Source organism: Psychrobacter sp. Ps6 (assembly GCF_022129235.1).
Taxonomy (GTDB): domain Bacteria; phylum Pseudomonadota; class Gammaproteobacteria; order Pseudomonadales; family Moraxellaceae; genus Psychrobacter.
The window spans coordinates 57672-115342 of sequence record NZ_JADQAI010000009.1; the positions used below are offsets into that span (position 1 = coordinate 57672).

Genomic DNA, 57671 nt, shown 5'->3' on the forward strand with positions numbered 1-57671 from the left:
TGAAGAAGCTGAGACAAGTGTACGTACGCGTTTAAGTAGTCTTGAGAAGCGTCGGCTAATCGATAATTTGCTAGAAGAAAAGCGTTTGGCTAAAGAGTTAAAAGACGATCTAGATGATATAGACAATTTCGATGAAGACGGTGACGATTGGGATGATGATGATTTTTAATTGATAGGCTTCAGTCATCTCAGCTGACTAAAGTGCTTTAATGAGTGATAATTATCTACTCAGTTGTACCGATTGCTCGCTGTTTGTTATTTTTTACAATGGTTCGCAATCTGCTCTATTCAATAATACTTACTTTATAAAGGCTGCTTGGTTACGGTTATTCAAGCAGCCTTTGTTTTAAAACAACATAATATCTTGCCATTAACCAATCGATCACTGCGATTGACGATAGCTATCTTTCAAGGACTACCAAGCCATGAGTAACCAACTAAGTTTTGATGAATTACTAGATTATTTGGATAACCAAGAGAGCCAGTTCGTGCTCGATAGTGTCGCGGCGCATGGTTTTTTGACAGCGACGGTCATCGGTCGCCCACTACCTAACTGGATGGATGCGCTGTTTGAAGGTCATGTGAGTGAAATCCCAGAAAACGTCATTGATGGTATCAAGCGCTGGCGTGACTCGATCATGGCTGAGCTAAAAAACGAGACACCGATTGAATTGCCATTTGGTGAAGATGCTGGTGACGAAGAAGTGGCGGTTGATTTTTCAGATGAGTCAGATATTGTGGCTTGGTCGATTGGTTTTGTCGATGCTATGTATGGCGATGAAGCAAGTGATTGGTTTGAAGACGAAGAGACAGCAGAAGACGTGGCTGTATTGACCTTGCCAATGATCGTGCTGAGCGGCATTGATGATGAAGATCCAGAGCTAGAAGCAATGCGTCGCGACGAAGATAAGATGGTACAAATGGCCAATAGCATCGAAGGCAATTTGACAGAGCTGTTTTTGTTGTTTCATACCAATGACTAGTCATTCTAAAAGACAGTACTGCTAGTAGTACTGTCTTTTATTTATACTGCATCACGCAGCTCTGGTCATTCTTTTAGATACTTTATAAGTCACCGATAAGGTCTTACTATGGCTGTGCAACTCTCCAATCTTGAACACTTACCCAATTATCAAATTACCGAGCGCTTAGATGTTGTGTATGGCAGTACGGTGCGCTCAAAGCATGTGGGCAAAGACTTGTTTGCTGGGCTAAAAAACATCGTTGGCGGCGAGCTGACCGCCTATACCGAGCTGTTAGAAGAGTCACGCCAAGAAGCGATCGATCGCATGATTGTCAAGGCAGAAGCGCTTGGTGCCGATGCTGTCGTCGGCTTGCGTTTCTCTACCTCTAGCATCGCCCAAGGCGCCTCTGAGCTGTTTGTTTATGGGACAGCGGTCAAAGCGATACCGATGTCGCAGCAGCTCCAGAACCCATCAAGCGATAATCACTATCCGTCCGGTCAAACACCACATCCTCAAGCCCAAACTGCGCCAGATGATCTACCGCGTTTTAATCCTTTTGGTTGATCTTAGCGCTTTAAAAGCTGTAGCAATAAAAACCACAATACTAAAAACCACAATGCTACAAACCGTAATACTTTTTATGATGAGAAACGTGCCATGAATGACTCACTCACGCAAGTGCTTATCAATTATGGGCCGTTTATTTTTTTATTCGCCGCTGGTTGGTTTTTTGGCTCACGTCATGAGCGTCAGCATTTGGCACAACTCAAAGTAGCAGAGCAGGCGCTAGGGGATATTACGGTTTCAAGCGAGCGTTTCTACCGTCCTGAGCTGGCTGTCGGTAGTGAGGGCGTGCTAGTTCTTGGTAGCGTCGTTATTGCTCAAGATTACTTTAAGATGATTATTGCTCGCGTGCTTAGTCTGTTTGGCAAAAACCTAACCACCTATGAGACCCTGCTTGATCGCGCGCGCCGTGAGGCAATCGTTCGTATGCGCGCTCAAGCGAAAGCCAAAGGCTACACTCATATTTATGGTGTACGTCTAGAAGTCACTAACATCAACCAATTGGGCAGTATGGTAGAAGCCATTGCTTATGGCACAGCAGTCATCAGTACTGATCATACACCTATCGCTTCTGCTACACTCACATCGCCCGCACGTGTATCTTCTGCACTTCCTAGCATCTCTTAATACCTCGTAGCACTACTATTTAGATTCTCCTCTGCGGTTGTCGCAGCACAAAACCCAACGCTGACTGACCAGTAGTCAGAAAAATCAAATACAGACACTTTTACAACGATATACTGACTTTCAATGTTTCGACATTTTTTGGGTGTATGTCGGTGGTGATGATTCCAAAAAGTGTTGTGTACAAAGTGTCGTATAAAAACGCTGACAATGTCGGTGGCTTTTACCCAAGATATCAGCAGGATTGGCTGATTGAGCATCACAACGTTGTCATAAACCTGCCCGTGTAAGGGTTCTATCTACAAGGATGTAGTTATGGAAGGTGTGGAGTTAGTCACGTTTGTAAATTCAAAAGTCATTCCCATTAGTATTTTTTTGATCATGATGGGAATGGGGTTGTCCTTAGTTACCAATGACTTTAAAAGAGTCGTCAAATATCCTAAAGCAGTCGCGATCGGACTGACCAATCAGTTACTGTTCTTGCCATTGGTCGGTTTTGCCTTGGCAGTATTCATGTCACTAGAGCCTGAGTATGCCGTCGGCGTTATGCTACTAGTACTGTGTCCTGGTGGCACAACATCTAACTTATTTACTTATTTGGCAAAAGGGGATGTCGCGCTTTCGGTCACGATGACTGCGATTGCCAGTGTTATCACTGTATTTACCATTCCTATCGTGCTGAGTTTTTCGCTCGTGTACTTCATGGGTGCCGGTAGTGAGTTTCAGCTGCCAGTCGCCAAGACCATGATCAGCTTGATTGCTCTAACGATACTGCCAGTTAGTATTGGTATGCTCATCAAAAACTATAAGCCTAACTTTGCTGATAAAGCGCAGGTAATGGTATCCCGTTTTGGGGTGATTTTTTTGAGCTTCTTGGTACTTTTCTTGAGCTATGTGCAACGAGATATCATCGTAGAGGCCCTAATTGCCACTGGTCCTGTATCGCTCATATTAAACGTATCGACGATGGCACTTGGGTATTATACCAGTAAATGGTTCGGTCTAAATCCTGAGCAGAGAAGATCCATCACCATGGAAGTGGGTCTACAAAACAGTACGCTGTCGATGTTTATGGCATTGACGCTGCTCGCTAACTATAAGATGTCATTGACCCCAGCTATTTATACGCTCATTATGTTCTTAACCGCTGGTATCATGGTCAGGGTATTTACGGCTCAACACAACAAAGCCAAAAAAACCGAGATAGAAAATAGTGTATTGGCTGCCCGTAGAATGTAATTTAATCAGAAGGTAAGCCGCAGCGCATTGCTGAATACGCATTGCACGACTCAATAAAATACGCCCACAATATACTTTCTATGATGAGAGTTATTGTGGGCTTTTATTTTTATCACGGTTTCTTAGAGTGGGTGAGTCAATTCAATACGGATAGTATTGCTCAACACTAAAATCTGCGCCTGTCGACCTCTGCTCTTGCCTCGGCTGCCTGTTCTTTGACTCTTTCAATTTCAAACAAGAACGTGCGGTTTTTGAGCACCGCGACAAATACCACGCCGCCAACCGTATTACCCATCAAGACCACGACTAAAAATATCAAATAGTGCCATAGGCTGACCGTATTACCATATAGCAATGCTGAAAACACTTCGATATTGCCAACGATACTGTGGTGTAAGCCCAAAAACCCAATACTACCAGTGATAATGGAAACCAAAACAATACGGCTAAGGGTATCGCGTGCAGAGGTTACTAGCCATGCTGCCACGCCCATCATCCAGCCTGCCAGCACCGCACTACCAAAGATAACCCACCATTCAAACCCTAAGATATGCTCAGCGTAAGCATCGATAGCATGGTCGGTAAACAGATGCATATGTAGCCCTAAGCCAACCATCAAGGCAGCAAACAAACAGCCACCGGCGATATTACCAGCGATAACGATGCCCCATAGTCGCAGCAGCTTATGCAGTGGTTCAATCTTGTTTAGCACCGGTAGACTGAGTAGGGAGGTCTGCTCAGTAAATAATAATGACTGACCGATAACGACGATAATAAAGCCGATCGGATAGAGCAGGGATGATAGTACCATCGCATAGTGACTCGGCAGCACATCATTAAGTAAGGCAAATGCAGATAAAATCACAAAAAAGCTAATACCAATCTCAAGCCCAGCCGTAAAGGCGCTGGTAAAGAGCGAGCCAAGCGAGCGCTCAAAGGTTTCTTTGGCATGGATGACTTGCTCGACCAAGATACTGGCGTAACTTTTTGCTTGGCTTAGATTGTCATCACTGGCGACCTTTTTGATGGTTTCTTTGTCTTCGTCGCTGATTTCTTCTGGTAGGTCATCATTATCCAGCTCTTCAGTGGCTTTTATATGGTCGTCTGGATGATGGCTATCTACATGAGGGTTGGCGTGACTGTCTTCTGGAGAGTGGCTGTGGTGTAGCGTATGGCTGTGCTCTATGTTGTCTTTTTCATGGTTACCATTCAGCGTATCGTTCGCATCATCATTTTGCTGGACACGATTTGTGGTGCTCGCGGGCAAACGCTCGCTGTCTGACAGGTTATCCTGAGCGTTGTCGCTATATGTTTGGCTATGTTGTCGGTTGTGTTTGGTATCTTGGGACAAGGTCGGCTCACTATTGATTAGATAACATTGTTAGTATTTCTAAGTTAGTATTTTTAATGTAAAGATATTAGCGCTATTTTAGCGCATGATAGGGACGGGTTCTGTTGAGCATTTAACCGATTGGGGTTATTAATTGTTCGATAACGGCATGAAAAATGACCTTCATTTTTGATAAATTGTCTTACCATCTAACAAAATCTGCCTATCTGCGTTAAAATCACTCTATTCATTATTCTCCTAATTTTTATATTCGCTTTAATTCAATTAACTTTGATCATATTCAATCAATAAAAGATAATGCCATTATGAGTAATCACAACCTAACCGCCTCTATTCAAGCGGCACTAAATCAATTAGAAAACGCCTATAATCCTGCACAAGTCGAGGCAGGCATGTATCAAGGCTGGGAAGAAAGTGGCTATTTTCAGCCGACGTTTGATAAAGACGAGTCGTTTTCTATCGCGCTACCACCGCCAAATGTCACCGGCTCACTGCATATGGGGCATGGGTTTAACAATGCAATCATGGATGCGCTCACCCGTTATCACCGCATGGATGGTGACAATACACTGTGGCAACCAGGTACGGATCATGCGGGTATCGCAACCCAAATGGTCGTTGAGCGTCGTCTAGAGGCGCAAGGCATCAAGCGCCGTGACATGACGCGTGAAGACTTTATCGATAAAGTGTGGGAATGGAAAGAAGAGTCGGGCGGTAATATCACTAGCCAAATTCGCCGTTTGGGTAGTTCGGTTGACTGGTCGCGTGAGCGTTTTACCATGGATGATGGTCTGTCCAATGCTGTAAAAGAAGTGTTCGTACGCCTATTCGACGATGGTTTGATCTATCGTGGTAAGCGTTTGGTCAACTGGGATCCTAAGTTCCAAACCGCGCTTTCTGATTTAGAAGTAGAAAACCACGACGAAAAAGGCAGCTTGTGGCATTTCCGCTATCATTTCACGGATACAGAGCTGCTGACTCAAGATGGTAAAAACTACCTTGTTGTAGCAACCACACGCCCTGAGACACTCCTTGGTGATACGGCAGTCGCGGTCAATCCGAGCGATGAGCGTTACGCGCACTTGGTCGGCAAAACCATTACCTTGCCAATCACTGGTCGTGTCGTGCCTATCGTCGCTGATGATTATGTTGAAAAAGACTTCGGTACAGGCTGTGTCAAAATCACCCCAGCGCATGATTTTAATGATTATGAATTGGGTCGTCGCCATAGCTTGCCATTGATTAACATCCTAGATGAGCGCGCCAATATCTTACCCGCGATGGAAGTCTATCCTGACTTACAAACGCGTGAGCCAGAGTTAGAAACCACGCCGAGCGACTATGCCGGACTTGAGCGTTTTGCCGCGCGTAAATTCTTAGTTGAGCAAGCAGGTGAGCAGGGCTGGCTAGAAGATATCGAAGACTACGCACTCAAAGCCCCACGTGCTGAGCGTGGCGGTACAATCGTTGAGCCGTGGTTGACCGATCAGTGGTATGTCGCAGTCAAAGAACTTGCCAAGCCTGCGATTGACGCGGTAGAAGACGGTAGCATTGAGTTCGTACCTGCGCAGTACAAAAACATGTATATGGCGTGGATGACTGATCTACAAGACTGGTGCATCAGCCGTCAGCTGTGGTGGGGTCATCGTATCCCTGCATGGTATGACGATGCGACGGGTGAAATCTATGTCGCCCGTGACGAAGCCGAAGTACGCACTAAATACAACCTAGGCGACGACGTAAAACTGCGCCAAGATAATGACGTGCTCGATACGTGGTTCAGCTCTGGTCTATGGACGTTCAGTACGCTTGACTGGGCAGACGTCAACGCCGATCCACGCGTGATGGACACCTTCCACCCGACCAGCGTATTGGTGACAGGTTTTGACATCATCTTCTTTTGGGTTGCCCGCATGATCATGATGACCATGCACTTCGTGAAAAACGAAGACGGCACGCCGCAAGTACCGTTTAAGACCGTCTATGTGCATGGTCTGGTACGTGATGGCAATGGTCAAAAAATGTCAAAATCAAAGGGTAACGTCTTAGATCCGATCGATCTCATCGATGGTATTGAGCTAGAAGCGCTGGTCGAAAAACGCACCAGCAATATGATGAACCCAAAAGACGCGGCCAAGATTGAGAAGCAAACACGTAAAGAATTCCCAGAAGGCATTCCAGCTTACGGCACCGATGCACTGCGCTTTACCTTTACCTCATTAGCCAGTACTGGTCGCGATATCAACTTTGATCTAAAGCGGGTCGAGGGCTATCGTAACTTCTGTAATAAAATTTGGAACGCCAGCCGTTTTGTACTGATGAACTGTGTTGATGGCGATAGCAACGCCAAGCCTATCGACCAAGCAGCGAATCCTGACGTATGGGAATTACCAGAAAAATGGATCATGAGTCGTCTAAACTCTAGCATCAAAGACATTCATCAGCATTTTGCTCAGTATCGTCTCGATATGGTCAGCCAAGATATCTATGAGTTTATCTGGAATGAGTACTGTGATTGGTACGTTGAGCTTGCCAAAGCCAGCCTAAATGATGACTCGGTATCTGACGAGCGCAAAGCGCAAATCCGCTATGTACTACTGCACGTACTAGAGACTGCGCTACGTTTTACTCATCCAATCATGCCGTATCTGACCGAGCAAATCTGGCAGACCATGGCACCACTATTGGGTCGCAAAAACACCGACAGCATCGTGGTTGCTGACTATCCACAGACCGATGCCAGCCAAATCAGTGAGCAAGTTGAGGCGGATATGGCGTGGCTACAGGAGCTAATCGCTAGCGTCCGTAACATCCGTGGTGAGATGAAACTGGGTAACGCGGTACGTCTGCCAGTGCTACTACAAAACGTCTCTCAAGATGAAGATGCGCGTCTATCACGTATCAAAAACCAGTTCAAAGCGCTTGCCAAAGTCGAGAGCTTGGAGATCGTCAAAGAAGGTGATGAAGTACCACTATCATCATCAAGTATGGTCGGTCAGCTACGGGTACTCGTACCGATGAAAGGTCTAATTGACCCAACAGCTGAGCTGGCACGTCTGGGTAAGGCGCATGAAAAGCTACAAAAGCAAGCTGACGGCATCGCGCGTAAGCTAGGCAATGAAGGCTTCGTCAGTAAAGCACCTGCGGAAGTGGTCGATGCTGAGAAGGCGAAACTGGCTGAGCTAGAAGGGCAGTTGACCGCGATGACAGCGCAGATGGAGCAGTTGAAGGCGTTGTAATCTAAACGTAGATATCCGTATTAGCAAAGAACGCTGTCACGATTGTGATGGCGTTTTTTTATTGTCTACTGGTTAGTTCTTTGACCTTTTTTTAAGATATAACTGAATATTTGTGTGCTATTATTTATAATCTATTGAGATTAGCTCGAATATATATGCATAAGCTGCAAAAAAGTATCATCAGTAAGGCACTTGCAGAGGTGGTCAATGCTGAGAAAGCAAAACAGTCTGAGCTAGAAGGGCAGTTGACACCGATGACGGAGCGGTCAAAAGCGTTGTAAGATATCAATCGAATGACCTAACTAAAGAGATATGATTAAGTAATTCTTTAGTTTGAAGTAGACTTTTGAGTTTGAGGAAAAAATATGAGTGATAATAGGTTGGATGAAGAAGAAGCTGTTTTTGAGCATGATGTAGCAATGATTATTATTAATAAGTCATTTGAAGAACGGACTGCTTATGACGCAGCGCGTTATGCTTGGAGAGTCAATCCTGAAGTAATAGGTCAGGCTGACTATATATTAGCAGTAGCATATGGTGAAATTGTAGGCGTTTTTATTGCAGATCAATGGAAATTGGCAACACTGGAAAATTTTCCAGAGTACCCTAATGTTGCTGTAGAAGGAAGATTTGGCTTTGTTGGAAGAGATGCTCCCAAAGAGGTCGTACAACGTTATCTGTTTAAACGTATTCCTAGTGAGTACCGTAGAAAAGGTATGGCTGCTCCTATTAGATACAACTATGAGTATAATCTTAAAGATAAAAGTAAAACACGCAAAGGCTTTTTAGATAGTATTTAAGTAATATTAGAGTCTTTAACCTATCGCTAGCTTTCTACGCCATTATGTATACGATGGCGTTTTTATTGTTCATTATTTACTCACTTCATATTTCATTTCTAGGCTATAACTGAATATTTGTGTGCTAATATCTCTATATTGAATAGTGCAGTACGAGTTTTTTAACCATGGATTAAGTTTATGAAGTTCAAACCAAGAAATTTAAAAGCTATAGCCGAGTTAATAATTGGTGATGAAGGTCATTTTCCTTATCGTTCTAGTAGCTATATAACAGAATTTTTTGAAGAGTGTGACTTGGATTTTGTACATGACGGTTCTACTCGTAAATATTGGGTAGCCGATAGATTAGAAAATCTTCTAAATGAACCATCCGATACAACTGACACTTTACCAAATCGGTTTTTAAATGTTCTACAAACATTAATGCACAAAACTGATGCACATGTAGATGATCCAGATCGTTCGAAAGCGCTTGATGAGTTGAATAAACCTCTTTCCAGAGAAGGTTTTGAAGCATTTTATGGAGAGGATGATTTACTCTACGTTCGTCATAATGCTACGAGAAAAATATCTACCTACTCTTCTACGCCTCATCGACCTTTCACTCCTAAAGAGCAGGAAAAATATTTGCAGCTTACTGAGTACTTGAGTAATTGTTCTGAAGATCAGCTAATAGAAGAAATTTTACTACCTTTATTTCGACAATTAGGCTATCAGCATATCACCGCAGCAGGTCATAAAGATAAATCCCTTGAGTATGGCAAAGATATTTGGATGCGTTATGTTTTGCCTACGCAACATGTATTGTATTTCGGTATACAGGTCAAAAAAGGAAAGCTTGATTCAGCAGGAGTTACTAAGACATCTAATGCAAATGTAGCTGAAATTTATAATCAATTGTTAATGATGCTCGGTCATGAGATTTTTGACCCTGAAACTAGTAAAAGGGTTTTAGTCGACCATGCTTTTATTATAGCTGGTGGGGAAATTACTAAACAAGCTAGAAATTGGCTAGGTAATAAATTGGATGCATCAAAAAGAAGCCAGATTCTTTTCATGGACAGAGACGATATACTAAATCTTTATGTAGTAAGCAGCCTTAATGTACCAATTAAAGATAACGATACAGAAGCTATAATAATCTCAGATGAACTACCGTTCTGATATTAGTTTATAACCTCTCGTCTTAGGAATACCATGAACCATCTCACCGTCGGACAACGCGCGCCTTTAAGCAACCTTGCCATTGACGATACCGCACCTATCACGTTCAAGTTCACTCGCCAAAGCCCAATAGAGATGGACATCAGCTGCTTTGCCTTAGACGCAGCGGGCAAACTGATCAATGATGATTACATGGTGTTTTATAATCAGCCAACCTCCCCATGCGGGCAAATCAAGCTTACCCATTACGAGTCACAGCCAACGGCGAGTAAAGGCATCCAAGCCGAGTTTGAAGTGAATTTATCCAAACTGGCTGCGAATATAGACAGCTTGTTTTTTGTGTTATCAGCCGACACGTCGCTGAATCAAATTCAATCGTTAGAGATTGGCATTTGGCAGCAATCGCAAAAAGCGCAGGCAGAATATCAAGCAGCAGACTTTGCCCAGCAGCAAGCCAGTATGTTGATGCAGCTGTACCGTAAGAGTGGCGTGTGGCGAGTATCTAACGTCGCACAAGGCTTTAATGGTGGACTTGCCGCTATCGTGCAGCATTTCGGTGGTGACGTAGAAGAGAGTAGCCCACAAGCAGCAGATACGACCGCAGCACCAGTTCAAGCAAAACCGTCGCTCGAGAAGGTCATGCTAGACAAAGCGCCAAAACTGGTCAATCTGGCCAAAAAAGCCACGATATCGCTTGAGAAACGCCAACTGCAACAATTAACTGCAAAGGTAGCACTGGTGTTAGATGCCTCAGGCTCAATGAACAGACAGTACAAAAAAGGCCGCGTGCAAGAGGTAGTCAATCGCATATTGCCATTGGCAGTGAGCTTCGATAATGACCAAGCGCTAGACTGCTGGGCGTTTGCCCGAGATCCGCAGTATTTGGGCGAGATTGGGCTGAGCAACTATGACGGCTTTATTGATAATGCTCATGGCGGCTGGCGCAAATGGGCACTTGGCCAACGCGTTAACAATGAAGCAGAGGTCATGAAAGCCGTGACGGAGTTTTATCAAAAAGACGGCTTGGATGTGCCTATCTACGTGCTATTTATCAGTGATGGCGGGGTAAATGACAATCGCGGTATCACCAGAGTCATGACGGAAGCGGCGAAACTGCCGATATTTTGGCAGTTTGTGGGCTTGGGTGGTCGTGGTTATGGCATCCTAAAAAAACTAGATGATATGACAGGGCGCGTGATTGATAATTGCGACTTTTTTGAACTTGACGATTTGGACGACATTAGCGAAGAAGCCTTGTATGAAAACATGCTAGAAGAGTTCCCAATGTGGCTAAAAGAAGCCAAGCAACTTGGTATAGTGACTCCACTATAAAAGTATTACTGCGCTAACCTCACTATTCGATTACAGCTAAATAAAAAACCGCCACATTAAAACTATGGCGGTTTTTTATGGTTCGAAATATTTTAACTTCTAAAATTCCTACAGCGCCCACAGCGACTGATACTGCTCATCGGTCAACGTCACGATATCGTTCTCGGCTAGCATCTCACGCAGCTCTTGCCATTTATTTGCATCAGGCGTGATTGGCGTGATCAATCTGCCCAGCGTATTATCAATGATGGCATCCATTAGTGTGTCGGCTTCGGTTTTACTATAGTTGTAATACATATGGTGGGCAATTTCTGAATAATTTTTACACAGTTCCGTCATCTGATTGGTCACTTGGATAAAGGTATCTATCGCGTCCTTTTTCGCGCTATAGATCTCATCCGTCGTGAGGATTTCTAACGCCGAAAAGTTAGGATAGGGTGACAGATGCTGGTCGATAAACGTAAAGTCCAATCCTTCGTGAGTTGCCTCAACGCCTTCAAAGTTATAAAAGCATAGCCATGCACCATCTAGGCTTGGGTCTTCTTGCAGATTTTTTATATGATAAAAGTCTTTTTGTACAAAAGTCACATTATCACGGCTGATACTAAAGCCATTTTTCTTGGTATAGCGCGCCAATATCTCAAAGCCAATACGATTGGTTTTTTCCTCAGCAGCAGGGGTGCAGATGCGAATCGGCTGATTGTTCTTGAGCTTATCTATACTAGACTGCTGCATCAATATACCGCCGTCCGTCTCAAAAAAGCAGCCAAGCGCACGTAGGTTCGGCGCGTAATGCTCAAATAGGTGAATCGGCTCATTCACGTGTAGATCGATGCTTTGGTTCTGTAATTCAGCAAAGCCATCATAGTGATCGTCTGGCTCGATAATAGTGATATCGAGCCCTGCTTGCTCATATGCACCCGTAGTCACACCCGCAATAAAGGGCAGGTGATCAGGGTTCAAGAACCATTCGAGAGTAAGGGTCAGTTTGGTGGTCGATTGCATGGTTGTTTCCTTTTTGGGTATGGAAAACAATCAGACTGATAGTGTTTAAATAAAACAAGAAAGCCAAAGTCTCAAAATTAGATATGCTATTACGAGCACACATCACTAAGAGGTGCATCAAAACATGTCATGCTTATTTCCTACGTCAGTGCTAACTGCTTCAGGTTCACGGGTATGTCTCAGCGATGGTTTTGACGACATTAAGACGTCAAATCAACGCACCCCGACAAGATTGAGTGGTATTACATAGTTTTTAAGCAGTACAACTATTGAATCAGTACTGCCAACGGCTATTACCGATGGTTGCTACCAAATACTACTGCCTCATCATAGACGACCTATGAGCGGTAGTGCAAGGTGTTGGATTGAGTCATGAGTTGGTATGCTTTGTGAAGTCGTTATATGTTATACCTTTGATAAATGAGCGAAAATTTTGGCAAAAAAAGGTATGATTAATAAACTGAAGTCGAATATAACGATAAGATTTGTCTGTCTTTGTTATTACAGACATAAATGCTCTGTCATCTATATGTGAGACATAATGAGTTAAGTTATGAGTAAAGTCTATCACTATACGAGTACTGCTGGATTTTTGGGTATAGTCAATGACTCAAGCATATGGGCGACCAATATCTTTTTTTTGAATGATTATCAAGAAATGAAAAAAGGCATTGATTACGTCAGAAAGAACCTAAAAGACGAAAATTTATTTGAGTCCATGTCGCAGGACTATCAGAAAATTATCGAAAGATTGCAGGAGATATCTACCGACCACTACAGTCTGGAGGCAGATGTAGAGATATCGCTCACCAACTATCTGCTAGAGATGCTAGTGGGGATCAGTCAGCAGTTCTATATCACCTCTTTTACATATAACAAAGACTATCTGAGACAGTGGACCTCTTACTGTGAGCATAATGATGGTATCTGTATAGAGTTTGATGAGCACGTACTGTCAGAGAGTTTTAAATACAATAAATTCAATCGGTACTCCCAAGCGCATCACAGGTTCGATAGTATTATCTATAGTTATTCTAATAGCATAAGAAGATATTTTGATAAGCATAAAATAAGAGAGGTGTTTTTAAATAGAAAACAAACACTGGTCAACAACTTGCATACTATCAGAGAGAATAGTGCGGTCAGAAAGACAGATACGGAATATAGATATAATGCGACCGCCGACTTATTGTTTTCTTCTATACTTGAGGCGCTAACGGAGTTTGCACTGATAAGGAACCCACAATTCTCTGATGAAAAAGAAAAAAGACTGATACTAACGGTCATCAATAAGCATGACAAATCGATTGAATTTCGGTCGAAATCAGGCGTGATTATTCCTTATATTCCTGTCCATATCGACTTAAAGAGCATTACCAAAGTCATTATATCGCCGACAAACGATGCGACCCTCAGACGAAAGGGTATCGAGCTGTTAAGAGGGCGGTATAATTTGAATTTTGATATATGTGAGTCAGAGTGTCAATTAAGGAAGATATAAAAAATAACTGCTTTTTAAAAATAAAAAAACGTTCATCATTTAATGGCGAGCGGTTTTTTAACGCAGTAAGCTGATTAACGATTTTTTTTGAAAACGGCTTAGTGTATGAAACAAAAGACAAACCAAAGACGCAAAAGTAATATTGTTTGCATATAGTGTGTGGTGCATGATGAATACTTCATCTGGACTGATATTAACGGTATTTGTCGATATCACTCCTTGTCATTCACTTGCTAAAAATACGATATGACCTTCATGACCCATAATAAAAAAACGTTTTATCATAGACCCAAGACCAACCAATCCAGAAGTCCGATGATACGCTGGACCTTTGTGACGCTTGGCTGGATATTTTTTATTTTAGGTATTATTGGGATATTACTGCCTGTCATGCCGACTGCGCCTTTTATACTACTAGCGGCAGGCTGCTGGGCGCGCAGCTCTAAGCGGTTTCATTTTTGGCTTATCAATCACAAGTACTTCGGAAAATTCGTCCGCGATTGGGAAAACAATCATGCCGTGCCGCTGTATGCCAAGGTTTTGGCAACGGTCATGATGGCAGCGTCAACTATTATGTTGTTTTATCGTTTGTCTGCCGATATGATGTGGGTGGCATGGCTGGTAGCTGTTGTCTGTAGTGGGGTAGCGATATATTTGTTCCGCTTGCCAAATGCTTAAAATGGTTGCAATTTGAGCCAAATCCACTCAATAAACCGCGCTGGTTACACGAAACATGAGATAAGGCTTGCGATACTAGGATGTACCCCTTATAATACGCCCAAGCTTAAGAGCAGTTCTGCACCAAATCATTACCTCGTAGTATTAGTTATAATCCTTCGTTTTAATATTTATCGTTCAGTAGCTATTTGCAAGCGTTACCGGTCACTAGACCATTAATAAATTTAAAAGTAGGATTATACTATGTCAGACGTTCAAAAAGGTACAGTTAAATGGTTCAACGAAGCTAAAGGCTTTGGTTTTATCGCTCCAGAAACTGGCGCAGACGTTTTTGCTCATTATAGCGAAATCACTGGTTCAGGTTTCAAAACTTTGGCTGAAGGCCAAGAAGTTGAGTTCACTGTAACTCAAGGCCAAAAAGGCCCACAAGCACATAACATCGTTGCTATCTAATTTGTCTTTATAGACAGATAGATGAAAAGATGTAAAAAAACGAGCCTTTGGGTTCGTTTTTTTTCGTCTGTCATTTGATGCTAAATGAAACGACAAATGCAAAAATGCCTCCGGCTATATGGATAGTTAGAGGCATTTTTGTATTGGGTACTGATGTAAGTAAATAAGCGTGAGCAATTGGCTTATCATATAAAGCTAATACCGATATTGATCAGACCACCGCCCAGTATTAACCAGCCAAACATCACCGCTCCTAAAATCAAAGGTTTGACACCAGCTTGCCTAATCGCGCTCAGATGAGTAGTCAAACCTAGTGCAAACATCGCCATCGTCAGCAATATATCATCTAGCATAATCATGCTTTGCTCGATACTTTTAGACATCGGTATCCAAGTATGCAATAAGACAATACCGATAAAAATAAACGCAAACCATGGCACTTTGACTTGTTTGACGCGGGTCATAAATGACGCTGCCTCGTTTTTACTGCCCTCATTTTCCATAGCGGCATCATCTACGGTGCGATCTTTGGTTAGCGCAAACGATAATACGAGTAAGAAAGGCGCGAGCATCATAACGCGTATCATCTTGGTCACGACTGCAGTATCACCAATCTCGTTATTGATTGCATTGCCTGCGACCACGACTTGCGCCACCTCATGTACGGTTGAGCCCGTGTACATGCCATATTGCTCGGCACTGAGCCAAGGCTGTAACCAACCAAGCTGATATAAAAAAGGGTAAAGCAGCATCGCGATAGTACCAAATACCACGACAGTTGCTACGGCAATAGTGACTTTATGGGCTTGCGCGTTGACCACTGGCTCTGCTGCAATGACGGCAGCAGCACCGCAAATACTTGCCCCTGAGCCGATGAGTATGACGGTTTCTTTATCGACTTTTAACCATCTAGTACCTAGCCAATAGGTTAGTAGAAAGGTCGACGTCAATACGAGTGCATCGGTCATAATCGCTGGCATACCGACGCTCGCAACTTGCGTCATAGTCAGCTTAAACCCATAGAACATAATCGCGAGGCGTAAAATCTGACCCTTGGCGAAGCAAACGCCGCCGTTTAGACGCTCAGTGAACTTGGGATAAATGGTATTGCCTAATATCATACCCAGCAAGATCGCGAGTGTTAAAGAGGATAAGCCAACGATACGCCCATTTGACCACACATCCAAACTCGTGTTCAACCATAAGCAAAACAAACCACCGATCAGCACCATAGCCAAACCAGCCAAATGGCGTTGGCTTGGAATGTAGTTACTCACTGAACGACTGACTGATTTGGCTAGTGTATGCATAAGGGGCATATCCTATTACTGATATTAAAATAAGCATAAGCTTATGAGTAGACAGTATAAGCTGACTATATTTATAATAAAAACAGATTAATAAGATATAAACTATCGATTTTTCAGGTTAGTGTTTATGATAGAAATAGATATACCGCGCATGAGTAGCAAAAAAAGACATGCATAGCGAATAAGACAGGCTAAAAACTGACATAAGGCATCATCGATATAATGAAAAAATCTGTACAGACATTGCCAAAGATTACACTTAAGCAGCTCGCTGTTTTTGTCAGTATTTATCAGACAGGTAGCACCAGCCGCGCCAGTGAGGAGTTGCATTTGTCACAGTCGGCGGTCAGTAGTGCGCTGACAGAGCTTGAGTCTAGATTACAGATGCCGTTGTTTGAGCGCGTTGGTCGTAGGCTTAATCAGCATCCCAATGCCCATCCTATCTATGTACAAGCTCAGGCTATCTTGGGGCAGTCGCTCACGCTTGAGCATTATCATCAGTATCAAGCAGGGCAGATTCATATTGGGGCGAGTACCACGATTGGCAATTACGTGCTGCCATCATTGCTTGGTAAGCTATATGAGGCGCTACCCGATGCCAATGTCGATATGTATATTGCCAATACTCAGGAGGTAGTGAGTGAGATTGAGCAGCTCAATATCGATATTGCCTTGGTAGAAGGGATGCCACGTCCCATAGATATGAAAGCCATTGAGCAGCGCGAATGGCGCACGGATACGCTGATGATATTTGCCAAGCGTGACAGTAAATGGCTAAAGAACGTCGCTACCTATAGCGAAGATGGGTGCTGCTATCAGCTGACTATTAATCAGTTAGCGCAGTTGCCGCTACTCGTACGTGAGACAGGGTCGGGCACACGGCAGATCATCGATGAGCAATTGCTAAAATATTTACCCAATGCAGAAGTGGTAAAGGCCATACATCAATCAGAAGCTATCAAGCATATGGTGAGTGCAGGTATTGGTCTTGGTTGTCTATCACAGCATGTGATTGAGAAGGAATTGGCTACTGGGGAGCTGGTACAAGTGAACGTGGCGGGAATTGATTTATCAAGGACATGGTGGCTCGTCTGGCATAAAGCCCGTCACCAAAGCCCCATATGGCAAACCTTTATAGATATTATCCAACAAGATTAACTGAGACAATGTCAAAATATGAGGAATAAAAAAGCGCCGTATCAATCATGATAGGGCGCTTTTTGTTAACTGATAATTCCATATAGCCAAAGCAAATTGCTACGTCGAAACCGGCTTATCAAGTCTTACTACAAAGCTATCGCAAGGCACGTTAGGCAAGATATTATCTGCTGTCGCGCCACTGATCCATGCGGCAATACCAGTGCGCTTATGGCGACCGATGACCAATAGATCGACGTCGTGTTTATGACAGTAGCTAACAATACCTTCACTGCTAGAAATAGCGGTAGTGACTTCTGACGTTGCCGCGTTTAGCTGATTGCGTTCAAGGAATTGCGCCAGTTTTGCCCGTGCTTCTTGGCAGCGTTCGTCGTCAATTTCATCATATAGGCTAGAGGCGGGTACCAGCTCGTAGCCGAAGCCCACCATAGTATCTTTGACAATATGTAGTACAGACAACTTAGAACCGGGACGGTCTTCAACGATGCGCTTGGCCTTTTGCGCGACGATATCCGCATCAGAGAGTAAGTCGGTGACCAGTAAAATATGTTCGTAACTCATAACGTCTTCCTCATGTCAGATAGTATTTACTATAGCACTACTATAGAGCGCTGTTAAGTAATGCTTGTCTATCTTTACGACATAGACTTTGATATAGAATAAAACTCTAGTGCAATGCTAACAAATAACAGGTTAACTCGAATGTTGAGCCAGACCCCTTATTCTGATACTGGCTCATCAAGCTTGACGACTAGGCTGTCGCAAGGGACGTTTGGCAAGATACTATCAGCAGTTGCACCGACTAGCCAAGCAGCGATACCGTGACGTTCATGACGCCCAATAATGAGTAAGTCGACCTCTTTTTCATGGCAGTAGTCAACAATGCCTTTACTGTTAGAAATGGCAGCTGTCACCTCAGAGTTGACTGCTTCTAGCTCGTTGCGCTCCAGAAATTGCGCCAGCTTAGCACGCGCTTTTTGCCATTTTTCATTATGGACATCGCCTGATAGGCTAGAGGAAGGTACTAATTCATACCCGAAGCGCACCATATCGTCTTCCACAATATGCAGGACAGACAATCTGGCCTCAGGAGAGCCTGCGAGTATACGTTTGGTTTTTAGAGCAACCTTGTCCGCATCGGATAATAAGTCAGTAACCAGTAAAACATGTTGGTAGCTCATGAGGTGCTCCTATTAGTAGTGAACTTCATGGTAGCAGTGCAAAGGGTCTCTGTTAAGCGATATGACCATCATTTGAATGTGGCTTTTGTTGGAATTATGTTTGGTCATCAAGGTATCAATGTTGACTACGCTATAGAGTATAGCCTGATTGCTGACTTGACTTATCAACGACCAAACCCCACTAATAGCGCTAAGCCAATTCTTTTTTAGCCAATATAGTCACTATAAATACCTGCATAATTGAGTTCAAAAGCCCATATTGGGTTTTAGCATTCAGTTTTTTCAGAAATTGTAAGTCAAAATGTTTTAATAGCCATTTTTACGACTGATAGTTCAATAATTTTACCACTCTATTTACCCTGACAGTCAGGGCACACGATACGCATTGTAAGCGATAAGGATAACTATGACTGATACCCCATTTACTGCTGATCTAACGTTGCATCCAGCATTTGAGCTGATTGAGCATCGCCATATTGAGGCGCTATCGATGGATGTGCTGATCAGTCAGCATGTGAAGACAGGCGCGATGCATTATCATTTAGCGCACCCAAGCGATGAAAATGCGTTTTTGGTGGGCTTTCGTACTCAGCCAATGGATTCAAAAGGCGAGGCGCATATTTTGGAGCATGTCGCATTATGTGGCTCTAAGAAATTCCCAGTACGTGACCCGTTCTTTTCGATGATTAAGCGTTCATTGAACACCTTTATGAATGCGATGACCGCAGCCGATTGGACGGCGTATCCGTATGCCACGCAAAATAAAAACGACTATTTTAATTTGCTCGCTGTGTACCTTGATGCGTCGTTTTTCCCCAATATCCATCCGCTCGATTTTGCGCAAGAAGGCATCCGTGTAGAGCTGGACGAAAATGATAAGCCACAGTTTAAAGGTATCGTCTTTAACGAGATGAAAGGCGCGATGAGCGGCGAGATCGATCAGCTCTATCATACAGTTGCGCATCACCTATTCCCAACGACCACCTATCATTACAACTCAGGTGGCGATCCTGCCCAGATTCCTGACTTAACGCATACTGAGCTGACAGCTTTTCATGAGAGTCACTATCACCCATCGAACAGTGTCATCATGAGTTTTGGTAATATTCCTGTTGCTGAGACACAAGCGAAAATACACGAAGACGCTTTGATTCAATTCGAAGCAGGTAAAAAGCATGTCTCGCGTCCAGAGCAGCGTTTGTCTGCACCTATCAGTGCAGTAGATACGTACACTGCTGATGAAGCCGGTCCAGATCAAACCCATCACGTGGTCGCTTGGTTGTTGCCATCGATCACTGATCCTAAGCAGCGTTTGGCGCTGCGTTTGCTCGAAGGCGTACTGATTGAGCATTCAGGCTCGCCACTACGTGCTTATTTGGACAGTCACCCACTGGGTAAAGCGCCAAGCCCACTTTTGGGACTGGATGACAGCCATTATGAAATGGTCTTTTATACAGGTCTGCGTGGCTCTAACCCAGAGCATGCCGAAGCGGTCGAGCAGGGCATTATTGATCTGCTAACTGAAGTGGCAAACTCGCCAGTCGATGACGAGACTATCGAAACCATTCTGCATCAGATTGAAATTGATCAGCGTCACATCGGCGGTGATAGCATTCCTTATGGTCTAAACCTGATGCTAGAAGGCTTTAGTACCGCCATTCATGATGGTAACCCTATCGACGTGTGGGAAGTGGATGAGCATCTACAGTGGTTGCGCGAGCAAGTCGTCGATCCACAGTGGCTACCGAACTTAATTAAAACGCATCTGCTGGACAATCAGCACCGTGTGCGCGTGACCATGACGCCAGATAGTGAAAAATCAGCCCGTCAAGCGGCAGCGGAGCAAGTGCGTCTAGATACCATTGAGATGGATCTGACTGCTGATGACAAAGACATCTTGCACAAGCAAGCACTAGATCTGGCCGCACGCCAAGCAGCGCCTGATGATTTGAGCTTATTGCCAAAGGTAGGTCTAGAAGACGTACCAACAGACATCAGCTTTAAAGAAGGCGTGCAGAAACAAGTACGTTTAAGCGAGCAAGATAGTACGCTATTTGAGTACGAAGCAGGTACTAACGGTATTTATTACTATCAGGTGATTGTACCGCTCACGGAAGTCATTGGTAACGGTAACGCAGATGAGCTACCAGTGAATGATGTCATCAATCATCCACTCTTGCCTATTTATCTGAGCTTGTTGTCTGAGCTGGGTACAGACTCGCTCAGCGCTCATGAGATGCAGGCCAAGCAAGCGGCGCACTCTTCAGGCGTGACCGCGCGTATTAGCCAACGTACCAACGTCGATGACAGTCAAGCGATTAGCAGTTATTTCGTCGTGGCAACGCGTGCGCTGAATCGTAAGCCTGAAGCGATTGATTTGCTCAAAGAAGTGATGGAGCACAGTATCTTTACTGAGCATGACCGTATCAAAGAAATCTTGCAGCAGCGTCAAGCCAGCTGGCAGTCAAACCTAGCAGGTTCTGGTCACTCATATGCAATGCAAACGGCCAGCCGCGGTATGAGTCGTCAAGCGCAGCTAGAATACGTGCGCAGCGGTTTACCAGCACTCAACGCACTCAAAGCGTTCTTGGGTCATGCCAGTACCGATGATGCACAGTGGGATCATTTAGCGACCAGTTTGATGGACTTGCATCAACGTTTGATCAGCTTGCCTAAGCATGCCGTCATCATTTGTGAAGCCGAGCAAACGGAACGCTTGAGTGGCTTAATCGTTGATAGTTGGAAAGACAGTAAAGCAGCAACGTCTACTGAGAATGTAATTAACACTGAAGCTAACGTTCCAAGTGAGTTTGCAAATCTACAACTAGACACTGCTCTAAATGGAGAAAAAGACGCGGTCAAAGCGAGCGAGCATGGGACTGCTCTCGATGTTGCAGATTTAGCGTGGTTAGTACCGACCAACGTTTACCATAATGCCAGCGCTTATACGGTACCCGCTGCTGACCATCCTGATACTGCTGCACTCATGGTATTAGCGCCTTACCTACGTAATGGCTATTTACACAGTGCCATTCGTGAGCGCGGCGGTGCCTATGGTGGCGGCGCGGGCTATGACGCCAATGCATGTGCCTTTAAGTTCTTTAGTTACCGCGACCCGCAGTGCGCTGAAACCTTTGAGCATTTTGAAGCCAGTATCGAGTGGATCTTGAATGAGCCACAAACCGATGAGCAATTAGAAGAGGCGATTTTAGGTATTATCTCAGGCATGGATAAACCGGGATCTCCTGCAGGGGAGGCGATTAAAGCGTGCTTTGCCAACTTGCATCATCGCGGTGCTGACTGGCAACGTAAAATGCGCGCCGCTATCCTCGCCGTGACTATTGATGACTTGCAGCGTGTTGCCAAGCAATATCTGCAAGGTCAAAAGCATGTGCGTGCCGTGTTAGCGCCTTATGATAAAGAAGAGACAGTCAAAGGTCTTGGTTTTGAAGTATGTAGAATTAAGAGCTAAGACAATTGGGTTTATTTTTTATTAAAAGTTAAGCGCAAAAAAGCCAAGCATGATGCTTGGCTTTTTTGTATTTAGTATTTGCTTAGTACCGTTTGATACTCAAATCTTTGCCGATTTTGTCTTGATGGATTGGGAATTCTGACAACTCGTTATACTGCTTACGATCAGCAAAATAGTTTTTTAAGGTAAGGCGAATGGCTTCAAAGGCGAGCGTATCCCATGGAATATCTTCTTCACTAAACAGCGCACAGTCAAGGCTTTCTGAGCCAATACCGTAAGCACCATCTTTTAGATCGGCTAGATAGATAGAGTAGATCTGTCCAATATCTGGTAGGTCATAAATGCAGTATAGATTCGGATTCAGTACGATGGCATCAGCTTCTTCGTAGCTCTCGCGTGCGGCGCCTTCAGCCATGGTTTCGCCGTTTTCCATAAAACCTGCAGGTATCGTCCATAGTCCATATTGCGGCTCAATCGCTCGGCGGCACAGTAGTACTCTGTCTTCGTGTACGACTAGCGAACCACAGATAACCTTTGGGTTTTCGTAGTGGATATAGTGACAATTGGGGCACACCAAGCGCGGCATATTATCTGTAGGTGGGATTTTTCGTTCTGCTTTATGACCGCATTGGAGACAATAGCTCATACCAACTACCTTTATTAGTAAATATTGTGTGTCCACTTATCTTAAAAGTTTTTTTGCCACTCTGATGTTTGCTTTTGTATACAGCAGCGATAGTGACAAATACTTTTGAGGATATACTTTTACTTTTAATGAGAAAAGCTATTTTATTTAATTTTTATGATTACAAAGAAAACGCTCTAACGGCGCAATTCAATCGCCATCAGAGCGTTACTGGTTTATCGGCTATATCCTACTTATGAATTAGGTTATAGGAATTGGGTTCTTGTTTCGAGCATCTGTGTGCGTAATCCACCAGCTACCGAGGCAGAGATAGGAATCAATGGCGTTACAGTGGCTTGAAAGTCATGATAAAGATCCTCGCGCGTCGGATACACGACCGTACTTAAGTTGCCATCTGCATCTACCTCATGACGCCAGCCGCCGTGCTCAAGATCAATCAAAGTACTGGCAATATAATCCCATGCTAAGCGGTAGTAATGTTCAAAGCGTGGATCGCCCGTACGGCGCGATAGCATCAGTGCGGTATTAGCCATTTCAGCCTGTACCCAGTAAGGACGGTTTGGTATTGAAATCTCATCATCCCAACCAATGGTATAGACCATGCCGGACTGACCGTCAGGTGCCCAGCCGCGATCGATAGCGCTATCAAACAATGCGACGGCATCAGGTAGTAGCCAATTAGGTACGTCATAACCATGCGCGATACAAGCAGACTCAACCTTGATTAGCAGTCCTGCCCATTCTGCAAAGTGACCGGGTGTGAGACCCCAAGGCCTCAAATCATCAGAAGGCTCGTTGGCATCGTAATCAGGCAATAGATTCCACCCACTATCAAAATGTTCAGGTAGGCGACCATCGTAAGTATTAGGAATATCATGGCCGAAACGCTTGGCTAAGTGTAGTGCGCGGTCTAGCCAACGCGTTTCACCCGTGGCATCTGCTAGTGCTAAGCAAGCTTCAGTCGTATGCATGTTGCAATTAGCGCCGCGATAATCTTCAGGATCAGACCAGTCAGCCGCAAAAGAAGGTAGCATCGATTGTTCGTTTTCTAGCCAGAAGTGCTGATCGATAATATTTATCGCAGCTTGCATGAGCTCTGAACCGCGCGGGCGACCAGCAATGCTAGCAGACGCGCCAGCAAGCGCAACAAATGCATGCAAATAGGCGTTTTTGCGTGATGGGTTTTCATGAGTTGAGGAAGCGTCACTGAACCAACCGCCATGTACCGAGTCGCGTAATGGGCCATCAAGCAACGCATCTAGGCCATGGTCAGCAAGTGTTGCCGCCCCCGGTATCCCCATTAGTGCCGCTAGCGCATAGCAATGCACCATCCTCGCAGTGATGATGCTCTTTGCAGTGTCATCTACCATGCTCCCATCATGACCCAAAGTAGCAAACCCTGAGGGCACGCGCGCTTTGGCATAATGGTTAAGTAAACGTTGCCCTTCAGCGAGCAACCAACGGCGATGAGTACTGCTATCTGCCCAACAGACAGATAGCAAATCAGAGGAGTCAGGAGAATTCATGATATCAGCCATTGGTAATCATACCTCCGTTTATGTGCAAGGTCTGACCCGTGACGAAGCTGCTGTCTTGGCAAGCAAGAAATACATAGGCAGCACCCATTTCACGTGGCTGACCCATACGCCCCATTGGTGAAGACATAGATTCCAAAATATCTTTGTCAAAGTCTTTAAATACCAGTTGAATCTCGCTCACTACAGGGCCTGGTGCCACCTGATTGACGCGAATACCGCGGCTAAGTAGTTGTTGGGATAGCGCACGAGTGTAGCCAACGATAGCGCCTTTGGTCGCGGTGTACGGCACCAATACATCATTGCCGACATACGCATTAACAGAGGTGGTATTGATGATGCTATCGCCTTCTTTCATATGCTCAAGGGCAGCGCGGGTTGCATAAAACATCCCTGCCATATTGACATCAAAATGCTGTTGCCAGTCTTCATCACTGACCTCAGACAAATCATGATACGGCTTTTGCATACCAGCGTTATTGACTAGCACATCAATGCCGCCCCATTTTGCCACGACAGCTTCGACTGCCTCTTTGCAACTATTACTATCTGCTGTATCACCCTGCAGTACCATCGCGTCTGTGCCTTCTGCTTCAATACCTTTACGCGTCTCATTTGCGCTCTCTTCATCAGAGTGATAAAGGATAGCAACATTGGCGCCTTCACGTGCCATATGAAAAGCCACTGCACGACCAATACCACTGTCTCCGCCAGTGATTAAAACGCGCTTGTCAGCCAGTTTTCCTGAGCCTTTATAGTTATCATTGATGTATTCAGCAGGTGGCATCATGTTGTCGATTTGGTCTGTCATAATCTGTATCCTTCGTTATTTTCAGATATTGTTTATTGTTATTACAGCAAGCCTATGACGCTGGCATCAGTATTTTTATAATGCTATTTTAGGATGTTCGCCTCATAGTCTTGCTAGCAGTCATCATAATACCCAAATGCATTTTTTGAAATATTACTCGGTTAATGTTTGGTAATTTAAAGATGCAGTTATGATACTTACTACCATAAATAAATACCAAGCAAAAAGGATAATGAGAAAACCTTAATCAATAAAGCGATCGCCGTCTAAGACAGACGGTATGAGACATTGAGTAATTTAGGAAGGTGTAAAGACGCGGCAAAAAATAGGCATTTAGTTGAAAGGCTCACTAGGATAGAGACTCAGTTTACATAACAAAGCTTATACACAAGCGGCAAGCCGTTTTATATTTACCCCAGTGGCCGCATATATGTGTAGCAGTCAGCTGATGCATCAATAAATCGCAATTTGTCTGAAACAGCATAAATATGAGATACATCTATAAAAGCGATAATCTGATTAATAAGAAAGGCTGCCATACTAGCGACAGGTTATACTGGTATGCTGGCAATGGTATTTTCATGAGTAATATGAAGATGACCACTCATAGGATTTTATAATGACCGTACCCGAAAATATTGATTTTTTTAATAAGTTTAGCGTCGCTGTCCCAAGCTTTATTCGTCATCCCACACTCAGAAAACTGGCCGAGCGAGTACAACACGAGACATTGAATGCGCTTACGAGTCCAGCGATGTACGAGAGTGGCAACACCTCGCAAAGTACGCGTATTTTGGACAGCTTATATCAGACGCCTATTGCTGATGCATCAATATTGGTCGCGATCACTCATGAGCGTAAACCTAAATTATTATTGACGCGGCGAGCGGCTCATATGAACAGCCATGCGGGAGAGGTATCCTGTGCAGGCGGCAAACACGAGATAGGTGATGGCAACAATGTCGTGACCGCGTTACGTGAAGCCTGTGAAGAGACGGCGCTACCACCTAATAAAGTGCAATTACTGGGACAACTACCGATCCAAACGTCCAAAAGCGGTATGAGCGTACGTCCAATCGTCGCACTCATCGCCCCAGGTCTGGTGTTAGTTCCTGAAGTGGGAGAGATATCACGTATTTTTTGGGCGGATTTAGAGTCGTTAGTCAACCAGCCAACGGTGGAGTATGCGGTAGAATATAAGATGCAAGAACAAACCGCGACCATACTGACGCCGAGTTGGCAAGTGGATGGTGAGACTGTGTGGGGACTGACAGGGCGCGTCATTGCCAATCTGCTAGAAACTGGGTTTGATCGTCAGCTAGAATGGTATTACCGCGTAGAAAACAAACGCTGATAAATATCATCTACTTATAATAATCATCGTTCTTTTTAAGCCACCAGTTCATATTGTCTTGGCGCTTGGCACGAAATGCTTCTAATTTTTGGGCGATCGTTGCATTGTGCTGCCGCGCAGTATCAAGGGCAAACAGAATCGGCACGGAAGACAATACGCCAAATCGTATCTTTGATCTTGGTAAGTCCAGACCATCGCCTATATCATCACCAACCAAGGTGCGGGTCACACTGGCATTGACCATCTCCACAAAGCGTCCACGTCGATTGTCTTCGCCCATTAACTGACGCGGCAGATCATGCAAGGCTTTTGCCAGTGGTTGCCCCATCTTAAAGTCTAGCTGCTGTATCGACAGGTAGGTATACAGCCATTCCCAGCTAGCCGCTTCATCTTTTGGCAGACGCGCTAAATCAACGCCCATCCAGTAGCTGGCAAGATTCCATAAGTGTAAAATACCTTCCGCTTCCTCAGGGCTAATACGGGCGCCGAGCAGTCGTAGGCCGCGCATAATTAACAACGAGAACTGTAAATGGGTGGCAATCATGTCAGTTTGGTTAATCGGTACGCCCCAATAATCAGTATTCCAGCTACCATCAGGATTATGATGTTGCTCGGCGTTTGGTATCACGCCAGCTGCCGCATTGCCTTTGAGCAAGTTTTGCCGTACCAATGTATGAATCTGACGTACTTTAATGGATTGTCGCCAGCCCTCAGAGCCAATCGCCAATACTTGATCGATAGGTTGAGAGTGATTACGCATGCTCATATCTGATTGTGGATGCTCAGACACCGCCAAGATATAGGCATAGGTACGCATGAGCCGTGGTAGCGCATCGTGCATCAACGCACCAGTCTGAATGAGTGGTAGTGATAGCGCTGGGATGCTATAACCTGCCATCAGCGCGACATTACGCAATAGCCAAATCAGCATCAGCGGATAGCGTCGATAGGCGACCGCACCGATTTGCGCAAGTTTAGGGTCGAACCAATCAGGATGACTGCTAAATTGCTCGGTTAGTGTATTAAATGAGGCGTTGGTTGCGAGATCATTATTTAGATCATCGCCGCCGCTGATAATCTGTTGTAGGGGCTTTGCAAAGCGGATATTGTTAGTGGCCAAAGCATCTGCGAGTGGATCGCCAATATCGTAGCCGGCGACTATCTCCTCTAGTAGCGCAGGCGAGATAGCAAAATCTTTTGGCAGTAGATATCGCTTAATTCGCTTTAACACTTGCAAATCACTATGGTCATCGATAGCAGTCGTACGCCCATGACGCAAATAAGACGCTGTTGATGGATGCTGCGTCTTATTGGTTAAGATATTTGTAGTATTGGTGATTTTCTTATCCATATGATCAAACACCTTTATAAGTCAGCTATAAAACAACATTCGTATCGTAAGAGCGATCTATAACCATCATTTATAAGGGTTAATTGATGGAGTCAAGGAATCTCGTTTCTTTGTATCGTACCGATACGAGATTTTAGGTCACGTATTTCATCAGATAAGAACAGCAGTCTTGCACGCGCGTCTTTCGCACTAACGATAGGGCAGGCATGATGTATTGGATATTCTCGTCTGCCGACATTACAATTATTGTTAATGCTACAGCGGGTTCATTAACAATAATCAACCTTGGCTAAATACCTATTTTTCATTAACAGGTTTTGCAGATAATAAAAAGCGACTTATAAGCTAATAGGCTCATAAGTCGCTCGTTTTGTTATTAATGAGAGCGAGTCAAATCGACTGATGTGCCGCTGACATTATCTTTCAAGCTCACTTTGAGCATGATGTAACCTGCGATACCAGAGACGATAGAGCCCATGATGATACCCAAGCGCTCATCAAACATAGTCGTATCACCTGCAAATGCGAGGCCACCAATGAATAAGCTCATGGTAAAACCAACACCGCACAATAGCGCTGCGCCGTAGATTTGCTTATAGTTCATACCTTTTGGCATGGTTGAGATACCAAGCTTAAAGATTAACCAGCACATAATCATGACGCCCAACTGCTTACCGATAAACAGACCTGCGGCAATACCTAGTGGTACTGAATGGAACAATTCGGCAAGACCTGCGCCTTCGAGTGATATACCCGAGTTGGCAAAAGCGAATATTGGCAAAATACCAAAGGCAACGGTGTTATGTAAATCATGCTCTAGCTCTTCAAGCGGAGAGTGCTCGGGATCAGTGCGGTCAAACATAGGAATAAATAGTGCTAAGACCACACCAGCCAATGTTGCATGGATACCCGATTTGAGTACTGCAATCCACATGATAATACCAATAAGTAGGTAAGGCGTGATGCTAGTGACGTTACGTCGATTAAGAAGGTACAAGAATGGCAGACATAGGCCAGCCAATGCTAACGACTCTAATGATAAATCGCTGGTATAAAACAGAGCGATAATCAAAATCGCACCGATATCATCAAAGATAGCAATAGACACCAAAAAGACTTTTAGAGAGTTGGGTACACGGTTGCCAAGAAGGCTCAAAATACCAAGCGCAAAGGCAATATCCGTTGCCGCAGGAATGGCCCAACCTTTCCAAAACTCAGGCTCATTGTAGTTAAAGAGTAGATAAACAATCGCAGGCATGATCATACCGCCCAGTGCTGCACCAGCTGGCAAGATAATCTGCTTGACGTTAGACAACTCACCAATCAATACTTCACGCTTGAGCTCAAGCCCGACCAAGAAAAAGAACACAGCCATTAGACCGTCATTGATCCAGTGGTGAGCATCTTTGGCAATCGCAAACTCGCCAATTTGAATGGCAACTGGTGCATGAATAAAACCTTCGTACCAAACATTAAGAGGGGAGTTGGCAATGATCATTGCAGCAACGGCAGCCAATGCTAAGACGATACCGCCCGCTGCCTCAAATTCAAAAAATGCCTTAATCCTTCGTATTGCCATATTATCCTCATCTCCTAAGTACAATTTACTAAATAATCTCAAATATCCACGCCACTATTCATGACGATATAGCAAGCAGACAAAAACAGTTTCTCACACTCTTATTAATATAGACAACAAAATACGCTGAAATAACGCCATTAGCCCATTATATTGTCTCAATGACAGTAACATTATAAAGGCGCTGCGATGAGCAAAATAGTTGTAAGTCGTTAAATCTTTTTAACAAACTGTCCGTTATATGAGAGATTTAGAACACTATTGGCTAAATCTAGCAGACTTTGTGACGTTTTTGGCTTTTTTTGCGGTTTTATATCTATAATGATCGACGCATTATGACGTTATCTCATGTCTTAAGAAGTTTTCAGGGAATTTATCGTCTTATCACTACTATTACCAATAATATCTATTACCAACGATAGTAGTGTCATTAGTAAGTTTTTAGCCTAGTATCTCAGGCTTCCTTTTCTTTTATCACCATATTTTGTAGGTCAGCATTATGGACTTAACCTTCTCTCTAGAGATTATTTTGATGCTTACGGCTGTCGCAGCATTGGCAGGATTTATTGATGCGATTGCTGGCGGCGGCGGTCTGTTGACCATACCTGCCATGCTACTGGCCAATATCCCGCCAGTGCTCACGCTAGGCACCAATAAGCTACAAGCTGCATCTGGCGCATTAGCCGCATCCATTACTATGATAAAAAAGGGCGTCGTCAAACCGCAGCGTATTAAAGTGGCTATTATTGCCGCGTTTATCGGATCAGTCTTGGGTACCATTGCGGTGCAGATGTCGCCACCTGATTTGCTCGAAAAACTGATTCCTTTTTTGATTGCCGCTATCGGTATTTATACCTTATTTGCCCCTAGGCTTGGTGAGGTAGAGGCGGCTCCCCGCATATCAGAGGGTAAGTGGCAAAAAGGGGTGGCACCTTTGATTGGTTTTTATGATGGGTATATTGGTCCCGGCACAGGGATGTTTTTTGCGCTGGGTAATGTGGCATTGCGCGGTCGTCAGATTATTGAAGCGACAGGCACTGCAAAAGTGTTGAACCTATCGACCAATATTGGCTCATTAATATTCTTTATCTTGGGTGGCAATGTACTGTGGAAAGTGGGGTTAGCAATGATGGTGGGACAAACCATCGGTGCCTATTTTGGTTCACATATGGTCGTCAAAGGCGGTAGTAAGCTGATTCGTCCGATGATTGTACTGGTGTGTTTGGCAATGTTGACCAAATATGTTTTTGGCTAAATGAGAGTAACCACACTCATGATCTACCACAAAAAAACCTCAGCCAATGTGGCTGAGGTTTTTTATTTTATGAATGTCTATCTAGCAGAGATGATTAGTGGCGACGATCAACGTCATCGTATTCACTACCCATGATGCCATCATTCATGACTTTAGAGAATTCACGCTCATTGTCTTCATCGATATGGCCGTCAAACACGTCTTTGGTACCAGCATTAGGATCGTTATAAATAGCGAGATCCATTTTGCCTTCTGATTTTGCCACGATAGCAGTCACTGCCGCATCACCACCAACGTTGACAGCAGTACGTAGCATGTCTAGGATACGATCCACACCTAGGATCAGACCAATACCTTCGATTGGTAAGCCAACTTGGGCAAATACCATAGACAGCATAATCAATCCAACACCAGGGACACCAGCCGTACCGACAGAGGCCAGTACTGACATCAAGATAACGGTTAGATATTCGGTCACGCCCAAATCAATACCATAAATATTGGCAATAAAGATGGTCGCTGTCCCTTGCATGATGGCTGTACCATCCATGTTGATGGTGGCACCAAAAGGAACGGTAAACGAAGCCACTGAGTTATTCACACCCATACGCTTGGTAACGGTACGCAAGGTAATCGGAATGGTCGCGTTTGAGCTTGACGTACTAAACGCAAAGATTTGCACTTCGCGCATTTTTGCCAAAAAGGTCTTGATAGATAGACCTGAAGAGACTTTTAATACAATCATCATAGTAACGAAGAAATGGAAGGCCAAAGACCCAACCAATACTGCCATATAGCTTAGTAGTGACAGAATTAACTCAAAGCCTAGCTCAGACATCGCCTTGGCTAATAGCGCAAATACACCATAAGGGGCTAGGTTCATAATGATGGTCACCATCTTTAGGATGACTTCATTGATAAGCTCTAGACTTTGAACCAAGCCTTTAGCAGGTTTACCCACCATCAAAATACTGATACCGATTAGAATGGCAAAGAAAATAATCGATAGCATGTCGCCATTTGCCATCGCACTGATGGGATTTGAGGGGATAATGTTCGAGAAAACATCAAGCAGTGGCGGCGCTGATGCCGCTTCAAACGTGGCTTCAGATTCGATATTCATGCCTTTACCGATACCAAATAGCACACCCAATCCAATCGCCGTTGCAATAGCAAGCGCGGTTGTCATCATATAGATCATAAATGTTTTGGTACCAATACGTCCTAGCAGACGGATATCACCGATGCCACACACACCACAAATCAGTGAGATAAGTACTAAAGGTACGACCAACATTTTTAATGAGTTAACAAATAGCTTGCCGATAATAGCAAAGGCACCATTTGTGATATAAGTATTAACGAAGCTGCCTTCGCCATTTAATCCTGAGTAGTTTAAAAATAGACCCAGTATGATACCGAGCACCATGGCAACGATAATCTTGCCTGTCAGTCCCATGTTTTTCCACATATCCGTATCCTTTGTGTGCATAACAGCGCTATAGTCAGCGTCACCCCAATCTATGTGACCGTGTTTGCCAATCTAACTATAATGCGTGTTATGACTATTAAGTTCTTGTGATTGTCGCTTGATGTCACATTTTCGAGGACAATATAAAAGAATAGTTAAGGGCACTGCAAGATTTTTTTTATCATTTTATTCCAAGAGAACAATCCCTGTCACAACTATGTGCCCATAAAATAGTGATTATTTATTGTAAACGGTTTGTTTCTGATATGAAACAATATATTCATGAAAGAGTTTTTAGGGTAAATGGATATATCAAACTATTGATATTAAACCAGTGTTATCACTTTGATGTCATAAAATACGTTTACATTTTGGCAAATCCAAAAAAAGCCAGACTGCCATATGTGGACAGTCTGGCTTTTGAAGTTTTATATTTATCGTCATGAATAATCACGATACTCATGAGTTTACGCGTTTGAATTGACCTTTTAGTTATACCTTGTCATCTTCTTCACGTTCGCGCGGCAGATGCGTCTGATCATCTGAGGTTTGAAGGTGTTTATCACTTGCGCTTTCATCGACTTCATCAGGTGGAGCAATGTGGCGACTGTGGTTGTTACTCATACGCTCATTGAGGTGTGACTCTGCATCACGGTAGCGATGATCAAGCGCTTCGGCTTCAGGATTTGATTTCTCAAAATTTGCCTGTGACTTGATTTCTTGCACAGTATCTTGCTCACTGACCATTTCTACATCACCATCGCTCTCATAGCCGTGATTAGGATTGGCATCACCAGTCTGTGGTTCTGTATTTGTCGTATCATTTAACTCATGCGTGACTGGCATATCGCCGTCAGTCGATACGCTACTTTTGTCTTTTGTTTCTTTTTTTAGCGCTGCATAATTTGTTAGTTGATTGACAGCGTTTTCGAGCGTATGTGGATTATCACGCTCTTGAGCTTCTGATAGGTGCTTATCAAATACATCGGTCAATAATGAATCAAAGCGCATGGCATTGTATTGAATCAGCACTTCTGCCTCTTCCTCAGTAATACCGCCGTTTTGGCTCGCATGTACCACATGGTCTTCGAAAGTTAGGCCTTCAAAGCTGTCCTGATGTTCTGCCTTTTTGAACTTCTGCCACAGTGGTTCGATCTCAACTAAGGTCTGATAAGCATGCTCCATACGGCCTGTCACATCATCTGGGTCAGTATTGTAATAAACCATGGTTTTGAGATAATCGCGGAATGGGTTGGCTGCAAAATCATCCATGATGGTATCACCCAGCTGACGTTTTAACTCATCGTTTGCTGGCGTAAAGATACGTCCACTAGGGAAAGTCACAAAGCTCACCACATTGGCGGCCATACGATTAGGGAAGTTGGCAAAGAAAGATACAAAGGCCTCTTGAATCGTGTATAAGCTGTTTTGTAACGCAACTTCAGCATGTAAACGCTCAGCTTCGGATTTACTACCATGCTCATAAAATTGCAAAATAGCCGTCGCGATAAATAAGTGGCTATGAATATCCGCTAAGCGACCAGACAGCATCTCTTTACGTTTTAGATCCCCTGCTAGCAGCCCTAACGCCATATCTGCAGTCAATGCAAAGCCAGCACTAAGGCGGTTGATATGCTTGTAATAAGGACGAGTAAAGGCATCAGCAAAACGTGGTGCATTATCACTACCACCAACGTAACCTGCAATAAACGCTTTTGCACCGCGGTTAAAGGTATAGCCTAAATGCTTAAAGAAAAGCGTGTCGAATTTTTCAGTCGCCGCCTTTTTATCCTCACTCTGTAGCAGTTGCAGCTCATCGAAAAGATAAGGATGACAACGCATCGCGCCTTGACCAAAAATCATTAGCGAGCGGGTCAAAATATTGGCACCCTCAACAGTGATAGATACAGGAATCGCTTGATAAGGTATCGCTAAGAAGTTACGTGGGCCCATCTGTACGGCACGACCACCAACGACATCCATACCATCATTGACCACACTACGCATGGTTTCGGTCGCGTAGTATTTTGCCATTGCAGTCATTACTGATGGCGTACCACCTTGGTTTAACCCGCAAGTTACCAAATGACGGAACGCCTCTAACATATAAGTGTTACTTGCCATGCGGCTGGTGGCGTCCTGTACACCTTCAAACTTACCGACTGATATTTTGAACTGTTCGCGAACTTTCGCAAATGCGCCGACAGACAGATAGGTCATTTCACTGGCTGAGGTCGATAGAGCTGGTAGTGAAATACCGCGTCCAACGCCCAAACACTCCATCAGCATACGCCAACCGCGACCAGCGTTTTCGACACCACCAATGATGTAATCTAATGGGATAAAGACATCTTTGCCATCGACCGTACCATTCATAAATGGCGAGCCAATTGGGTTGTGACGTGGGCCTGTGACCACGCCTTCGTGATTGGCAGGGATCAGTGCACAGGTGATACCGTAATCGGTTTTGTCCGGATCACCAAGCAGCCCTTCAGGATCATGCATCTTAAAAGCCAAACCTACGACAGTGGCGATAGGGGCTAACGTAATCCAGCGTTTAGAGAAGTTCATACGTAGACCAAGTACCTGCTCGCCCTCATGCGTGCCATAACAGACCACACCTGTGTCAGGGATCGCACCTGCATCAGAGCCTGCCTCAGGTCCGGTCAAACCGAAGCAAGGTACTTCATCACCTTTGGCAAGACCGGGTAGCCAGCGCTGTTTTTGCTCGTCCGTGCCATAATGCATTAATAGCTCACCAGGACCGAGCGAGTTGGGTACCATACAAGTCACCGCAGCAGTCGGTGAGCGCGACGCGATTTTACTCATCACGCGGCTTTGCGCGTAAGAGCTAAATTCTAGACCACCAAACTCTTTTGGAATAATTAAACCTAAAAAGCCATTACTTTTGATAAATTGCCACGCTTCAGATGACAGCTCTTTATCTTTATGCTGGATTTGCCATTCATCGAGCATGGCGCATAACGTTTCTACTTCGTTATCAATGAAGCTTTGCTCTTCTTCTGACAGCTGCGGATAAGGATAATTAGCAAAAGCTTCCCAGTTTGGGGCACCCATAAATAGCTCTTTTTCCCACCAGCTAGTACCAGCATCAAGCGCTTCACGCTCCGTATCACTCATACTTGGCATCGCACCGCCTAATGCTTCGTAGACCGGTTTGGTAATCAAAGATTGACGGATAGGTGTGATGAGTAAAACCAAACAAAGCAATGCGATTGGTACGCCCAGTATCAGAGACAGTGGGCTGATAATCGCGGTAACAATTACAGTAATCAGGGCAACGATGCTGCCCGTGACCCGTGATAAGGACAACAAAAAGATGGCCAAGACCACGGCTAATTGAATGATGACTGCCAAAATAAACAAGCCAATTGCCATGACTATCTCCTGTAGAATACTGAATAAAAAGCGTGAAAAATATAAAAGGTAAGAAGCGTGTGGATAACGATAATTATTGTTTTGTCTTATGTCATTGTAATGGATACATCAATAATAAAAATATATATAAGCAAACTATAATACTACTTACTAATATGAAACAGTTGTTGATGACTATCAAGAGACAAAATGCTACGCTCTGTCGATAATATGTATCAGGTATCATGCCCAATAAACTCTAATGAAGAGCAGCCCAAATTTGCTGATCAGATAAGCGATCAGTGTTATGAACTAGCCAAAAGGCGCAAGGCAGCTTTCGGCATAAGATAAGGTATCGTTACGTCCAACGATTATGTGATCAACAAGTGAGAGGTCTAATAGGTCACATGCTTTTTTTAGCTCATAGGTCAATACATTGTCTGCTGTTGATGGCTTGGCATCGGTATGAGGATGGTTATGCGCGATAATGAGCTGGCTAGCCGCGTGGCTTAGTGCGTGCCGGAGTACATGCTTGATGCAGACAGAACATGATGAGATACCACCGGTGAAAAGTATCTCAAAGTTCAAAAGGTTCAACGCATTGTCTAGACAGAGGACTGCAAATACTTCACGATGCTCACCGCGTAACTGGGTGCTGATATAGTCTTTAACCACTTGCGAGCGCCCGAGCGCTTGCCCTGTTTTTAGCTTGCTATCCAGATAGCGTGTACCCATTTCAAGCGATGCCAATATCTGAGCGTATTTGGCGGGACCGATACCATGACAAGCAAGAACAGTTGGTTGCGGGGCGGCCAATAACTCAGCTAAGCTGCCAAACTGATTGATCAAATGACGCGCGAGCTCAATCGCTGACTGTGACTGCGTACCTGTCCGTAAAAATATGGCCAGTATCTCCGCATCAGACAAATGAGCGGCACCGAATTTCAATAATTTTTCGCGTGGCCTGTCATCCTCATGCCAGTCTTTAATCGCCATTGCCACTCCTTAAGAATAAATTGCTACTTGTCATCAGAGGTAAATACGGAAAATTTTACCCAATTTATCTCATAGTTGTTACTATAAGCGCAATTTTATCTTTTCACTTTTTTATTGATGCCACGCTTATGTCTAATATTGTCCTTGCTATTACCGGCGGTATCGCCGCTTATAAATCTGCTATATTTGCCCGCTTGTTGATTAAGGCAGGCTTTGATGTGCGCGTCATTATGACGACAGGCGCACAAGCATTTATCACACCGCTGACTCTACAAGCGTTGACGGGTAATGAGGTGCATGTCTCATTGCTCGATGAGCAGGCAGAAGCGGGGATGGGGCACATTGAGCTGGCTAAATGGGCAGACTTAATTGTCATTGCCCCTGCGTCCGCCAATACGCTCGCACGTCTGGCTATGGGAATGGCTGATGATTTGCTGGCCACAGTGTGCCTTGCCACAACAGCGCCAGTCATTATCGCTCCTGCCATGAATCAGCAGATGTGGGCGCATCCTGCGGTAAATCTGAATGTACAAACCCTGCGTGATATGAACTATCAGATTATCCAGCCAGCTAGCGGTGAGCAAGCATGCGGTGATGTGGGCGCAGGGCGGTTGCCTGAGCCTGAGCAGTTGTTAGCTGAAGTGCTCTTGTTTCAAGCGATGAACACAACACCGCAGTTACTAGCAGGTAAAAGAGTGGTCATTACCGCAGGACCTACAGTAGAAGCAATTGACCCTGTGCGCTATTTGTCTAACCATTCTTCAGGAAAAATGGGTTTTGCATTGGCGCGCGCTTGTGTGGCGGCTGGCGCAGATGTTGTTTTAATTGCTGGTGGTAAAGTGGCATTGCCCACGCCGCTTAATGTCACACGAATCGATGTGCTGTCTGCCAAAGATATGCTGATCGCTGCCCAGCAATGTGTGGATGGTACGCATAGCGAGCTTCAACTAGATTTTGAAGATGAGCATGACCATTCTCATGAATACGCACATGAACACCCACATGAACATAACCATTCTCATACTCATGAGCACCATCATAGCGATTGTGGTTGCGGTGATGAGCATGCACTACCGCAAACTTATACTGAATACCAATTTATAAAGGCAGATATCTTTATCGCGACCGCCGCAGTAGCAGACTATCGTACTGAAGAAGCCGCACCGCAAAAAATTAAAAAGACGCAAGATGCTATGAATCTTAGCTTGGTTAAAAACCCTGATATTCTAGCGACAATCTCTCTTGCTCATCCAGAACTGTTTGTTGTTGGTTTTGCCGCAGAAACACAAGATGTCGAGCGTTATGCGCGTGGCAAGCTCGCCGCAAAAGCGCTAGATATGATTGCTTGTAATGATGTCTCACGGGCAGACATTGGTTTTGCTAGTGACGATAACGCCATGCAGGTATTTTTCTCTGAGCGCTATGAGCGTGATGCAATAACGTTAGACAAAACCAGCAAAGATAAAATCGCTGAGCGGTTAGCTGGCATTATCGGTGAAACAATCGCTCAACGTCAAAACAGCTAGTGGTATAGACATAGGCGCTGAGCCTCAAATGGTATAAACAATATGACCAATATAGCCGGTAACGATAGCACTCAGATGCTAGTGCTGACGCTCATTTTTGCGCTGGCATCGCTGCTACACGGTATCAGCGGACTTGGCGCAACGCTCGTGACGACTACTGCACTTGCTAGCATGTATCCATTGCCACACGCCATTGTATTGGTGATCTTCCCTTCGCTAGTAGTGAATGTCATGACTTGGCTAGCAGGTGGCGAGCGAACCATTTGGCAAAACTTTATCTACTATGGCAGACGCTATTGGCTGCTTGCGCTTACCAGCTTGCTAGGCAGTATTCTAGGTGCGAAGCTACTGCTATGGGTCGATAGCGCTTATATTCTTTTATTGTTGGCGGCGGTCATTGCCTTTTATGTTGGGAGTAGCTTACTCGGCAAACAAATCCGCTTACCAGATACGAAGCCCATGTTGATAGCCGTTGGTTTTGGTGCAGGCGTCATTGGCGGCTCAACCAATGCAATGTCGACCATCCTGATGATGTATTTGCTCTCCGCCAGTGACGATAAAAACACCATCGCCAAAGTGGGTAACATGTGCTATTGCTTAGGAAAGATTGCACAAATTATTGTACTGCGTGAACCTATCATGGCATTAAGTAGCGGTGAGTGGCAGCTGATTGCCTTGCTCAGTGTGATATCTATTGTTACGCTTTTAGTCGGGATTCGTCTACGTCGTTATTTGCCACAAGCGCGTTTTCGTCAGCTTATTTTATTGATTCTAATCGTGCTTGGAATACGCGTGGGCTGGCAAGGCGCAACCGCATTATTATAGTTAAGGTTGCCAGAACGAGTTCAACTCTGGAATCACTCTTATCTTCTGAGTGGTTTTAGTATCAAACCATTTCACCAAAATAAATCTGCTGTGCGACTCGAAAGGTATTGCAGTGCGCTTCAACCACATCCTCAATATCTTCTGAATAACCGCCGCCCATGACAATGGCAATCGGGATATTGGCTGATTTTGCTTGCTGCAATACGTACTCATCACGCGCCTTACATCCTGCTTGTGTCAGTCCAAGTTTGCCGAGCTTGTCTGTTGCGAGTACATCGACAGCAGATTGATAAAAAATCATATCGGGCGCAACCTCAGCGATTAACCGTGGCAGTGTGTCTTTTAATATGTCTAAATATTCGTCATCACCAGCATCGTTTTCCAATTCAATGTCTAGGTCTGATACTTGCTTACGAAACGGATAATTCTTGGCGCCATGCATACTAAAGACAAAAACGCGTGGCTCGCCCTTCATGATGCTGGCGTTGCCATTGCCTTGATGAACATCCAAATCCACAATCAAAATTTTCTTCGCTTGTCCGCGATTTAATAATAAATTGCTAGCGATACAGACATCATTGAACACACAAAACCCTTCGCCATGATCGGCAAAAGAATGATGGGTGCCGCCTGCAACATTCATAGCCACACCATATTGCTGAGCATATAGCGCGCACTCATAGGTTGCATGGGCGATATAACGACCGCGCTCCACCAACTGCGGTGTCATCTCAAACCCAATTGCTCGAGCGGCTTTGCGTGGTAGTGTTTGGGTTTTGAGCTGATACCAGTACTCCGCTGTATGAGTGGTCAAAATCTCATCTTCGCTTAAGCAGGCAGGGGCAAAAAAATTATCTTGGCTGATAGTCCCTTCTGCTAATAGACGCTCAGGAATCATAATATACTTTTGCATAGGGAAACGGTGCTTTTCGGGCACAGAGTAACGAAAGACGTCAGAGTAGGCAATTTTTAGCATAAGAATTCTAGCTTAATATTGATGGTTTTTTGGATATACAAATAGATAGATGAGCGACCGTTAAGTGCGGCCTTATTGAGTAAACTATATGACTAAATAAACTGACGCATTACTGAACAAACTGCGTCGGTAAAAAGAATGTGCGTGCATCTGATTGCTGGCGCAGCTCTGTCAGTAATGTCTGCATGTCTTCAGCAGGGTCCTGATTATTAATCAAATCGCCAAATAGCTCGCTTGCAACCGTTGTCATCGCAACAACGCTTTGTAATGAGTGCTCAATGATCTCAGTATCGATACCGACCGCTTCGACATCGATCGCATTTTTGTAGCGTATTTCCCCATCATTGACATCCATCTCTAGGTTGCCAATGAGCATGTCGTAGTTAATTTGAGTGATGAGTAGTAGGGCAGCGCTCTGATGACTCTCTGGTATCAAAAATGGCAAAATGCCATAGATTGCTAACAGTTTATTTTTTTCTTGAACACGAAACAGATAACCACAGTCTATTTTTTTATGACGCATTCTTAGGGACAAATGATGCGATTGCTGGCTGTCGTTGGTTTTGGGACGATAGTGCGTATAGTGCCATTGCTTGTCACTGAAGTATTGTTTTAGACAGTCAACAATGGGTGTGTCGCTATGATTTTGTGGTTCTGCACTTGAGTTGTCGGTTTTAAGGTGAGAAGCATCCGTTTGCGCTTTTTCGTTGCTTTGAATAGCGTCGTCTTCGGGTGCAGTTTTAGAGGCAGTATTATCAATGTCGCTATCAGCAAGTGATGACTGTACTGGCTCGCTTATACCCTCGATTACTGACTGCGGTGCGGAAGCCGTCAGTAATTGTTTGATTTTTTGCCATAAGCTGAGTTTATTGGGTTGACTCATAATAGTATGCTAACAAGTAAGAGTTATAAATTAATCGTGATTGAGAGCCAAGCCTTCTTTAATAGTAGGCTGTGCATAGAATGCTTCTAGCATGTCACGAATATGAGCCGTTAACCAAGGCGTTTCAATGGCGTCGTATACGATAGGTAGTAGAGCGCTGCTACATTGCGCCATAGCTGCTTCATCGATGTGCAAACTTGCAGCAATGGTCGCCATCGTATCAGACTGATGATTGGCATACCAAGTATCAATACTCGCTGATACCAAACTATGTAAATAGGGTGACAGTCGCAGGCGGTTGTAGCTTTGCTGGATACCCGCTTCGATATGATCGATACTGCTATTATCAGGCTCATCGCTTAAGTAAGTTTGTAGCTCACTGATTGGTTGGTCTTTGATACGATCCCAGCCCATGACCATTAGACGCGCCACTTCTTCATTAGACAAATGCTCTTGTGCATTCGCCTCAGCTTTGCGCGTCAAGTCTTTGATATTGCGATGCAAATACGTTTGCAGTTTTTCATCGAGGTTTCTGTTGGTCGCTTTCTCAAACGAGCTGCGCCCAAGCTTCATCAATTTACCAACGCCGCCCGCTTTATCAAGCGTGGTCTCCATAAAGTCATTGATAGCGTGATAGAGCGTTTGGGTCAATAGATCGGCAAAGGTTTCGTTACCCACCAGCGTATGAATGAGGACGTTACGCTGCTGCTCATGGCTACCAATATAGTCAGCAAGAGTCTGAACTTGGGTGTCATCGACCAGCTCAGACAAAGGCACGTTGTCATTGACTGGATGATAGATAATCGTGTGCAAAATATCGCGGATATCTGTACGCATCACCTCAGTCATTGGCTGATTTAACAGCCAGTCTTTCATTAAATGCTGTAAATGGTCACAGGTAATATATTTGCTCAAGGGCTGCGCGCCAAACCACTGCCAAGCTTCCATCGTTAAGGGCTCGGCCTGCTTGCGCAACCACTGCTGCATAAAGTTGACTTGAGCATCGATCAAACTGTCTATCGTCAAGCGGCTGGCTGATGGCTCTTTTGACAAGTTGGTATCTACATTGTCACTGTTAGTCTCTGCATCTGGCATTTGATTCTGGCTATCTTGTGAAGTCTGCATAGGTTTTGAAGTCATATTTTGAAGTCGTATTTTTTTGAGGTCGTACTTTTTGAAGTAAGAGTAATCGACAATTTGTTATACTGTGTGTTTGCGGTGAGCATAGGGTATTATGCCACGAACATTACCTTTGTTTGTGATGAATATTGACTGCTGCTTGATAAATAACCAGAGGTTTTGATGACGGTTTTGGATACGCCTGTACTAAGGCTTGATGAGATGACGGTTCAGCGCGGCGAGATACCGCTCTGTGAAGGGGTGACGCTGCATCTGTCTGCCGGTAGCATTTGTCATCTGATTGGTGCAAATGGAACCGGAAAGACCACGATACTCATGCAGTTGGCAGGATTATTACCTATTCTGTCAGGTGAAGTTGCTTATCAAGGTCTATCAGGTCTACCTATTCAACCGCTATATGTTTCGCACCAGTTGGGTATCCATCCGAATCTAACCGTGGCACAAAACCTGACATTTTTATTGAATTTATATGGCATCACGCCTAGCGCTACTGATATTGACGATGCACTCACTTGGGTTGGACTACAAGGGTTTGAAACGATCAGCTCAAGCCATCTATCCGCTGGTCAGACACGGCGTATTACGCTGGCAAGATTATATTTATTGACGCCAGCTGTCACACCGATTTGGTTACTTGATGAGCCGTTTACAGCGTTGGATGTCGATATGGTGGCACGTATGGAAGCACGGTTATGCGATTTTGCGCAGGCTGGCGGCTCGATACTCATGACCAGTCATCAGGCAGTGGGTGTCGCCAATCAAATGCTCGATTTGTCAGATTACATGGTCTAAATGTGACTGCTATCAGTACCATCAGTATCGGTAAAAGGATGAATAATGACACACAGTCCAATGCAAGTGAGCACAACCATAACCGCGAATAAAAACTCAAATGTTATAGTCACAACGCCGCGCAGTATTGGGTTTATGCAGTTGTGGCGCCGTGAATGGCAAGTCAAGCAGCAAGGAGCGGTGCAATGGTTGTACCCATTGGTACTGTTCTTGGTGATTATCACTTTGTTTCCACTAGCAGTTGGTAGTGAGCCTGCGCTTTTGCAGCGTCTTGGCGTATCAGCCGTGTGGATTGCGGCTCTGCTGTCACTGGTTATGGGCGTTGACGGGTTATTCAAGCCTGCACTTGATAATGGTACGCTTGCGCAATTGGTCGTCGCCAAAGCGTCACTACCGTTATGGGTATTGATTAGACTGGTCATTCATTGGATTTTTAGCAGTGGTATTGTGGCAGCGCTTAGTCTGCTTGCCGTGCCGTTATTTCAACTCAGTTGGTTTGAAGCGTGGATATTGATGGCGTCTATCGTGACAGGCAGTCCGATGCTTTTGATGCTATCCGCGGTCGCCAGTAGCTTAACGCTATCATTGAAGAATGGCGCAGTATTGGTACCTTTGATTGCGTTACCGATGCAGTTGCCAGTATTGATTTTTGCCACAGGCGCGGTTGACTTATTTGCCACTGGCCTGAATGGTCTGCCGATCTTGGCCTTATTGCTGGCAGGAAGTATTATATCTGTCTTAGTCATGCCGTGGGTTATTGCGCTGACTCTAAAAATGTCATGGCTCAATTGATTAATGTATTTGCCAGATATTAAAAACTCAGTCGTCTAAATCCAGTTATCTAAACGCCATGTATTAACATCGTGTTGAAAACGGGCAATTTTGCTATAATAGTCAATTGAATACGTAAACAGCTCTTTGTAGATTCTATCCAGTGTTTAACGCCAGCAGGTGAGCTGATAGTGTGCTTTTGTAGGCCACGTCGGTCATGACCAGTAAGCTGTGTAATAGGTTTATTCCCATGCCCAACCTGAATAACGTCTCGTCTCCTAGCCTATGGCAGCGCATTTGGCAGGGCTTCTTGACCACCGTAGGCACCAAGCAGTTCTTTCGAATCTTTAGTCCTTGGGTCAAGTGGCTCGCTATATTAGCCAGTCTTTGCTTGCTTATTGGTAGCGTGTGGGGTCTTGCTTTTGCGCCGCCCGATTATTTGCAGGGCAATAGCTACCGTATTATTTTTATCCATGTTCCAGCAGCCAGTCTAGCTATCTCTATTTATTTTTCCCTTGCGGTGTTGGGGGTGATTTATTTGGTGTGGAAGATTAAGACGGCCAGTCTGGTCGCGCAGGCACTTGCTCCGATGGGATTTTTGCTGTGTGTGATCAGTTTGCTCACAGGGTCTATTTGGGCCAAGCCAACGTGGGGGACATACTGGGTGTGGGATGCGCGTCTTACTTCAATGCTGATATTAGCGTTTCTGTATGCAGGGGTGATGGCGCTGTTTGCTGCTTTTGAGCACACGGCCAATCGTGGTAAAGCCGCTGCCATTTTATCTATCGTGGGTGCTGTGAACCTACCGATTATTAAATATTCAGTAGAATGGTGGAATACCTTACATCAAGGTGCTACTTTTAGTCTGACTGAAGCACCGAAGATGTCAGCTGACATGTGGATGCCACTTTTGCTCATGATTATCGGTAGTTATTTGCTGGTTGCGACCATGGCGATTTATCGTACCAATACGCTGATCTTACATCGTGACCAAGGCAAAGCGTGGGTCAAAGAATACATTCGCGCTCAACACAAATAACGGCTAGGAACCTACTATGCAGCCTTACTTTTATAGCATATCTGAGTTTGTCGCCATGGGTAAGCATGGGGTCTTTGTGTGGTCATGTTGGGCGATTACCATCGGCGTGATGCTGGCCTTTATTATTTATAGTCGCAGACAAAGACAAGCGCTTATCAAGCAGCTGACTATACAGCAAGCGCGTCAGGCGCAGCGCACGACCAAAACATCCACACCGATTACCAAGCGATCTGACTGAGAAAATATCTTAATATCAGGGTTTTAGCGTGAGAAGCCCTATGCTTTTACTGACAAAAATATGACCTCATGAGTAGCTATAGGGCTTATTGATTTGTCCGAAAAATGCTATCATATGATCATTAGAAGATTACGATTAGAAAGATTTTTTGACAATGTTTCTTGAAAACGTTTTTCTAATCGTCGTTTCTTTAATATGTTCTGTTTTATGGGCTAATTGTCTTTAAAGCAGAGACTCATCAATGAGGTAGAGGTATGAATGCAGTTCGTCGGAAAAAGCTAATGTGGGTGATGTTTACGCTGGCAGGTGCAGCTGTAGCAGTCATACTGGTTATTTATGCTATTGGGCAGCAAACCGACTATTATTTTGATGCGACCGCTATCGCTCAAGGTGAGGCGCCTCAAGACAAGCGTATTCGTGCTGGTGGTATGGTGGTTGCAGGTAGTGTGCAGCGTGCAGCAGACAATCCATTGAATGTTGAGTTTGCGATTACTGACTTCCAATCAACCGTACCTGTAACTTATCAAGGTATTTTGCCAGACTTATTTGCCGAAAACTCAGGTGTCGTAGCCACAGGTAAAATGCAAGGGGATACCTTTGTCGCTGGTGAAGTATTAGCTAAGCATGATGAAAACTATATGCCACCAGAAGTCGCTAAATCCATGAAAGAAAATAATCGTAATGGGGTAGCAGTACCTTCTTCTGAGCAATATAATCCTGCCGAAAGAATTCATGAAACTGAAACTCTGCAACAGTAATAATCACAAGTATTGATGACATATAAAAAGGCCACCGATAATTGGTGGCCTTTTTTTGCATGATGCTCAGCTATTTAACTGATTGTTAGTCATCCCATACAGGGCTATAATCAGGGTGCTCAATCTTACGACCATCAGAACTTGCTAGCTTGCCGATTTTTTCTAACTCGTCTGCACTCAACTCTACTTTGATGGCGTCTAAATTGCCTTGTAAGTGATCAGGATTAGATGTTTTTGGAATAGCAACACGGTCTTTATCCGACAAAATCCATGCCAATGAAATCTGCGCTGGCGTTACATTGTGCTTGTCTGCAATTTCTTTGATAACATCATTATCGAATACATCGCCACGAGCGAGCGGTGAATAAGCTTCTAGCAAAATATGATGGTTATTCAAAAAGGTTTGTAATGTATCTTGCTTAATAAACGGATGAAATTCAACTTGGTTCACGACAATAGGCACATCCGCATATTTTTCAGCTTCAATGATGTTAGCAATATTAAAGTTCGAGACACCGATATGACGCGTTAGACCTTGCTTTTGTAGTTCACACAATGCAGGGATGGTCTCAGATAATGGTACGCGATCATCAGGCCAATGTAGCAGCAACAGGTCAACATAGTCTACGCCCAGATTTTCTAGTGACTTTTGGGCAGCAGCTTTAAGCTTCTCTGGCTCAAACTTCATATCATCTGGAAAAATTTTGGTGGTTAAGAAAAACTTATCACGAGCCACGCCAGATTGCTTAATACCTTCGCCAACTTCTTTTTCATTATCATAAGCTTGAGCGGTATCAATGTGCTCATAGCCCATCTCTAGGCCCTTTTTGACCACATCTATGCATTCTTGACCAGTTGACTGCCAAGTACCCAGTCCTAGAACGGGAATATTGGCTTTTCCAGCGGTACGAATATTATAGTTTTTAGTACTCATATTTTTATCCTTATTTTATTTATGATTTATAGTATGTTTTGAGTTAAAAATGGTTTTAAGCAAAACATTTAATACTAGTAGAAAAACTTATCGAAACTAATCATTTGTTTAGCTCATCTAATAGTAAAGCTTGTTTACTATAAGAAAAATTGGAGCAAAGTGGAAGAGCGTGTGACGCATCCCTACAAAGGACAAACAGGCTGTAACGTGATTTTGATGACCAGTTAGAATGTATAAACTGTTTAAAAGTGCAAAATCTCAAACTAACTGCCATAAAAAAACGCCCATCACAATTAAGTGATGGGCGCCGATAATCATTGAAATACCCTTATATTTGGGTACTTATGATTTTAATGTCTTACTGAGCAGCGGCTTCTGTAGTTGCAGTTTCTGTAGTTCCAGTGTCTGCAGCTTCAGTTTTGGCAGCAGTGTCCATGTGTGCGCTATGGTCATTGCCCCAGATTTTTGGGTATTTGTAGCCAGGGAAGGTTTCATGAGCATACTTTTTGAAGGCTTCTGAATTATAAGCGTTGGTGACATCTTCGACCCATTTCTTACCAGTATCAGCAGATTTGATCGCTGACCAGTTTACATAAGCAAAGCTTGGCTCTTGGAACAATGCGTCAGTCAGTTTGATGCCAGAGTCAGTTGCATAGTTACCGTTGATCACCGCGAAATCAACTTCATCACGCGCGCGTGGTAATTGGGCCGCTTCTAGCTCAACGATGTTGATATCGTATTTGCTGTTGTCAGCGATGTCAGCTTTTGATGCAGTCAATGGATCGATATCGTCTTTTAGGGTAATCCAGCCAAGATCGTCCATCATGACCAACGCACGTGCAAAGTTACTTGGATCGTTCGGTGCAGAAACACTCATGCCTTTAAATGCTTCATCTAGGCTAGATTTTTTACCTGAGTAAATACCAAGTGGCGCGGTTGGTACTTGGAATACTTCAACAAGATCAAGGTTGTTCTCTTTTTTGAAGGTATCAAGGTAAGGCTTGTGCTGGAAGATGTTGATATCCAAATCGCCTTCAGCCAATGCAAGGTTAGGACGAACATAATCAGTAAACGCAATCAACTCAACCTCATAACCCTGAGCTTCAAGAGTTCCTTTCACTTGGTTACGAACCATATCAGCAAAATCGCCTTCAGTCGTACCGATAACGATTTTGGTATGTTCAGGATCGATGTCGCTAGTGCTAGCAGCAGTTTCTGCAGTGGCACCTTCGGTAACAGGCTCTTGAGTCGCTTCTGGCGCTGATGAGTTGCTGCAACCAACTAAGACCAAACCTGATACGCCAACAGCGGCAAATGCGGTGGCTAACTGACGGCTGATATCTGTTAATTTCATAATATGTCCTTAATAATGAATGGGATTGAGTAAAGCGTTTATCGTCGATACATTAAAAAAGCAACATTATAAATAGTAATGCTGCTTTTTTGTGATAGCTGAGACAAGGGTTGAGTGTTGCCAAAAATAAACCTAGTCGCTCGCAATGTCAAGTATTCTCTAAAGCGGTTTAACGTTTGTCTAAACGATTGGCGAGCCAGTTGCCAGAGGCTTGAATCGATATAACCATGATGGATAGTACAATCACGATAAAAACCATTACCTCAGTCTGATAGCGATAATAGCCATAACGGATGGCTAAATCACCCAAACCACCACCGCCAATCATACCAGCCGCCGCTGAGTAAGATAGCAAACTGATACACAAAATGGTGACAGAGAGTACCAACCCTGAGCGCGCTTCATTGAGTAGCACTTTGATGATAGTAAGAGGTCTGGCGCCCATCGATTCGGTTGCTTCAATAATACCGCGCGGTACTTCACGTAAATTTTGCTCAACCAAACGCGCAAAATAAAACGAACCTGCAATTGCCAGTACGAGCGATGCAGCAATCGGACCGATACCAGTACCGACGATAGCCTTGGTAAACGGACTCATCGCAATCATCAAAATCACGAAAGGGAAGGCGCGCATAAAGTTAGTAATGCCGCCGAGTACGCCATATAGTGTTTTGTTTTGCAAAAACTGGCGATCACTAGACAAAAACAAGAATACGCCAAAGAGCCCACCGATAAGGATAGCGACTGTGGTTGAAATACCAAGCATGACGAACGTATCAACAAACGCGCTCACAATCTCTTTGCGTAGGGCAAGCAGCTTGTCTATAGAGGCGGATAATTCAGTACCAGTTAACATATCTATTTCTCCTGCCTCATTAGTCCTCAACGACTAAGCCTTTGCCAATCGGGGTAGTTGCCTGAATCAGACCATCTCGTACATCGGCCACTTCTAATAGCTGACCTTGATGCAATAATGCTGCGCGATCACAGAGTCTGCGAATGACGCTCATCTCATGTGTTACGATGACGATGGTCACACCAAGTTGCTCATTGATATCGCGCAAACAAGTCAGCAAACTGCGAGTCGTTGCAGGGTCAAGCGCACTGGTTGGCTCATCGGCCAATAGCACTTTTGGGCTGGGTGCAATCGCGCGGGCAATACCGACACGTTGCTTTTGACCACCTGATAGCTGCGCAGGATAATGTCCAGCGCGATCTGTCAAATCGACAATCTCAAGACATTCCATAACGCGTTTATGAATATCGCGGCTAGGGTAGCCTGAGATTTTTAAATTGAATGCTACGTTGTCAAAAACCGTTTGATTAGACATGAGATTAAACTGCTGAAAAATCATACCAATATTGTGACGAGCGATACGCAGTTCACTAGCAGATAGCGTGGTCAAGTCAGTACCATCTATAACCACTTGGCCTGAATCTGGACGCTCAAGCATATTAATCAAGCGCAATAAGGTAGATTTACCTGCGCCTGAATAGCCCATTAGACCAAAAATCTCGCCTTGTTTGATAGTTAGAGATGTCGGCTCAACAGCAGTAAACCAATGCGGTTTACCGTCTTTGTCTTTGATTGATCGGTCGCTTAAAAAACTTTTGGTCACATCGTTTAAGACAATCATGTCATTCATGGAGGGCTCAAAATTCAATAAATTTTTTAATGGTCATCGTGTGCCGTTATGCTTCTATTACTAGATAAGAAGCCTATCAAAACAACAACAGTCAATAACCGTATAATAAGGGGCGGTAATATAGCATATTATCAGCCACTTTGGATATGCACATCCGTGACTGACTTATGATGAATAGCTATTAAGGAAGGAATGTTTGAGGGGTATCAGTGGGAGTAATATCAACAAAATAAGGTGCTTTCAAGTATAGCTGACTACTCATGCTGATTGTAATGAGGGTCATGCTTAACGGGTATGGCGACTAAAAAGCGAGTATGACCGTTTAGCGTATCAGTCGTGATCTGCCCTTGATGCGCGGTGACAATCTGTGAAACCAAAGATAAGCCCAAACCAGAACCTTTATTTTTCTGCTGCAATCGTACGAATGGGCTAAACACTTCTTCGCGTTTCTCTTCAGGAATACCTGTGCCTTCATCAATCACTGCTAGCACCGCATATTTCGGTAGTGGGCGTACAGGCTCAGTTTTTGCCTTTTTTAAATGCTTAGCAAATAAGCCTTCTTTGCGCGGTGTGGCTGAGGCTCCGTTATTATTTTGGGTATTGGCTTTAGCGCTGTTTTTCGCTTTATCTTTGCTGCCATTTTTGCTGATAGTTGTATCAGTTGCCACTTTGTCAGTTTTTCTATTGCTATCGTCTTTAAGAGCATGCGCACGCTTATCGATTGTTTCATTTGTAGATTCGATAAGATTATCATGTACGGATTTCTTAGCGTCTTTATTAAAGTCTAAAGTGTCTTTAGAATCAGGAACGGCCTTCCAAATCACTTTATCTAAATCGGTGCTAGCAATATGAGCATCAGGTTCTACAGAGCTTGGGGTGTTTTTAATAAAATTAAGATCTGTACTTATAGCAGCATTTACATCTTCATCGACTGTTAGATTTTCGCCATTCTTGTAGATTGGCGGTGCTGGCAAGACAGCTATTGGCTCGACTGGCTCAGTTTTGTCTTTATTGCTCAGAGTAGAGTCAGCATTTTCGAGTGAAGCAGATTCTTGTGCATCTATATTGGTATCAAGCGACTCTTCATAAGAGTCAAAATCCAACAAACTATTATAATCGGTGAAACTGCTAGAGAGCACGGTCTGCAATAGGTAATCAGGAACAGTGCCAGCCTCTTCGATAGTCTGAACGCCGTACAGTAACACGGTAACGGGCGGCTTGCCGTGAAGCATTGCATTGGTCAGTAGGTTACGAATGAGATGAGTCAACATTGATGATTGACCATCAATCATGATGTGCTCACCAATCAACGTGGCTTCAGGATAGTGCTGACGTTCTTGATTGACCAGATCATATAAATCCAGATTCTCAATTTGTTGTAAGGCATGACCTGCATCTAGACGGCTGACCAACAATATACTTTCGACCAAATCATTGAGACCTGACAGATCGCGAGTGATGGCATGAGCGCGTTTATCAAACTTGGCTTTGGTGTCAGATGGTAGCGCACCAGCCAACATATCCATCATTTCAACCTGCAAGCGAATGCGCGTGATAGGCGTACGCAGCTCGTGAGAAGCATGCGCCAGTAATAAATTATTGGCGTCAACGAGGTGCTCAATCTTTTGCGCTGCTTGGTTGAACCCACGCGCCAATGAAGCAATTTCATCATTACCACGCGCGTTCACTCGAACCGTAAAATCCCCATCGCCTAACTGAGCCATCTGCTGACTTAACTGATCGATACGCCATGTCATGGTACGGGCAATCAACCACAGAACACCTGCCATAATAATGAGTAGCAACAACGTACCTGTAAATAGGTTCAGCGCTGCAGAAAGTACGGGCTTCTTAGGAGGTAAACGTGACTCATACAGCAGAGTATAACCAGTGCTGCTGTAGACTTGAGCCTGCTTAGTAGGGGAGGTATCTGCAAACGAAGGGAAAACACGCGAAAATAAAGATGGCGTAGGTGGTAGCTCTAGCGGCAAATCGCTATTGTCGGTTTGCATGAGCAACCGACCTTCGCTGTCGTACAAGCCCATTTTGGCCTGTAGTGACTCATCAAAAATATCAAAGCTTTTTTTGACAACAGCCAGCATAAATCGTGACTGTAAGCGATTGTCTTTACTAATAGAGATATTCAACTCATGCAGAAACGGATCAATTTGACCCAAAATCTGCGTGGCCAATATCTCTGAACGGATTCCTGCATCCTTGTCATGCACCAGTTGGGTTAATAGCACCATAGCAACTGCAAATAAAGTAAGTGCCAGCATAACGCTAGCAAATAGTTTGGCAAATACGGAACGAAAACCCAATTGCTGCATTAAACAATCTCTGTAATTGGACGCTAATGTCGACTAAGCTTAATATGCTCTCTGTCGATTAGTCCATCTCTTACGATTAAACCTGATCGATGGTAAATCAAACCTGATCAGTGGCAAATTGATAACCAACACCGCGCACCGTGATAATGCGTTTTGGTTGACGTGGATTGTCTTCGATCAAAGCACGCAAACGTGAAATATGCACGTCGATGGCACGATCGATGTTATCCGAACTGTCGTCGTTTGGCATTGCCTGCCAAAGCTGCTCGCGATTTAGCACCTTGCCAGAATGGGTAGCAAAATAGTGTAGTAATTGAAACTGATGCGTCGTTAAACGTACAGGCTCATCATCAATAGTAACTTCGTGGCTGTCAGGGAACACACTTAAACGACCAAAAGTTAAGCTATCTGACTGGCTATCTGCTTGGTTTGGCTGCTCGTGACGACGGATAACAGCACGGATACGGGCAAGAAGCTCACGCGGCTCGAAAGGCTTCGATATATAGTCATCAGCACCCATCTCTAAACCTAACACGCGATCGGTTGTGTCCCCTTTTGCGGTCAACATGATGATAGGCACTTTATTGGTCATATTATTCTTGTTGCCACGAATTTTTTGACATACTTGCATACCATCCATGTCCGGCAGCATCAAATCAAGTACGACCAAATCGATATCACGCTCTTTGGCATCTAACAGATCAAGGCCTTCTTGACCCAAACCTGCGTGATGAACGTCATAGTAATTCATAGTCAAGTAATCACTGATCAGCTCTGCTAAATCTGGATCATCTTCAATCAATAAAATCTGCTTGCTCATGGGGTATCCTCTAATTGTTGTTATAATTTGCCAAAAGTCTAAGTGCGCTAGTCGTTTAACCATGATAGAAGTATCAATAATTTTTACATTCTATGCCATTAAACCTTTGAGCCTCCGTAATGATAAAAATAGTTCTAAATACTCGGATAGTGCTATATATAATACGACTATATTGCCTAATGATGCTGTTACAAAACAAGATAGGCTTTGTTAAAGTTTCTACCAAATGTAACTGTCAGCGTGAATGGCTATGACACGATGACTTTTTTGCCTTCAGAATCAATAGGTAAGTCAGCCAAGCAAATTAAACTATCGTTACTTACACCAGCAATCAAATATTGTTGCGTGGTCGGATCATACTCAACAACCTCGATAGGCTGGCGTGTTAAACGCTGGTCTTGACCAATAATCCAAACATTAGCTGTTAACGGTTTAAGCGGCATGTATGGCGGTTTTTGTAATTCCGTTAAGTCAACATCATGCAAGGCGCGCTTAGGCACGATAGTACCTACGTCTATTTGTCCGTAATTGACTCGCCCCGTGACTTTCATTTCTGGTTGTAGCTTGTTACGACTGACCTCGTTATCGATCACATTAACATATACCAACAGTCTTTTTGGCTGGCTGGTAGGTACAAGCTTACTGACCTGACCTGTAAACTTGTCAGTGTTACCTTCGATTGTAAAATTGACAGTCTGACCGACTGAAAGCTGAGGTTCTGCTTGAATAGGTAGTGTCGCCGCAAAGTGCAATTTGGTCTCGTCACTAAGTTCTAATAGAGAAGTGCGTGCTGCCGTTTTTTCACCAGTGGTGACATATAGGTTTTCTACACGACCTGAAAAGCTAGCAGTTATCGTCACCAAATTATATCGTGGGTTCAGTTTTTTGCCATCAACATTTACACCATTACTAACAGCGTTATTATTATCTGTCACAAGGTTTGCTGCTGACGACGCTTCTTTATCATTGCTAGTATTATTGACATTAGCATCATTATTAACAGATAAAGCCTTAGTAGAGCTAGAGTCAGAATTGTCGTCAATACTTGGTGTATTTTCTGGTTTCTTATTATTGGTAGTGCTTGTCACTATCTTTTCTTTAGAAGAGTTGCCTTCTGCAGATGTATCTGATTTTACGGTAGGATCGCTCATCGCCGCCAAACGCCTGATAACCAGTAAAGGCGTACCTTTTTCTACCCATTGACCTTCGCTAACAAACGTTTTTTCTATATTGACAGGATGTACTGCAATAAATTTGGTTTGCTTGATAGGCTCGATGCTACCTTGCAGCCCTAGACTTGGCTGATAACGTGAGGACTTGATACTGAGTATGTGTTCAGGTGTCATCGTGACACTATCATTGGTAATGACAACGGGGGAGTCTGCCGTTGCCGTGTTTTCAGGAGCGACTGATTCATTCTCAGATGGTGAGGGCTGACAAGCAGCAAGCAATAAAACGCTGAGCAAGTAAAGGCTTTTTTTGGAATGTTTAAAGGCTGTCATAGCGGTCACCGTTATAGTCGTCGCTTCATTATATAGTGAATAGATACGCGGTGGAACAATTGCGCCATACTTACTAATTTTAAGTAGCGTAAGTGTTTGTCGTAAGAAAACAGATGAGTTTGCCGGCTTGTTAAATAAGAACAGCGATTTATGATACTCATTAGTTAGAACATTAATTTGCTAATGACTGGAAAAGCATCAATAACTGTGCTAAAACAAACATAACGAAATACCGTGATACATTTTTATCACAAAAGAAAATTATTCAGCAATGTGATTATTGATTCTATATAATGCAGGAATATCATAAAGTTGGTTGCTCCATTGTCTGAATGACGTTGTCACTGACAGTAAGTCAATTAAAAAAATTGAGTGTTTTAAGTGATAATATGATTTTGCTTGATGGTTATAGAAGTAAAATATTGGGTCTAAAAAGCCAAGAGTTGCACTCAATTTTATGAGCTTATTACGAGCAAAGTGCGTATAGTAACTCATGTTGACGCTGTGTTTGATGGGCAGACACTGATAAAAGGTATTCACTGTCATAAAATGTCTAATGAAATCTCAGTCTTTTGTATTGGTCTAATATTGACTGATATCATGACTTAAGATGATCGTTAGAGCTTTATATAGACAGAGAGCGTTACGAATAAATAGTCATTCATAGGATAATGATAATGGAAAATAATTTTGAAGGTTTAAAAGTAATGGTGATTGATGATTCAAAAACCATTCGCCGTACCGCAGAAACTTTGCTACAAAAAGCGGGTTGTGAAGTCGTAACTGCCATAGATGGCTTCGATGCCTTAGCAAAAATTGTTGATAACAACCCAGATATTATTTTTGTCGACATCATGATGCCGCGCTTAGATGGCTATCAGACTTGTGCACTCATAAAAAATAACCCTGATTATGCTAATAAACCCGTGATCATGTTGTCATCTAAAGATGGCTTATTTGATAAAGCCCGTGGCCGCATCGTCGGATCTGATGAGTATTTGACCAAACCGTTTAGTAAAGATGAGCTTTTTGATGCGATAAACCAGTACCGTTAATCAGCTCTATAGACTCAAATATAGTGATTGCTAAGATTAAAAATAATGACTCATTATTTAAGTGACTAGCATAAAAATAAATCACGAATAAGTTGTTGGGCATTATTTTCAATTTTTTATCAACAATATATCTTCATAGATATTTTAGAAATAAAGGAAAATCCTATGACTACCGTTTTAGTCATTGACGACTCGCCATCAGAAATGGCGAAATTTCGCGACATGCTTTCCAAGAATAATTTTCAAGTATTAGAAGCATCAAATGGCGAGCAGGGCTGTCAGATGGCAGCTGATCACCTGCCAGATGTCATCTTAATGGATGTGGTCATGCCAGAAATGAACGGTTTTCAGGCTACGCGAAAAATCACTCGTGGTAAAACCACCGCTCATATACCGGTCATTATGATTAGTACCAAAAATCAAGAAACTGATCGAGTGTGGGGCAAGCGTCAAGGTGCCAAAGAGTATATGAACAAACCAGTCGATGAAAATAGATTGGTCAATATGATTCGCAAAGTGATGGAGTAACTTGTGGCCTCTAGAGGATTTATTGAGCTTCTGCGTCTAGCAGACTTGGCACGTGCGCGCAAAAGTGGTCGCCGCGGTGGTCAAGAGTTTGATTGGCAAGGGGTGGTATTTGAGATTGGTGGGCAGCGCTTAGTTGCCCCTATGGGTCAGGTATCAGAGGTATTATCCATGCCAGAATATACTAGCTTACCTCTAGTAAAACCTTGGATGCTAGGTATTGCCAATATTCGCGGACGATTACTACCTCTGACGGATTTGTCACACTTTTTACAAGTGCCAAGTCGCTTGTCACAGCTAAGCCAGCGCAAAGTTATTGTAATCGATCATGACAATAACTTTTCAGGGCTACTAGTCGATCAAGTGCTTGGTATCGAACAGTTCACTCAGGAACAATATCGCCCAGAAGCGATTGATTCCAATTCACCATTTGCACCTTATAACCATGGTAAGTTTTTGAAAGACGAGCAGGAGTGGTACGTTTTTATGCCAAGCTTGCTGGCACAGGATCCGCAGTACTCAGATGCTGCGATATAGTAACCGATAATAGAAGACCTATTTATTCGGTAACGACAGATTGATAGCGACTGACACGATACAGTGGGATGTCAGTATTTATACAGGCTTTGCTAATCATTGTTTTGATAACAATAAGATTGTCAAAGTCAGTCACGATAAGACTTTGACGATTGTTTGAAAGGAATACGCAAGATGAGTGATGTTAAAAGAAAACCTGTAGCTGGCGTCGGCCAAACAGCAGTAGATGGCAAAAGCTCTGATAATACATGGAAATTGTTATTAGGATTTTTTGTTCTATTAAGTTTGGCCTGTCTGATTTGGCTGATCAACTCCCTATCAACAGTAAGTCAATACTTTGATAGCTTTGATCAATCGGTTGTTTTACCGGCGGCGATATTTGCAATCGGAGCCGTGGGTATTGTGTTTGCCTCGTATCAGTTGCTCAAGCAACGTGGGGGAACGGAGCGTTTACTGATTGAAAAAGAAACATTACGCCGCCGTCAAGAAGCAGAAGCAGAGTCTGAACGAGCTCGTCAAATTCAAGAAGAAAACGAACGTAACCAGATCGCTATTCTACGCCTACTTGATGAGTTGGGTGATTTGGCAGAAGGTGATTTGACGGTCAATGCGACCGTATCAGAAGACTTTACAGGGGCAATTGCTGACTCAGTAAACTTCGCAATTGACCAATTACGTCAGCTGGTTCTGGTTATTAACAGCACCGCCGACCGAGTTGCACAGTCTTCAGATCAAACGCAGATGAACGCTGTTGAGCTTGCTGAAGCTTCTGAACATCAAGCGCAAGAAATTGCTGGCGTATCAGCCGCTATTAATGAGATGACCGTGTCAATTGACCAAGTTTCGAATAATGCGTCAGAGTCTGCGACGGTTGCTCAGCGTTCAGTTGCCATTGCCTATAATGGGGCAGAAGTTGTACAGCGTTCGATTGAAGGTATGAACGTTATTCGTGATCAGATTCAAGAGACATCGAAACGTATCAAACGCCTTGGTGAGTCTTCGCAAGAGATTGGTGATATCGTTGGCTTGATTAACGACATTGCAGACCAAACCAACGTTTTGGCATTGAACGCCGCTATTCAGGCATCGATGGCAGGTGAGGCTGGTCGAGGCTTTGCGGTTGTTGCTGATGAGGTTCAGCGTCTGGCTGAGCGTTCAGCGAATGCGACCAAGCAGATTGAAACATTGGTAAAAACCATTCAGGCGGATACTAATGAGGCTGTTATGTCGATGGAATCGACGACATCTGAAGTAGTACGTGGTGCTCGTTTGGCAAAAGATGCTGGTGAAGCACTAGAAGAGGTACAGAGCGTTTCTAATACGTTGGCTGACTTGATTCAGAACATCTCAAATGCTGCATTACAGCAGGCTGAATCTGCTGGCCATATTTCTCATACTATGAATATCATTCAAGATATTACTTCACAAACCTCATCTGGTACGCTTGCCACAGCACGTTCTATTGGTGAGTTGAGTGAAATGGCTGCCGCACTACAAGAATCTGTTACTGGCTTTAAAGTATCGAACGATGATGAATTGTTAGATGATGAAATGATTCACTCTGAACGAACCTTATCGGAAATTGTCTAACCTTTTGACTTTAATATT

At 43.9% G+C, this 57671-nt stretch carries 50 protein-coding genes, 1 pseudogene and 1 riboswitch (1 of these 52 only partly in view); of the genes and pseudogenes, 28 read left to right on the forward strand and 23 right to left on the reverse strand.

The window, feature by feature from the left end; all coding sequences use genetic code 11:
• The 5 genes from I3255_RS10850 to I3255_RS10870 form a co-directional block, all read left to right on the forward strand.
• Positions 1 to 169, forward strand: the 3' portion of a protein-coding gene (locus I3255_RS10850) for a hypothetical protein (RefSeq protein ID WP_057761656.1). 68 nt of this gene lie to the left of the window's left edge; only the last 169 of its 237 coding nucleotides appear in the window; its start codon lies beyond the left edge, outside the window; the stop codon is at positions 167 to 169.
• A 256-nt stretch (positions 170 to 425) separates the two neighbouring features.
• Entirely contained in the window at positions 426 to 983 is a 558-nt protein-coding gene (locus I3255_RS10855; RefSeq protein ID WP_238038826.1) for a UPF0149 family protein, read from the forward strand.
• Positions 984 to 1091: 108 nt separating this feature from the next.
• Positions 1092 to 1529 (forward strand): YbjQ family protein, encoded by a 438-nt coding sequence (locus I3255_RS10860; RefSeq protein ID WP_238038827.1) that lies wholly within the window; start codon positions 1092 to 1094, stop codon positions 1527 to 1529.
• Between the two features lie 93 nt (positions 1530 to 1622).
• Positions 1623 to 2156 (forward strand): heavy metal-binding domain-containing protein, encoded by a 534-nt coding sequence (locus tag I3255_RS10865; protein ID WP_238038828.1) that lies wholly within the window; start codon positions 1623 to 1625, stop codon positions 2154 to 2156.
• Between the two features lie 312 nt (positions 2157 to 2468).
• Positions 2469 to 3392: a bile acid:sodium symporter family protein gene (locus I3255_RS10870; RefSeq protein WP_238038829.1), complete on the forward strand. Its 924-nt coding sequence runs from the start codon at positions 2469 to 2471 to the stop codon at positions 3390 to 3392.
• 166 nt (positions 3393 to 3558) lie between these two features.
• On the opposite strand, the gene I3255_RS10875 is transcribed toward I3255_RS10870, so the two are convergent.
• Complete coding sequence (locus I3255_RS10875) at positions 3559 to 4743, reverse strand: formate/nitrite transporter family protein (protein ID WP_238038830.1); 1185 nt, start codon at positions 4741 to 4743, stop codon at positions 3559 to 3561.
• Positions 4744 to 5048: 305 nt separating this feature from the next.
• Here I3255_RS10875 and I3255_RS10880 point away from each other — a divergent pair, with 305 nt between their 5' ends.
• From I3255_RS10880 to I3255_RS10895, 5 genes are all read left to right on the forward strand, one after another.
• Positions 5049 to 7982, forward strand: a complete 2934-nt coding sequence (locus I3255_RS10880) for a valine--tRNA ligase (RefSeq protein ID WP_238038831.1) — start codon at positions 5049 to 5051, stop codon at positions 7980 to 7982.
• 155 nt (positions 7983 to 8137) lie between these two features.
• Positions 8138 to 8263 (forward strand): hypothetical protein, encoded by a 126-nt coding sequence (locus tag I3255_RS14890; RefSeq protein ID WP_269117314.1) that lies wholly within the window; start codon positions 8138 to 8140, stop codon positions 8261 to 8263.
• Positions 8264 to 8347: 84 nt separating this feature from the next.
• The gene (locus I3255_RS10885; RefSeq protein WP_238038832.1) at positions 8348 to 8782 is read left to right on the forward strand and encodes a hypothetical protein; all 435 of its coding nucleotides are present in this window, start codon (positions 8348 to 8350) and stop codon (positions 8780 to 8782) included.
• Positions 8783 to 8962: 180 nt separating this feature from the next.
• Complete coding sequence (locus I3255_RS10890) at positions 8963 to 9946, forward strand: restriction endonuclease (protein ID WP_238038833.1); 984 nt, start codon at positions 8963 to 8965, stop codon at positions 9944 to 9946.
• A 33-nt stretch (positions 9947 to 9979) separates the two neighbouring features.
• Positions 9980 to 11278, forward strand: a complete 1299-nt coding sequence (locus tag I3255_RS10895; protein ID WP_238038834.1) for a VWA domain-containing protein — start codon at positions 9980 to 9982, stop codon at positions 11276 to 11278.
• 108 nt (positions 11279 to 11386) lie between these two features.
• Here I3255_RS10895 and I3255_RS10900 read toward each other — a convergent pair whose 3' ends face one another.
• A complete protein-coding gene (locus tag I3255_RS10900) occupies positions 11387 to 12283 on the reverse strand; it encodes an ABC transporter substrate-binding protein (protein WP_238038835.1) in 897 nt (298 codons plus the stop codon).
• A 120-nt stretch (positions 12284 to 12403) separates the two neighbouring features.
• A riboswitch (TPP riboswitch) is annotated at positions 12404 to 12519 on the reverse strand.
• Positions 12520 to 12836: 317 nt separating this feature from the next.
• Between I3255_RS10900 and I3255_RS10905 the strand changes: the two genes are divergently transcribed.
• From I3255_RS10905 to I3255_RS10915, 3 genes are all read left to right on the forward strand, one after another.
• Entirely contained in the window at positions 12837 to 13784 is a 948-nt protein-coding gene (locus tag I3255_RS10905) for a DUF2971 domain-containing protein (RefSeq protein WP_238038836.1), read from the forward strand.
• Positions 13785 to 14039: 255 nt separating this feature from the next.
• A complete protein-coding gene (locus tag I3255_RS10910; protein WP_238038837.1) occupies positions 14040 to 14462 on the forward strand; it encodes a YbaN family protein in 423 nt (140 codons plus the stop codon).
• A 243-nt stretch (positions 14463 to 14705) separates the two neighbouring features.
• Positions 14706 to 14915 carry a cold-shock protein gene (locus tag I3255_RS10915; RefSeq protein ID WP_045453470.1) on the forward strand — a complete coding sequence of 70 codons (210 nt, stop codon included), beginning with the start codon at positions 14706 to 14708 and terminating at the stop codon, positions 14913 to 14915.
• A gap of 185 nt (positions 14916 to 15100) precedes the next feature.
• Here the strand turns inward: I3255_RS10915 and I3255_RS10920 are convergent, their stop codons facing one another.
• Complete coding sequence (locus I3255_RS10920) at positions 15101 to 16225, reverse strand: YeiH family putative sulfate export transporter (protein WP_238038838.1); 1125 nt, start codon at positions 16223 to 16225, stop codon at positions 15101 to 15103.
• Between the two features lie 222 nt (positions 16226 to 16447).
• On the opposite strand from I3255_RS10920, the gene I3255_RS10925 reads away from it, so the two are divergent.
• The gene (locus tag I3255_RS10925; RefSeq protein WP_238038839.1) at positions 16448 to 17383 is read left to right on the forward strand and encodes a LysR substrate-binding domain-containing protein; all 936 of its coding nucleotides are present in this window, start codon (positions 16448 to 16450) and stop codon (positions 17381 to 17383) included.
• A 99-nt stretch (positions 17384 to 17482) separates the two neighbouring features.
• Here the strand turns inward: I3255_RS10925 and I3255_RS10930 are convergent, their stop codons facing one another.
• Together I3255_RS10930 and I3255_RS10935 are read right to left on the reverse strand one after the other, a co-directional pair.
• On the reverse strand, positions 17483 to 17944 hold the full coding sequence (locus I3255_RS10930; RefSeq protein WP_238038840.1) for a universal stress protein: 462 nt from the start codon (positions 17942 to 17944) through the stop codon (positions 17483 to 17485).
• Between the two features lie 158 nt (positions 17945 to 18102).
• The gene (locus I3255_RS10935; RefSeq protein WP_238038841.1) at positions 18103 to 18564 is read right to left on the reverse strand and encodes a universal stress protein; all 462 of its coding nucleotides are present in this window, start codon (positions 18562 to 18564) and stop codon (positions 18103 to 18105) included.
• 406 nt (positions 18565 to 18970) lie between these two features.
• On the opposite strand from I3255_RS10935, the gene I3255_RS10940 reads away from it, so the two are divergent.
• Positions 18971 to 22036: an insulinase family protein gene (locus I3255_RS10940; RefSeq protein WP_238038842.1), complete on the forward strand. Its 3066-nt coding sequence runs from the start codon at positions 18971 to 18973 to the stop codon at positions 22034 to 22036.
• 82 nt (positions 22037 to 22118) lie between these two features.
• Here the strand turns inward: I3255_RS10940 and I3255_RS10945 are convergent, their stop codons facing one another.
• The 3 genes from I3255_RS10945 to I3255_RS10955 form a co-directional block, all read right to left on the reverse strand.
• Positions 22119 to 22682, reverse strand: coding sequence for an NUDIX hydrolase (locus tag I3255_RS10945; protein ID WP_238038843.1), 564 nt, complete (start codon positions 22680 to 22682; stop codon positions 22119 to 22121).
• Between the two features lie 245 nt (positions 22683 to 22927).
• The gene (locus tag I3255_RS10950) at positions 22928 to 24208 is read right to left on the reverse strand and encodes an AGE family epimerase/isomerase (RefSeq protein WP_238038844.1); all 1281 of its coding nucleotides are present in this window, start codon (positions 24206 to 24208) and stop codon (positions 22928 to 22930) included.
• 4 nt (positions 24209 to 24212) lie between these two features.
• Complete coding sequence (locus tag I3255_RS10955; RefSeq protein ID WP_238038845.1) at positions 24213 to 25028, reverse strand: SDR family oxidoreductase; 816 nt, start codon at positions 25026 to 25028, stop codon at positions 24213 to 24215.
• 619 nt (positions 25029 to 25647) lie between these two features.
• Here I3255_RS10955 and I3255_RS10960 point away from each other — a divergent pair.
• Positions 25648 to 26382, forward strand: a complete 735-nt coding sequence (locus I3255_RS10960) for a CoA pyrophosphatase (protein WP_238038846.1) — start codon at positions 25648 to 25650, stop codon at positions 26380 to 26382.
• Positions 26383 to 26392: 10 nt separating this feature from the next.
• Here the strand turns inward: I3255_RS10960 and I3255_RS10965 are convergent, their stop codons facing one another.
• A complete protein-coding gene (locus I3255_RS10965) occupies positions 26393 to 27733 on the reverse strand; it encodes an oxygenase MpaB family protein (RefSeq protein ID WP_238038847.1) in 1341 nt (446 codons plus the stop codon).
• A gap of 376 nt (positions 27734 to 28109) precedes the next feature.
• Positions 28110 to 29312: a Na+/H+ antiporter NhaA gene (nhaA, locus tag I3255_RS10970; RefSeq protein ID WP_201597831.1), complete on the reverse strand. Its 1203-nt coding sequence runs from the start codon at positions 29310 to 29312 to the stop codon at positions 28110 to 28112.
• Between the two features lie 499 nt (positions 29313 to 29811).
• Between nhaA and I3255_RS10975 the strand changes: the two genes are divergently transcribed.
• On the forward strand, positions 29812 to 30567 hold the full coding sequence (locus I3255_RS10975) for a TSUP family transporter (RefSeq protein ID WP_238038848.1): 756 nt from the start codon (positions 29812 to 29814) through the stop codon (positions 30565 to 30567).
• Between the two features lie 94 nt (positions 30568 to 30661).
• Here the strand turns inward: I3255_RS10975 and I3255_RS10980 are convergent, their stop codons facing one another.
• The 3 genes from I3255_RS10980 to radC form a co-directional block, all read right to left on the reverse strand.
• Positions 30662 to 32038, reverse strand: coding sequence for a dicarboxylate/amino acid:cation symporter (locus I3255_RS10980; protein WP_238038849.1), 1377 nt, complete (start codon positions 32036 to 32038; stop codon positions 30662 to 30664).
• A 492-nt stretch (positions 32039 to 32530) separates the two neighbouring features.
• Positions 32531 to 35437 carry an acyl-CoA dehydrogenase gene (locus I3255_RS10985; RefSeq protein WP_238038850.1) on the reverse strand — a complete coding sequence of 969 codons (2907 nt, stop codon included), beginning with the start codon at positions 35435 to 35437 and terminating at the stop codon, positions 32531 to 32533.
• 291 nt (positions 35438 to 35728) lie between these two features.
• Positions 35729 to 36412, reverse strand: a complete 684-nt coding sequence (gene radC / locus I3255_RS10990; protein ID WP_238038851.1) for a DNA repair protein RadC — start codon at positions 36410 to 36412, stop codon at positions 35729 to 35731.
• Positions 36413 to 36540: 128 nt separating this feature from the next.
• Between radC and coaBC the strand changes: the two genes are divergently transcribed.
• Positions 36541 to 37938, forward strand: coding sequence for a bifunctional phosphopantothenoylcysteine decarboxylase/phosphopantothenate--cysteine ligase CoaBC (gene coaBC / locus I3255_RS10995; protein ID WP_238038852.1), 1398 nt, complete (start codon positions 36541 to 36543; stop codon positions 37936 to 37938).
• A 42-nt stretch (positions 37939 to 37980) separates the two neighbouring features.
• Positions 37981 to 38763: a sulfite exporter TauE/SafE family protein gene (locus I3255_RS11000; RefSeq protein WP_238038853.1), complete on the forward strand. Its 783-nt coding sequence runs from the start codon at positions 37981 to 37983 to the stop codon at positions 38761 to 38763.
• Between the two features lie 61 nt (positions 38764 to 38824).
• Here I3255_RS11000 and I3255_RS11005 read toward each other — a convergent pair whose 3' ends face one another.
• The 3 genes from I3255_RS11005 to I3255_RS11015 all read right to left on the reverse strand — a co-directional run bounded on the left by I3255_RS11005 (position 38825) and on the right by I3255_RS11015 (position 41762).
• Positions 38825 to 39739, reverse strand: coding sequence for a histone deacetylase (locus I3255_RS11005; RefSeq protein ID WP_238038854.1), 915 nt, complete (start codon positions 39737 to 39739; stop codon positions 38825 to 38827).
• A 109-nt stretch (positions 39740 to 39848) separates the two neighbouring features.
• Entirely contained in the window at positions 39849 to 40622 is a 774-nt protein-coding gene (locus tag I3255_RS11010; protein ID WP_238038855.1) for a YbjN domain-containing protein, read from the reverse strand.
• Positions 40623 to 40652: 30 nt separating this feature from the next.
• Entirely contained in the window at positions 40653 to 41762 is a 1110-nt protein-coding gene (locus tag I3255_RS11015; RefSeq protein ID WP_238038856.1) for a hypothetical protein, read from the reverse strand.
• A 162-nt stretch (positions 41763 to 41924) separates the two neighbouring features.
• Between I3255_RS11015 and ccmA the strand changes: the two genes are divergently transcribed.
• The 5 genes from ccmA (at position 41925) to ccmE (ending at position 45360) form a co-directional block, all read left to right on the forward strand.
• A complete protein-coding gene (ccmA, locus tag I3255_RS11020; protein ID WP_238038857.1) occupies positions 41925 to 42554 on the forward strand; it encodes a heme ABC exporter ATP-binding protein CcmA in 630 nt (209 codons plus the stop codon).
• A gap of 135 nt (positions 42555 to 42689) precedes the next feature.
• Positions 42690 to 43346 (forward strand): heme exporter protein CcmB, encoded by a 657-nt coding sequence (locus I3255_RS11025; protein WP_238038900.1) that lies wholly within the window; start codon positions 42690 to 42692, stop codon positions 43344 to 43346.
• Between the two features lie 229 nt (positions 43347 to 43575).
• Positions 43576 to 44364, forward strand: a complete 789-nt coding sequence (locus I3255_RS11030; protein ID WP_201597871.1) for a heme ABC transporter permease — start codon at positions 43576 to 43578, stop codon at positions 44362 to 44364.
• A gap of 16 nt (positions 44365 to 44380) precedes the next feature.
• Entirely contained in the window at positions 44381 to 44602 is a 222-nt protein-coding gene (ccmD, locus tag I3255_RS11035) for a heme exporter protein CcmD (RefSeq protein ID WP_238038858.1), read from the forward strand.
• Positions 44603 to 44856: 254 nt separating this feature from the next.
• On the forward strand, positions 44857 to 45360 hold the full coding sequence (ccmE, locus tag I3255_RS11040) for a cytochrome c maturation protein CcmE (protein ID WP_058025465.1): 504 nt from the start codon (positions 44857 to 44859) through the stop codon (positions 45358 to 45360).
• Positions 45361 to 45445: 85 nt separating this feature from the next.
• On the opposite strand, the gene I3255_RS11045 is transcribed toward ccmE, so the two are convergent.
• The 7 genes from I3255_RS11045 to I3255_RS11075 form a co-directional block, all read right to left on the reverse strand.
• Entirely contained in the window at positions 45446 to 46294 is an 849-nt protein-coding gene (locus tag I3255_RS11045; protein WP_238038859.1) for an aldo/keto reductase, read from the reverse strand.
• 358 nt (positions 46295 to 46652) lie between these two features.
• Positions 46653 to 47648 carry a MetQ/NlpA family ABC transporter substrate-binding protein gene (locus tag I3255_RS11050; protein ID WP_238038860.1) on the reverse strand — a complete coding sequence of 332 codons (996 nt, stop codon included), beginning with the start codon at positions 47646 to 47648 and terminating at the stop codon, positions 46653 to 46655.
• 169 nt (positions 47649 to 47817) lie between these two features.
• A complete protein-coding gene (locus I3255_RS11055; protein WP_238038861.1) occupies positions 47818 to 48504 on the reverse strand; it encodes a methionine ABC transporter permease in 687 nt (228 codons plus the stop codon).
• Between the two features lie 19 nt (positions 48505 to 48523).
• On the reverse strand, positions 48524 to 49294 hold the full coding sequence (locus I3255_RS11060; protein WP_238038862.1) for a methionine ABC transporter ATP-binding protein: 771 nt from the start codon (positions 49292 to 49294) through the stop codon (positions 48524 to 48526).
• Between the two features lie 254 nt (positions 49295 to 49548).
• Positions 49549 to 51624, reverse strand: coding sequence for a sensor histidine kinase (locus I3255_RS11065; RefSeq protein ID WP_238038863.1), 2076 nt, complete (start codon positions 51622 to 51624; stop codon positions 49549 to 49551).
• A gap of 97 nt (positions 51625 to 51721) precedes the next feature.
• A complete protein-coding gene (locus tag I3255_RS11070) occupies positions 51722 to 52444 on the reverse strand; it encodes a response regulator transcription factor (RefSeq protein ID WP_045444030.1) in 723 nt (240 codons plus the stop codon).
• A 248-nt stretch (positions 52445 to 52692) separates the two neighbouring features.
• Entirely contained in the window at positions 52693 to 53946 is a 1254-nt protein-coding gene (locus tag I3255_RS11075) for an HlyD family efflux transporter periplasmic adaptor subunit (protein WP_238038864.1), read from the reverse strand.
• A 677-nt stretch (positions 53947 to 54623) separates the two neighbouring features.
• Here I3255_RS11075 and pilG point away from each other — a divergent pair.
• The 4 genes and pseudogenes from pilG to I3255_RS11095 form a co-directional block, all read left to right on the forward strand.
• A complete protein-coding gene (gene pilG / locus I3255_RS11080) occupies positions 54624 to 55001 on the forward strand; it encodes a twitching motility response regulator PilG (protein ID WP_057761576.1) in 378 nt (125 codons plus the stop codon).
• A 165-nt stretch (positions 55002 to 55166) separates the two neighbouring features.
• Positions 55167 to 55529, forward strand: a complete 363-nt coding sequence (locus I3255_RS11085; protein WP_238038865.1) for a response regulator — start codon at positions 55167 to 55169, stop codon at positions 55527 to 55529.
• A 3-nt stretch (positions 55530 to 55532) separates the two neighbouring features.
• Entirely contained in the window at positions 55533 to 56063 is a 531-nt protein-coding gene (locus I3255_RS11090) for a chemotaxis protein CheW (protein WP_238038866.1), read from the forward strand.
• A 384-nt stretch (positions 56064 to 56447) separates the two neighbouring features.
• Positions 56448 to 57653 (forward strand): annotated as a pseudogene (locus tag I3255_RS11095) (methyl-accepting chemotaxis protein); the annotation flags it as partial.
• Positions 57654 to 57671: the final 18 nt, after the last annotated feature.

Excerpts from the sequence above, each read along its gene's own strand:
- I3255_RS10895 (WP_238038834.1), top strand. The coding sequence starts at position 9,980 with ATGAACCATCTCACCGTCGGACAACGCGCGCCTTTAAGCAACCTTGCC.
- I3255_RS11045 (WP_238038859.1), bottom strand. The coding sequence starts at position 46,294 with ATGAGTACTAAAAACTATAATATTCGTACCGCTGGAAAAGCCAATATT.
- I3255_RS10910 (WP_238038837.1), top strand. The coding sequence starts at position 14,040 with ATGACCCATAATAAAAAAACGTTTTATCATAGACCCAAGACCAACCAA.
- I3255_RS10890 (WP_238038833.1), top strand. The coding sequence starts at position 8,963 with ATGAAGTTCAAACCAAGAAATTTAAAAGCTATAGCCGAGTTAATAATT.
- I3255_RS11015 (WP_238038856.1), bottom strand. The coding sequence starts at position 41,762 with ATGACTTCAAAACCTATGCAGACTTCACAAGATAGCCAGAATCAAATG.
- I3255_RS10865 (WP_238038828.1), top strand. The coding sequence starts at position 1,623 with ATGAATGACTCACTCACGCAAGTGCTTATCAATTATGGGCCGTTTATT.
- I3255_RS10940 (WP_238038842.1), top strand. The coding sequence starts at position 18,971 with ATGACTGATACCCCATTTACTGCTGATCTAACGTTGCATCCAGCATTT.
- I3255_RS11010 (WP_238038855.1), bottom strand. The coding sequence starts at position 40,622 with ATGAGTCAACCCAATAAACTCAGCTTATGGCAAAAAATCAAACAATTA.
- I3255_RS11000 (WP_238038853.1), top strand. The coding sequence starts at position 37,981 with ATGACCAATATAGCCGGTAACGATAGCACTCAGATGCTAGTGCTGACG.
- I3255_RS10930 (WP_238038840.1), bottom strand. The coding sequence starts at position 17,944 with ATGAGTTACGAACATATTTTACTGGTCACCGACTTACTCTCTGATGCG.
- I3255_RS10870 (WP_238038829.1), top strand. The coding sequence starts at position 2,469 with ATGGAAGGTGTGGAGTTAGTCACGTTTGTAAATTCAAAAGTCATTCCC.
- ccmD (WP_238038858.1), top strand. The coding sequence starts at position 44,381 with ATGCAGCCTTACTTTTATAGCATATCTGAGTTTGTCGCCATGGGTAAG.
- I3255_RS10920 (WP_238038838.1), bottom strand. The coding sequence starts at position 16,225 with ATGCATACACTAGCCAAATCAGTCAGTCGTTCAGTGAGTAACTACATT.
- I3255_RS10885 (WP_238038832.1), top strand. The coding sequence starts at position 8,348 with ATGAGTGATAATAGGTTGGATGAAGAAGAAGCTGTTTTTGAGCATGAT.
- I3255_RS10975 (WP_238038848.1), top strand. The coding sequence starts at position 29,812 with ATGGACTTAACCTTCTCTCTAGAGATTATTTTGATGCTTACGGCTGTC.
- coaBC (WP_238038852.1), top strand. The coding sequence starts at position 36,541 with ATGTCTAATATTGTCCTTGCTATTACCGGCGGTATCGCCGCTTATAAA.
- I3255_RS11030 (WP_201597871.1), top strand. The coding sequence starts at position 43,576 with ATGCCCAACCTGAATAACGTCTCGTCTCCTAGCCTATGGCAGCGCATT.
- ccmA (WP_238038857.1), top strand. The coding sequence starts at position 41,925 with ATGACGGTTTTGGATACGCCTGTACTAAGGCTTGATGAGATGACGGTT.
- I3255_RS11005 (WP_238038854.1), bottom strand. The coding sequence starts at position 39,739 with ATGCTAAAAATTGCCTACTCTGACGTCTTTCGTTACTCTGTGCCCGAA.
- I3255_RS10860 (WP_238038827.1), top strand. The coding sequence starts at position 1,092 with ATGGCTGTGCAACTCTCCAATCTTGAACACTTACCCAATTATCAAATT.
- radC (WP_238038851.1), bottom strand. The coding sequence starts at position 36,412 with ATGGCGATTAAAGACTGGCATGAGGATGACAGGCCACGCGAAAAATTA.
- I3255_RS10945 (WP_238038843.1), bottom strand. The coding sequence starts at position 22,682 with ATGAGCTATTGTCTCCAATGCGGTCATAAAGCAGAACGAAAAATCCCA.
- I3255_RS14890 (WP_269117314.1), top strand. The coding sequence starts at position 8,138 with ATGCATAAGCTGCAAAAAAGTATCATCAGTAAGGCACTTGCAGAGGTG.
- I3255_RS11025 (WP_238038900.1), top strand. The coding sequence starts at position 42,690 with ATGCAGTTGTGGCGCCGTGAATGGCAAGTCAAGCAGCAAGGAGCGGTG.
- I3255_RS10900 (WP_238038835.1), bottom strand. The coding sequence starts at position 12,283 with ATGCAATCGACCACCAAACTGACCCTTACTCTCGAATGGTTCTTGAAC.
- I3255_RS10855 (WP_238038826.1), top strand. The coding sequence starts at position 426 with ATGAGTAACCAACTAAGTTTTGATGAATTACTAGATTATTTGGATAAC.
- I3255_RS10905 (WP_238038836.1), top strand. The coding sequence starts at position 12,837 with ATGAGTAAAGTCTATCACTATACGAGTACTGCTGGATTTTTGGGTATA.
- I3255_RS10950 (WP_238038844.1), bottom strand. The coding sequence starts at position 24,208 with ATGAATTCTCCTGACTCCTCTGATTTGCTATCTGTCTGTTGGGCAGAT.
- I3255_RS10985 (WP_238038850.1), bottom strand. The coding sequence starts at position 35,437 with ATGGCAATTGGCTTGTTTATTTTGGCAGTCATCATTCAATTAGCCGTG.
- I3255_RS11060 (WP_238038862.1), bottom strand. The coding sequence starts at position 49,294 with ATGAATGACATGATTGTCTTAAACGATGTGACCAAAAGTTTTTTAAGC.
- I3255_RS11055 (WP_238038861.1), bottom strand. The coding sequence starts at position 48,504 with ATGTTAACTGGTACTGAATTATCCGCCTCTATAGACAAGCTGCTTGCC.
- I3255_RS11075 (WP_238038864.1), bottom strand. The coding sequence starts at position 53,946 with ATGACAGCCTTTAAACATTCCAAAAAAAGCCTTTACTTGCTCAGCGTT.
- I3255_RS10925 (WP_238038839.1), top strand. The coding sequence starts at position 16,448 with ATGAAAAAATCTGTACAGACATTGCCAAAGATTACACTTAAGCAGCTC.
- ccmE (WP_058025465.1), top strand. The coding sequence starts at position 44,857 with ATGAATGCAGTTCGTCGGAAAAAGCTAATGTGGGTGATGTTTACGCTG.
- I3255_RS10960 (WP_238038846.1), top strand. The coding sequence starts at position 25,648 with ATGACCGTACCCGAAAATATTGATTTTTTTAATAAGTTTAGCGTCGCT.
- I3255_RS10880 (WP_238038831.1), top strand. The coding sequence starts at position 5,049 with ATGAGTAATCACAACCTAACCGCCTCTATTCAAGCGGCACTAAATCAA.
- I3255_RS10915 (WP_045453470.1), top strand. The coding sequence starts at position 14,706 with ATGTCAGACGTTCAAAAAGGTACAGTTAAATGGTTCAACGAAGCTAAA.
- I3255_RS11050 (WP_238038860.1), bottom strand. The coding sequence starts at position 47,648 with ATGAAATTAACAGATATCAGCCGTCAGTTAGCCACCGCATTTGCCGCT.
- I3255_RS11070 (WP_045444030.1), bottom strand. The coding sequence starts at position 52,444 with ATGAGCAAGCAGATTTTATTGATTGAAGATGATCCAGATTTAGCAGAG.
- I3255_RS11065 (WP_238038863.1), bottom strand. The coding sequence starts at position 51,624 with ATGCAGCAATTGGGTTTTCGTTCCGTATTTGCCAAACTATTTGCTAGC.
- I3255_RS11085 (WP_238038865.1), top strand. The coding sequence starts at position 55,167 with ATGACTACCGTTTTAGTCATTGACGACTCGCCATCAGAAATGGCGAAA.
- pilG (WP_057761576.1), top strand. The coding sequence starts at position 54,624 with ATGGAAAATAATTTTGAAGGTTTAAAAGTAATGGTGATTGATGATTCA.
- I3255_RS10955 (WP_238038845.1), bottom strand. The coding sequence starts at position 25,028 with ATGACAGACCAAATCGACAACATGATGCCACCTGCTGAATACATCAAT.
- I3255_RS10980 (WP_238038849.1), bottom strand. The coding sequence starts at position 32,038 with ATGTGGAAAAACATGGGACTGACAGGCAAGATTATCGTTGCCATGGTG.
- I3255_RS10965 (WP_238038847.1), bottom strand. The coding sequence starts at position 27,733 with ATGGATAAGAAAATCACCAATACTACAAATATCTTAACCAATAAGACG.
- I3255_RS10935 (WP_238038841.1), bottom strand. The coding sequence starts at position 18,564 with ATGAGCTACCAACATGTTTTACTGGTTACTGACTTATTATCCGATGCG.
- nhaA (WP_201597831.1), bottom strand. The coding sequence starts at position 29,312 with ATGGCAATACGAAGGATTAAGGCATTTTTTGAATTTGAGGCAGCGGGC.